Annotated in this window: 37 protein-coding genes; 23 read left to right on the plus strand and 14 right to left on the minus strand. The window is 70.9% G+C overall.

The window, feature by feature from the left end:
- Positions 1–220 (minus strand): sigma factor (locus ACFV4N_RS12300; RefSeq protein WP_499672601.1); only part of this gene is annotated, 220 nt, incomplete at its 3' end.
- 981 nt (positions 221–1,201) lie between these two features.
- The gene (locus ACFV4N_RS12305) at positions 1,202–1,417 is read right to left on the minus strand and encodes a hypothetical protein (RefSeq protein WP_499672567.1); all 216 of its coding nucleotides are present in this window, start codon (positions 1,415–1,417) and stop codon (positions 1,202–1,204) included.
- A 1,444-nt stretch (positions 1,418–2,861) separates the two neighbouring features.
- Between ACFV4N_RS12305 and ACFV4N_RS12310 the strand changes: the two genes are divergently transcribed.
- Genes ACFV4N_RS12310 through ACFV4N_RS12325 form a run of 4 tightly spaced genes read left to right on the plus strand, consistent with a single transcriptional unit; the run spans position 2,862 to position 9,691 of the window.
- Positions 2,862–4,688: a toll/interleukin-1 receptor domain-containing protein gene (locus tag ACFV4N_RS12310; protein ID WP_499672568.1), complete on the plus strand. Its 1,827-nt coding sequence runs from the start codon at positions 2,862–2,864 to the stop codon at positions 4,686–4,688.
- Complete coding sequence (locus ACFV4N_RS12315) at positions 4,688–7,543, plus strand: tetratricopeptide repeat protein (RefSeq protein WP_499672569.1); 2,856 nt, start codon at positions 4,688–4,690, stop codon at positions 7,541–7,543. Before ACFV4N_RS12310 ends, ACFV4N_RS12315 begins: the two co-directional genes overlap by 1 nt.
- Positions 7,544–7,580: 37 nt before the next feature.
- Positions 7,581–9,071 carry a radical SAM protein gene (locus tag ACFV4N_RS12320; RefSeq protein WP_499672570.1) on the plus strand — a complete coding sequence of 497 codons (1,491 nt, stop codon included), beginning with the start codon at positions 7,581–7,583 and terminating at the stop codon, positions 9,069–9,071.
- A gap of 44 nt (positions 9,072–9,115) precedes the next feature.
- Positions 9,116–9,691, plus strand: coding sequence for a RipA family octameric membrane protein (locus tag ACFV4N_RS12325; protein WP_499672571.1), 576 nt, complete (start codon positions 9,116–9,118; stop codon positions 9,689–9,691).
- 215 nt (positions 9,692–9,906) lie between these two features.
- Here ACFV4N_RS12325 and ACFV4N_RS12330 read toward each other — a convergent pair whose 3' ends face one another.
- The 3 genes from ACFV4N_RS12330 to ACFV4N_RS12340 are packed head-to-tail and all read right to left on the minus strand — an operon-like array spanning position 9,907 to position 16,095.
- Complete coding sequence (locus ACFV4N_RS12330; RefSeq protein ID WP_499672572.1) at positions 9,907–12,732, minus strand: DEAD/DEAH box helicase; 2,826 nt, start codon at positions 12,730–12,732, stop codon at positions 9,907–9,909.
- Positions 12,707–14,029, minus strand: a complete 1,323-nt coding sequence (locus tag ACFV4N_RS12335) for an ATP-binding protein (protein WP_499672573.1) — start codon at positions 14,027–14,029, stop codon at positions 12,707–12,709. Before ACFV4N_RS12335 ends, ACFV4N_RS12330 begins: the two co-directional genes overlap by 26 nt.
- Positions 14,026–16,095 carry a tellurite resistance TerB family protein gene (locus tag ACFV4N_RS12340; protein ID WP_499672574.1) on the minus strand — a complete coding sequence of 690 codons (2,070 nt, stop codon included), beginning with the start codon at positions 16,093–16,095 and terminating at the stop codon, positions 14,026–14,028. The genes ACFV4N_RS12335 and ACFV4N_RS12340 overlap by 4 nt, the downstream gene beginning before the upstream one ends.
- Before the next feature lie 543 nt (positions 16,096–16,638).
- Here ACFV4N_RS12340 and ACFV4N_RS12345 point away from each other — a divergent pair.
- Positions 16,639–17,871 carry a metallophosphoesterase family protein gene (locus ACFV4N_RS12345; RefSeq protein WP_499672575.1) on the plus strand — a complete coding sequence of 411 codons (1,233 nt, stop codon included), beginning with the start codon at positions 16,639–16,641 and terminating at the stop codon, positions 17,869–17,871.
- Positions 17,871–21,524, plus strand: a complete 3,654-nt coding sequence (locus ACFV4N_RS12350; RefSeq protein ID WP_499672576.1) for an AAA family ATPase — start codon at positions 17,871–17,873, stop codon at positions 21,522–21,524. Before ACFV4N_RS12345 ends, ACFV4N_RS12350 begins: the two co-directional genes overlap by 1 nt.
- A 1,397-nt stretch (positions 21,525–22,921) precedes the next feature.
- On the opposite strand, the gene ACFV4N_RS12355 is transcribed toward ACFV4N_RS12350, so the two are convergent.
- Together ACFV4N_RS12355 and ACFV4N_RS12360 are read right to left on the minus strand one after the other, a co-directional pair.
- A complete protein-coding gene (locus ACFV4N_RS12355; protein ID WP_499672577.1) occupies positions 22,922–23,101 on the minus strand; it encodes a hypothetical protein in 180 nt (59 codons plus the stop codon).
- Positions 23,102–23,457: 356 nt separating this feature from the next.
- Entirely contained in the window at positions 23,458–23,949 is a 492-nt protein-coding gene (locus tag ACFV4N_RS12360) for an RICIN domain-containing protein (RefSeq protein ID WP_499672578.1), read from the minus strand.
- A gap of 384 nt (positions 23,950–24,333) precedes the next feature.
- Between ACFV4N_RS12360 and ACFV4N_RS12365 the strand changes: the two genes are divergently transcribed.
- Together ACFV4N_RS12365 and ACFV4N_RS12370 are read left to right on the plus strand one after the other, a co-directional pair.
- Positions 24,334–24,534: a hypothetical protein gene (locus ACFV4N_RS12365; protein ID WP_499672579.1), complete on the plus strand. Its 201-nt coding sequence runs from the start codon at positions 24,334–24,336 to the stop codon at positions 24,532–24,534.
- Between the two features lie 186 nt (positions 24,535–24,720).
- Complete coding sequence (locus ACFV4N_RS12370; RefSeq protein WP_499672580.1) at positions 24,721–25,629, plus strand: MerR family transcriptional regulator; 909 nt, start codon at positions 24,721–24,723, stop codon at positions 25,627–25,629.
- Here ACFV4N_RS12370 and ACFV4N_RS12375 read toward each other — a convergent pair.
- On the minus strand, positions 25,617–26,264 hold the full coding sequence (locus ACFV4N_RS12375; protein ID WP_499672581.1) for a TetR/AcrR family transcriptional regulator: 648 nt from the start codon (positions 26,262–26,264) through the stop codon (positions 25,617–25,619). The two genes, ACFV4N_RS12370 and ACFV4N_RS12375, sit on opposite strands and share 13 nt — an antisense overlap.
- A 213-nt stretch (positions 26,265–26,477) precedes the next feature.
- On the opposite strand from ACFV4N_RS12375, the gene ACFV4N_RS12380 reads away from it, so the two are divergent.
- The 6 genes from ACFV4N_RS12380 to ACFV4N_RS12405 all read left to right on the plus strand — a co-directional run bounded on the left by ACFV4N_RS12380 (position 26,478) and on the right by ACFV4N_RS12405 (position 31,231).
- Positions 26,478–27,725: an amidohydrolase family protein gene (locus ACFV4N_RS12380; RefSeq protein ID WP_499672582.1), complete on the plus strand. Its 1,248-nt coding sequence runs from the start codon at positions 26,478–26,480 to the stop codon at positions 27,723–27,725.
- A gap of 36 nt (positions 27,726–27,761) precedes the next feature.
- Positions 27,762–28,514 carry an SDR family NAD(P)-dependent oxidoreductase gene (locus tag ACFV4N_RS12385; protein WP_499672583.1) on the plus strand — a complete coding sequence of 251 codons (753 nt, stop codon included), beginning with the start codon at positions 27,762–27,764 and terminating at the stop codon, positions 28,512–28,514.
- A 192-nt stretch (positions 28,515–28,706) separates the two neighbouring features.
- Positions 28,707–29,336, plus strand: a complete 630-nt coding sequence (locus tag ACFV4N_RS12390) for a hypothetical protein (protein ID WP_499672584.1) — start codon at positions 28,707–28,709, stop codon at positions 29,334–29,336.
- Between the two features lie 157 nt (positions 29,337–29,493).
- Positions 29,494–29,784, plus strand: a complete 291-nt coding sequence (locus ACFV4N_RS12395) for a DUF4342 domain-containing protein (RefSeq protein WP_499672585.1) — start codon at positions 29,494–29,496, stop codon at positions 29,782–29,784.
- A 463-nt stretch (positions 29,785–30,247) separates the two neighbouring features.
- Complete coding sequence (locus tag ACFV4N_RS12400) at positions 30,248–30,574, plus strand: hypothetical protein (RefSeq protein WP_499672586.1); 327 nt, start codon at positions 30,248–30,250, stop codon at positions 30,572–30,574.
- Positions 30,575–30,730: 156 nt separating this feature from the next.
- Positions 30,731–31,231, plus strand: coding sequence for a hypothetical protein (locus ACFV4N_RS12405; protein ID WP_499672587.1), 501 nt, complete (start codon positions 30,731–30,733; stop codon positions 31,229–31,231).
- Positions 31,232–31,325: 94 nt separating this feature from the next.
- On the opposite strand, the gene ACFV4N_RS12410 is transcribed toward ACFV4N_RS12405, so the two are convergent.
- A complete protein-coding gene (locus ACFV4N_RS12410; RefSeq protein WP_499672588.1) occupies positions 31,326–32,165 on the minus strand; it encodes a helix-turn-helix domain-containing protein in 840 nt (279 codons plus the stop codon).
- 161 nt (positions 32,166–32,326) lie between these two features.
- Between ACFV4N_RS12410 and ACFV4N_RS12415 the strand changes: the two genes are divergently transcribed.
- The gene (locus ACFV4N_RS12415; protein WP_499672589.1) at positions 32,327–33,106 is read left to right on the plus strand and encodes an SDR family NAD(P)-dependent oxidoreductase; all 780 of its coding nucleotides are present in this window, start codon (positions 32,327–32,329) and stop codon (positions 33,104–33,106) included.
- Between the two features lie 23 nt (positions 33,107–33,129).
- On the opposite strand, the gene ACFV4N_RS12420 is transcribed toward ACFV4N_RS12415, so the two are convergent.
- Positions 33,130–34,152, minus strand: a complete 1,023-nt coding sequence (locus ACFV4N_RS12420; protein WP_499672602.1) for a hypothetical protein — start codon at positions 34,150–34,152, stop codon at positions 33,130–33,132.
- 312 nt (positions 34,153–34,464) lie between these two features.
- On the opposite strand from ACFV4N_RS12420, the gene ACFV4N_RS12425 reads away from it, so the two are divergent.
- The 3 genes from ACFV4N_RS12425 to ACFV4N_RS12435 are packed head-to-tail and all read left to right on the plus strand — an operon-like array spanning position 34,465 to position 37,873.
- Complete coding sequence (locus tag ACFV4N_RS12425; protein ID WP_499672590.1) at positions 34,465–34,908, plus strand: hypothetical protein; 444 nt, start codon at positions 34,465–34,467, stop codon at positions 34,906–34,908.
- Positions 34,905–36,116, plus strand: a complete 1,212-nt coding sequence (locus tag ACFV4N_RS12430) for an ATP-binding protein (RefSeq protein ID WP_499672591.1) — start codon at positions 34,905–34,907, stop codon at positions 36,114–36,116. The genes ACFV4N_RS12425 and ACFV4N_RS12430 overlap by 4 nt, the downstream gene beginning before the upstream one ends.
- The gene (locus tag ACFV4N_RS12435) at positions 36,113–37,873 is read left to right on the plus strand and encodes a tetratricopeptide repeat protein (protein WP_499672592.1); all 1,761 of its coding nucleotides are present in this window, start codon (positions 36,113–36,115) and stop codon (positions 37,871–37,873) included. Before ACFV4N_RS12430 ends, ACFV4N_RS12435 begins: the two co-directional genes overlap by 4 nt.
- Before the next feature lie 15 nt (positions 37,874–37,888).
- On the opposite strand, the gene ACFV4N_RS12440 is transcribed toward ACFV4N_RS12435, so the two are convergent.
- A complete protein-coding gene (locus ACFV4N_RS12440; protein ID WP_499672593.1) occupies positions 37,889–38,731 on the minus strand; it encodes an NYN domain-containing protein in 843 nt (280 codons plus the stop codon).
- 226 nt (positions 38,732–38,957) lie between these two features.
- On the opposite strand from ACFV4N_RS12440, the gene ACFV4N_RS12445 reads away from it, so the two are divergent.
- Positions 38,958–40,946 carry an eCIS core domain-containing protein gene (locus tag ACFV4N_RS12445; RefSeq protein ID WP_499672594.1) on the plus strand — a complete coding sequence of 663 codons (1,989 nt, stop codon included), beginning with the start codon at positions 38,958–38,960 and terminating at the stop codon, positions 40,944–40,946.
- A 51-nt stretch (positions 40,947–40,997) separates the two neighbouring features.
- Here ACFV4N_RS12445 and ACFV4N_RS12450 read toward each other — a convergent pair whose 3' ends face one another.
- A complete protein-coding gene (locus ACFV4N_RS12450) occupies positions 40,998–41,414 on the minus strand; it encodes a DUF6892 domain-containing protein (protein ID WP_499672595.1) in 417 nt (138 codons plus the stop codon).
- 84 nt (positions 41,415–41,498) lie between these two features.
- Complete coding sequence (locus ACFV4N_RS12455) at positions 41,499–42,092, minus strand: TetR/AcrR family transcriptional regulator (protein ID WP_499672596.1); 594 nt, start codon at positions 42,090–42,092, stop codon at positions 41,499–41,501.
- 97 nt (positions 42,093–42,189) lie between these two features.
- Here ACFV4N_RS12455 and ACFV4N_RS12460 point away from each other — a divergent pair, with 97 nt between their 5' ends.
- The 3 genes from ACFV4N_RS12460 to ACFV4N_RS12470 all read left to right on the plus strand — a co-directional run bounded on the left by ACFV4N_RS12460 (position 42,190) and on the right by ACFV4N_RS12470 (position 44,238).
- Positions 42,190–42,867, plus strand: coding sequence for a nitroreductase (locus ACFV4N_RS12460; RefSeq protein WP_499672603.1), 678 nt, complete (start codon positions 42,190–42,192; stop codon positions 42,865–42,867).
- A 140-nt stretch (positions 42,868–43,007) separates the two neighbouring features.
- Positions 43,008–43,844, plus strand: a complete 837-nt coding sequence (locus tag ACFV4N_RS12465; RefSeq protein WP_499672597.1) for a serine/threonine-protein kinase — start codon at positions 43,008–43,010, stop codon at positions 43,842–43,844.
- 136 nt (positions 43,845–43,980) lie between these two features.
- Positions 43,981–44,238, plus strand: coding sequence for an Imm32 family immunity protein (locus ACFV4N_RS12470; protein WP_499672598.1), 258 nt, complete (start codon positions 43,981–43,983; stop codon positions 44,236–44,238).
- 87 nt (positions 44,239–44,325) lie between these two features.
- Here ACFV4N_RS12470 and ACFV4N_RS12475 read toward each other — a convergent pair whose 3' ends face one another.
- Positions 44,326–45,057 (minus strand): phosphotransferase, encoded by a 732-nt coding sequence (locus ACFV4N_RS12475; RefSeq protein WP_499672599.1) that lies wholly within the window; start codon positions 45,055–45,057, stop codon positions 44,326–44,328.
- A gap of 183 nt (positions 45,058–45,240) precedes the next feature.
- Between ACFV4N_RS12475 and ACFV4N_RS12480 the strand changes: the two genes are divergently transcribed.
- Positions 45,241–46,503 carry an LAVTG motif-containing sortase-dependent surface protein gene (locus ACFV4N_RS12480; RefSeq protein WP_499672600.1) on the plus strand — a complete coding sequence of 421 codons (1,263 nt, stop codon included), beginning with the start codon at positions 45,241–45,243 and terminating at the stop codon, positions 46,501–46,503.
- Positions 46,504–46,596 lie beyond the last annotated feature (93 nt).

Raw genomic sequence — 46,596 nt, forward strand, 5'->3', positions numbered from 1 at the left:
ACGCCAGGAACGGCCGCCCCTGGTCCTTGTAGGTCGGCAGCGCCTTGAGCACCGCCAGGCACACCTCCTGCGCCACGTCGTCCGCCGACGACCGCTCACCGCAGCCCACTTTGACCCGGCAGTACCGCACGACGAGTGGCCGGATCAGCGCCAGTAGCGCCTCCACCGCCCGCCGGTCACCCTGTACAGCCAGCTCGACCAGCGCATCAGGACTGCCGATATCCTCTGCCCGCTCGACCGACGCATCAGCCGCCAACCGTTCGTCCGCCTGCCTGACCGACCGCTGAGGACGCAGCAGTGCCCAGATTCGCATGACCTGCTCGACCTGCTCGTTAGGCAGACCGCATGCAGTGACGAATGCGCGCACGCTGTCGGGCTTGGTCGGCAGTACCTCCCGCGTTGGGTCGAGCATCCGGTGCACGCTGCCGTGCGGCACCTTCGCCAAGCGGGCCAGGCGACGCGCCGACGCGCCGGAGTTCGCCCGGATCCGCTCCAGCATCTCGGCGAACTGCTGCGGGGTGTCTGCCCACAGATCCTCGGCCGCGGTCAACACGCACGGCACCACGACCCCGATTTGCGGCATGTCGACTGCCGCTGCAGGGGCCTGCGCCCTGTGCTGCTCGATGCCCTTGCCGTTAAAGATCTGCCCGGCCATGTCCTCGACCCGGTCACCCGCATCGGCACACGGCTCGGCAGTCGCGACCATCGAGCCTGTCACCGCGGCCTTGATCAAGGTGCGGAGCACCTCGATCATTGACTTGGCGAGCCCGTCGGCCCGTTGTTCATCAAACCCGTCGACATCCGCCGCATCGAACGCGTCGCGCACCATGACGCGCAGGTCGACCACGCCCTCGACGCTCTCGATGCGCTTGCCTCCCCGCCTTTGCTCCTCGCGCTCAGCCTCCTCCCGATCGGCCGGTGGGCTCCAGACCTCCAGCCCTTGCCGGCCGTACCGCGCCGTGCGCCAGCGCTTCTCCATCCAGAGGCGCTGTTCCAACGTGGTGTCCAGGTGGAACACCGCAATGGTGTAGTGAGCCCAGGGCAGCAACCGGCCCCAGGTCACCGCGTGGTCGAACCACCACGGCGCCCGTCGAGTGCCGGACTGTCTCCGGTGCCACTTGACGACGGCCTGGTGCAGCTCCCGCAGGGCAGGGTTGCCGCGCTCGCATGCGACAAGTCCGGTTGACCCCATGACGCCCCCTTACACCCCGCCGGACCCGCCGAACAGGCGGTCGAGCAGACGCCGCAGCCATGCCCCCAACGTCTTGGGCTCTGCCCGCGAGGCCAACATCACCCCGAAAAGCAGCACCAGAACCAGAAGCAGCGCGTACAGGGGCGTGGTGGCATACACCGCGGCGAGCACCAGCACCCCGGTCACCGCGAGTGTGAACAACACCAACTCCAGCACGTGCACCACGCGGCGACCGCCACCACCGGCGCCCCCGTCGGTGCCGTTGCCGCGGAGCGGAGGTCCCTGCGGCTCATTCCCGGACGACCCGTCCTGAGTCCCACCCGGCTTGTTCGCCACGGTGAACCACATCCTTTCAACAAGCTCACGAAGGTCTGCCCACGCCGTCAACGCGGGCAGAACCTCCGTGGTGATCGTGACCAGCCAGCCCGAAGGAGCCGACACCCGGTGCTCGCGTCCCCACAAGGACCCGCCGCACCTCCGGCGCGCAGTCGCGGTACGCCCCGAACGACCTGCCTCGTCGGCGATGATCCGTCGACCGCAGGAGTCGTCGATCAGTCTGCCGGTGTTGCGACCCGCCACGCCAACACCACTCTTGGCCTGCTGTCCCACCCTGTCCCACCGCACTCGCGTGCCATTTCACGTACACGCACTACCCTTGGCCCTGCACCCCTTCCACGGGGGCATCCCTGAGCAAGCGAATGACCAGCCGGCCCAGGGCCGACGGGTCTCCCGGTCGCGCGGGAGACCCGTCTACATCACTCACCACAAGCCATGGGCCCTGCCCCGTGCCAAACCGAAGCAGCGGCACCTGGGCAAGCCCGCGCAGGTGGTGTCCAGCTGCCGACACGCTGCACCAGGACCAGTTCGAGTAGCACAACATCAACGAGTTGCGGCTCGCTCGTCCAGCTATACCGCAGCTCGCCCTCAAGTCGGCGAGTATTGCAACTTGGGAACAGGCTGGTCTGTGCGGCTCGTTTCCGGCAGGGCCATCGAGGACCACAGCGGTCGATTCAAGTGCCAAGTACCAAGCGCTCGAAGCCATGGAGGTCATGGGAGCGCCGCTGTGGGAGCAGATTCGGAGCCGCTGGCCACCTCCACCTCGCCCCTGAGATGAGCCGGCGCGGCCACGCGTTCGGTGAGCCACGTCGTGCGGGAATGCGTATCGCAGAACTATCCAAGTCAGATGAGGTCGTGCGGGAATCGGAGCACCTTTTGCCGAACCCCGATCACCAGGCGGTCGGAGCCTTCCGCTCGCACGCCCAGACCTTGGTCTGCGGCGCATGTGAGCCCTGGGCGCCTCTACCTGGCGATATCCCGCGATCGCCGGCGCGCTGCCGGTCGGTGACGCCTGCTCAACTCGGGTGATCCTGCTTCTTTGCGGCCAGACGCCGGTGCCGTTGCGAGCCCGAGTCTGGTGTCATGGTTCGAGTGTTCGCTCAACAAGCTGAACGGTCGCCGCATAAATGCGGAAAGGAGTAGTCGCGCGGCGAGTGCGTCCGTCGCTGACCACCGGTTCAGGGGCGAGTCGCCCATCAACGCGGGTGAAGATCGAGTACGGCGTAACGGGAATTCGGTCCGATGCGATCAGGGGGTTATCTGCACCCGGTATGGTGCGCGCCGTTCGGAGGCTCCGCTCGGCGGCCGTCGAGTCCGGAGGGGGTGAGGTCGGGTGACGCGAGTATTCCTCAGTTATGCCAAGGAAGACTCGAGTATCGCTCTACGGGTTCGCGACGAGCTCAGGAAAAGCGGCGCCGACGTTTACCGGTTCGAAGATCCGGAACGGGCGGGTGATCGGTTCATGCAGGTGATACCGCGGGAGATCGATCAGGCGGACGCCTTCCTGGCCCTCATGTCGCCCGCCGCCCTCGAATCCAGGTTCTGCCAGGCCGAGCACGAACTCGCGGTGCACCGGGAACTCAGCCTCGGTGGGAATTTCATCTATGTACTGGAAGTGGCCCCCACCCCAAAAGAAGGTTGGCTGCGGATCCGGAGCTGGATCGATCTCACCTCGCACGTCACGGAGGACGAGCTGACGAACGCGGTGAGGGCACTGCCGCTCGCGCAGGAACCCGCGCCCGAAGTGGCCGGTTTGACGAAGTTCCGCAACCGCCACCAGGAACTCGAACGCATCATGGACGGGATCACCACATTCGGTGGCGATGACCACTGGCTGGTGCTGTCCCCGCCTAAGATGGGCAAGTCTTGGTTCCTCAAGGAAGTGCGCGAGCGGTTCTCGAAGAAGGACGGCAGGTGGACGAGGCTGGTTGACCTGCGCGATGAGGAGCTCGACACCCGATACGACGAGCTCCGCGTGCTCTCGCGGCTCCTGGCTGTCGAACCACCTGCGTCGAACCTCGATGGCGACGCGCGACTCGACGAGATCGCGGGTGCCGTGGCCATGCGAGCGAACCACCAGCTGGTCTTGCTCGACAGCGCGGAGCTGCTCGACCTGCCCACCACCGGCCGGTTCCGGCGTGCTTTGCGCAACCTCCGCAAGCTCCTCCAGGACAGTCCGCACCGCCCCAGGCTGAGCGTCGTCATCGGCAGCCGGCGTGAAGAGGGCTGGACCGGAGCGGGCACGAGCACAGGCGACAGGTTCCGCTCGATGTCACTGACCGGGTTCGAACCGCTGGTCGTTCGTCAGGTGCTCAACGACACCGGTCTCCACTTCCGGGAGTCGGCACTCGAGAACTGGGCGATGGGCCTTCACGGCCTGAGCCGAGGCCTGCCCGCGCTGCTGGTCTCGTCCCTTGAGTGGGCGGGTGCGAAGGGCTTCGTCAACCCCGGCTCCTGCGGCTACGACACCACGTTCGACGCGGTGGTCACCCCCTACATCAAACGGGAATTGCTCTCCATCCACTCCCTGCTCCCCAAAGCGGGGGACAAACTCGTGGAGCGGCACAAAGCACTGCTCGCCGCGGTCCAGGTGCTGGCCCCGTACCGGATCGTCACCACCTCCCACCTCAAGCACCACTTGAACCTGAACCCGGCGTTCAGCGCGGCACTCGAGTCGGCCGAGTGGAGCGTCGACGGCCTGTGGACCGCGATCGAGGGGACCGCCCTGCTCCTCGCACGCGACAACGAACTCTGGCTCTCGCACTACCCGCCCATCCGGCAGTTGCTCTACGAGCACTTCTACCGGGACATCCGGCAGAAGCACGCCACGCACGTCCGCGCACGCGCGTTCTACGACGGGTGGGTCCCGGCCGGTGCGGGCACTGAGCAGGCCAGGGTGCTGGTCGAGTCGCTCTGGCACGAGGCCACGATGCTCTGCTGCGTCGACAGCCCGGACACGCCGCGGCAGTTGCCGAAGATCGCGGTCGAGCTGACCCGGCGGTTCATCAAACCGGCTCTCTACGACCCGGTGGAGATGGAGCGCGGGGTTCGCCAGCAATTGTTCAACGACGATGAGTTCGTCCAGCTCATCAGCGGGTACGACGGTCTGCTCGACGAAGTGGTGGCCCAGGTGCGTGCGACGATCGCCGGAGGTGGCTGATGCGGGCGCCGGAATCACTCTACGTTCCGCGAGTCGCCGAAAACCCCGTTCTCGAGCAGGTGGACAACGTCCGGATGGACCGGGCCAGCCGCGTGGTCCTGCTCTATGGAGCGGGTGGGGCCGGCAAGACGCGGATGTTGCGAGCGCTGGCCGGGCGGGACGTCATCGACGAGGTGCGGTGGGTCCACCCGATCGACGTGGACGACTCCGAGTACTGGGTGATGGAGAACCTGCAGCGGCAGGTCGCCGGCGCGCTCGACCCCGAAGGTCGGTACTTCCGCGACTTCACCGACTACCTGTCGAAGATCGTGGCCACCAGGTCCGACCGCATCACCCGAGATGCGGTCGCGGGCCACTACGGACGGGTGCGCAAGATGTTCACCCGGTGTTATCGGAAGTTCATCGACGACAACGAGGCCACTGTCGTCATCTCCCTCGACACGGTCGAGGTCGTTCGCAACACCTACTTCCTCACCCACCTGTCCCGCTGGATGCGGGACCTGCCTGCCACCCTGTTCATCCTGTCCGGCAGACCCGCTGAAAACCAGGACGACGCAATCAGGGAGGTGCTCGGGGACTCCCGGTTCGGGCTCGGGATCGTGACCATGACCGTCCCGGGTTTCACCGACATCGAAGCCAGGCAGTTCCTCGCGGGCAGCGATATCGGCGCGGACCTGACCGAAGGCGTGGTCAGGACGCTGGTGTCGCTCTCCGAAGGGCAGCCGCTCTGGCTGGAGCTGGCGGTGGACTACTTGCGGCGGTTCGACCTGCCGCCGGAACTCGAGGAACCGGAACCTCACGACGACGATCTGCGCAACCGGTTCCGCCGCAGGATGGTGGCTCCGTTCCGGAGCGCGGACTTCTGGTCGGAGGCCATCAAGCGACTCGCGGTCGTACGGCACAGCATGAGCATGGAGATCTGGCGAACCGTCATGGCCGACCGCGCCCTGCCGCCGGAATGCGAGGGAGACTGGGGACGTGCCTGGGACGCTTTGCGCTCGCAGCCCTGGATTCGCCCTCGCGCCAACGGGCACGACGTGACCCTGCACGACGCGTTGGCGGAGGAGCTGGCCAAGCGGTTGATCCCGTTGCACGACCAGGACGAGACCTGGCGGACGCGCCTGTGGCGCACGGCCGCCGACGCGTTCAAGGCTGCTGCGGCGAGGTACGAAGACGTGATCGCGGCCATGGACCGGCTGCTCGTCAACGACGATCCGGAGGACAACCCCACCGCACTGCAACAGTTGGCCAAGCTCGACGTGCACAAGCGCAGGCTCGACCAGTTGCGGGCCTCCCGGCTGCACTACCTGTTGCTCAGCGACGTCGAGCTGGGGACTGCGGAGTTCGCCGCGAGCTTCGACGCCGCAGTCGCCCGCAACGACCTGCACTTCATGGAGTTGGCCTACCACGAACTGGACCTCTTCTTGCCACCGCACGTCGCGTCCACGCCGGCGTTCGACGCCGTGAGCGTGGTCGTCAACCGCTGTCGGACCTGGCTGGCGAACCGCCCCGTGCAGCTGTTGGCACTCGGGATCAACGTCGCGCGGTACCTCGTCCAGAACGCCCAGCCGACACCGGCGGTCGAGCTGTTGAACTCGCTGCCGACCAGCCCCGACCCGGCGCTGGCCTATCGGCTGGCCCAGGAGCTGGGAAACGCCTGCATGTGGATCCCGGGTTCCGTCGCCGACGCGGACGAGCACTTCAACCACGCGTTGCGCCACGCCGCCGCGTTGGAATCACCGCAGCGCGAGCGGCTCATCGCCGAAGCCCGCAAAGAACTCGGCTACTACGCCCGCAACGTCGGGCGCTGGAAGGAAGCCGACGACCACTACTCCCGCGCCTGCCACGCGATCACGGGCATCGTGCGATCTGACGGTGAGGAGGACGACAGGGCCGAACTGGCCTCGATCCGCACCAACTGGGCATACCTGAAGGCCCTGCAGGGTGAGTACACAGAGGCGCACGACTTGGTGCAGAGCGCGTTAGAGGCACGCAGGAGCCTCAACCGACCACTGGGCATGGCCATCTCCTTGAGCACCGCGGGCGAGGTGTGCCGCTACGACCAGGAGTACGCCACCGCCTGGGAGCACTACCAGCGGGCGGAGGTCATGTTCCTCAACCTGCGACGCTCCTCCTGGCTCGGCCAGATCTACCAGGAGCAGGCGATCTGCCTGTTGCAGGCGGCACAGCACGACGTGGACCTCGGCGACCAACCGCTGGAACGCGCCAAGGAGCTGATCCTGCGCGCGGTCGAGATCTGCGAGGAGCACGCCGTCCGCTGGTACCCCTCGGCGCTCAACCGGGCGGGCCGGATCTTCGCCGCGGACGACCCGGAACGCGGGCTGGGGTATTTGCGATCCGCCGTCGACCAAGCGGAGAAGGTCGCCGACGGGTGGTTCCTCTCGGCGAGCTTGATCGAACTGCTGGAACTCTGCTACCTCACCTGGACCCGGACGAACGATCAGCGCTATCGCGCCGAGATTCACGCCTGGGAGCCCACGGTGGTCAACGCGATCGAGCGTTACGAGTTCGCCGACCTGAAGCCCAGGTGGACGTTGATCACCGCCCACCTGTCCATACACGACTCACTGACCGGGGGGAACTACGCGGCGCTGGACGAGACGGTGACGAAGTACGACGTGGCGCTGCGTGACCTGGCCGAGCGCAGGGTTGGGTCGCATGGTTCGGCGGCGCTCACCGCAGAGTTCACCCGCTTCGGTGAACTCTTTCAGAGGTTGCCGCTCGACGTGCGGAGTCGCTGGTATGCATACCTGCGCGCCAGCTGGTCGATGCACCGGGTTGACAAGCCCGCGAACTCGTTGTTCGCCCGGTTGGAACGGCTCGACCGACCTTGAAACGGATAGGCGACCGGGCCGTAGGAGGCTCCCCTTCATGAAACCGACCGAGCGTCGCCCCACGGCTCTGTCCAGCTTGGACATAGCAGGCGAGGCGGAGCTGCTGGTGCACGCCTGCGAGGACTGCGCGTGCCCGGCGAGCGGCGAACGCGCCCGGCGCCCGGTGCCCCGGCTTCCGGACGAGCCGCTGATCCGCGCTGCGGGTGTGCTGGAGCTACCTGTCGACGAGGAGCACTCCGCCCTGTTCACCCCAGGCGGCAACGGCGGTGTGGTCGTGGTGAACCAGGCCGGCCGGGAGTTGGTTGCCGGCTTGGCCGCCCCCGTCCGGGCCGCTGACCTGACGTTCCCGGGGGCGAATCCGGCCGACGTCCAAGCGGCGCTCCGCACCCTGGTGGCCTTCGACGTGGTGCACCCCGTCGGCAGTCCTCCGACGCCGGAGTTCGGCGACAGCACGGAGCTCACCGCCTGGTTGCACGTCACCAACAAGTGCAACCTGCGCTGCCCTTACTGCTACGTCCACAAGTCGGACGACTCCATGGACGACGACACCGCGCGGAGATCCGTCGACGCCCTGGTCGCGTCAGCGCTGCGCAACGGGTTCCGTTCGCTGCGACTGAAGTACGCAGGCGGAGAGGCCAGCTTGAACAGGGAAGTCCTGCTCCGGCTGCACGACCACGCCCGCGCTCGCTGCGTCGAAGCGGGCATCGGCCTTTCCGCGGTCCTGCTCAGCAACGGTGTGGCGATCGCGCCCGGGTTGTCCGCCGACCTGAAGCGCCGTGACATCCGGGTGATGATCTCCTTGGACGGCTTGGGCGCCGTGCACGACGCCCAGCGCCCGACGCTTGCCGGGAAGCCCTCGTCGGCACGCGTGGTCCGCACGATCGACCGCCTGATCGCGGAAGGTCTCTCGCCGCACATCTCCACCACCATCACCAGCCGGAACCTCGACGGCATCCCCGACGTGGTGCGCTTCGCGATCGAGAGGTCGCTGACCTTCAGCCTGAACTTCTTCCGGGACAACGACTGTTCTGCGACGTTCCAGGACCTCCAGTACGAGGAACAGGCCATGATCGACGGCCTCGTGCGCGTGTTCGCCGTGATGGAGGAAAGGCTTCCCCGCTGGAGCCTGCTGGGTTCCGTCCTGGACCGCGGGCAACTGCTCAGCCCTCGACGCCGGTCCTGCGGGGTAGGGGACGACTACGTGGTCGTCGACCATTACGGCAACCTCGCCAAGTGCCACATGGAGCTGTCCGAAACCGTCGGGCGCATCGGCATCGACGACCCCGTTCGGGCCGTTCGCCACACACCCGTTGGCATCCGGAACCTGCTGGCGGAGGAGAAGACCGGCTGTCGGGGGTGCACGTGGCGCAACTGGTGCTCGGGAGGTTGCGCCGCCGCGACGTTCCGCGCCACGGGCCGATTCGACGTCCGCTCCCCGAACTGCAACATCTACCAGGCGATCTACCCGCTGGCGATCCGCATGGAAGGTCTGCGCATCCTCCGCTACGCCTCCGAGGTGTCCGCATGAGCCGCGTGGCGGTGGCTTCCCGTGCCGAATGACCGGCAGCGAAGATGAGGCGCGAGCACCAGATGCGCTTACACCACAGGATCCGTGCCTACTTCGTGCGAACTCAAGCGGTCCAGGAAGAGGTCTCCGCACACCTGTGGACGGCCGAAGTCGACGTGGTCAAGTACCTCGACGCGGGCGAGAAGTACCAGTCGGCGCTCATGGAGCAGTACAAGCTCTACGTCGAGATGGCGGACCGGATCAGCGCTCGACGTGCCCTCGCCAACACTTTCTTCCTGACGATTAACACCGGTGTGGTGGCCTCACTCGTGGTGCTCACCGGTCGCAAGGATGCTCCGCCTTCGGCGTTGACTCTTATGGCGCTTGTCATGGCTTGTGCCCAGTGCGTCGTGTGGTTTTGGACCCTGCGCTCCTACCGTCAATTGAGTTCGGCGAAGTTCAGGGTCATCGGCGCTATGGAGGAACGACTTCCGGCGTCACCGTATTGGCGTGCCGAGTGGGCGGCCTTGGGAAAGGGGAGGGACAAGAGCCGTTACTGGCCGCTGACCAGGCTGGAGCAGTGGGTTCCTCCTGCGTTCGCGTTCTTCTACATCATCGCCATGGCCGTGCTCGTTCTGTAAGACTTTTGCATTCTGGCGGTGTCGGTCGCGGCATGGGCATGAGGAATGCGGGCGGGGAAGGCGGGCTCCCGGTAAGGCGGAGGTCGATGTCTTGTTGGCGACCGGCACTGGCTGCGAGGGGCGGACCCGCCGTTTTACGTGTCGGATCTGAACCCGCCCCAGGGAACTCGATCGATGCCCGAGTCCTTGCTGATCGATCTCGCCGCAGCCGTGCACTACGAGGCGCTGCGCTCAATTCCGGCGACGAGGTTGCGCACGTGGTCCGGTGCGTGGACCAGGTAGTGGCGCAGCAGGTCGGCGGTGGCCTTGGCGTCGGCGAGAGCTCGGTGGGCCGCGCCGTGGGTGGCGCTCATGCCCACGGCTGTGAGGCAGTCCTGCAGCTTGCGGCGGCCTGCCCGGTGGACGTGGTGGTCGAGCTTCATCGTGCACAGCGTCGCGCTCGGGGTGAACGGGTGGTCGGCGCGGGTGAACTCCGCGTCCAGGAAGTTCAGGTCGAACGAGGCGTTGTGGGCCACGACGACGGCACCGTCCAGGTGGGCGGCGAGGGTGGGCGCCAGGTCGGCGAACGGGGGAGCGCCCGCCACGTCGTCCTCGGTGATGCCGTGGACCTCGGTGGCCGCGAGCGGCCGTTGTGGGTTGACCAGCGAGGTCCACTCGCTCAGGACAGTTCCGTCGAGGCTCACGCGGACGACGGCGACCTCGACGATCCGGTCGCGTCCCCGAGCGGCGAAGCCGGTGGTTTCGACGTCCACGACCGCGTAGGCCGTCGGGGTGACGACGAGGGGTGGCGGGACGTGGGGGAGGCCGGTGATGGCGTCGACGTCGTGCTCGGGCAGCCGATCGACGAGGTCGGCCAGCGCGGAACGGGCGCCCGCCATGTCGAGGTGTGCGGCGGCATAGCCGCGGGTGCGCAGTGGCTTGCCGAGGTGGACGTCGTGCTTCTCGACCGCGGTGTCGGGCAGCGCGGCGGCGATGTCCTCGGCGGTGGTGTCGTCCTCCAGGAGCAGTTGTTGGAGGACCGCGCGGAGCTGGGCCGGTGTGCACTTGGGCGCGGTGAGGGCGACACCGTCGCGGACGGCCGGCACTCCCGCGCGGGTCAGCCAGGAGGTGAGGGTGTTGAGGATGCGGTCGCCGCGCCACGGGAACACGATGGTGTCGTCGCCGGCGGTCAGCGCCGGGTTCCGGGTGAGGGCGAGGCGGCGGTAGGCCGCGCGGCCTTCGTCGAGGAGGCGTTGGGCGGTGGCATCGAGGTAGCCGGGGACCTCGTCGGACTCGTACCAGGCGCGCATCCGTCGGCGGACCTCGTCGTGGATCTCGGCACGACCGCCGGTGAACTTGGGTGCCCGTCCGCCGTGAGAGGGCTCCACCTGGATCAGGGCCGCCTGGTCGTCCACGGAGACGATCTTCCAGCGCCTGCCCGCGAAGATGACCAGCGAACCGACTTCGGTGGGTGTGATCACGTGCAGCACGCCGAGGGTGCGGGAGCCGTGGACCAGCCGGTACTCCTGCTTCTCCGCGAAGACCGCGTAGAACGAGTAGTGGTTGACGATCCGTTCGCCCACCCTCCCGAGCAGGAGCAGGCCGTCGGGTTCCTGTTGGACGAGTTCGGCCCGGCCGAGGTCGCGCAGGAGTGCGGCGAAGGTGGTCTTGTCGATGTGCGCGAACGGTCCCGAGAGGCACAGCGCTCGGAACAGCTCGACCGGGTGGGCGCCCTGGTGCTGCGCGATGACGGACATGATCTGCTGGACGAGCGTGGACAGGTGCAGGGATGCGGTGTCGGCGGGCTCGTACCAGCGCTCGGACAGCAGGTCCATCATCGCCACGGCCTGGAACAGCTCGGGGCGCAGTTCGTCCTGGGGCGCGGTCTTCGCGGTGATCTCCTGAGCGGTCACGTACATGCGCAGCACGGAGGGCTCACCACGTCGTCCGGAGCGGCCGATGCGCTGGCGCAGGCCCGCCACCGAGGACGGTGCCCCGACCTGGGCGACCGAGGTCAGGGTGCCGATGTCGATGCCCATCTCCAGCGTGGAGGTGCACAGCACGGTGACGGGCCGGTTGCTCTTGAGCAGTCCTTCGACGTGCTCGCGCACGTCTTTGGCGAGGCTGCCGTGGTGGGGGAAGAACTCGTTGGGCACGGCGCGCTCCTCGCTGCGGCGCCGCAACCGGTCGGCGTACAGCTCGACGTCGCCGCGCCGGTCGAAGAACACGAGGTTGTTGCCGCCGCGCAGGGTGGTGAAGACGTGCTCGCTGATCCGCTCGACGGAGGTCCCTTCATCGGGTTCCTCGTCCTCGGTGGGCGCTTCGTCGACGTACCCGCGGACTATGACGCTGATGTCCACGCCCTGGTGCGAGGCGGTCACCAGGTGGACGCCGTCGCCGTCGCCGGGGCGCAGGTAGTCGCGCGCCGACTCCATGTCGCCCAGGGTGGCCGACAACCCGATGCGGGGGACGCGACGGCGGGTCGCCAGTTCGACGCGGTGCAGCAGGGACTGGAGCTGCGCGCCGCGCTCGGTGCCGATGAACGAATGCATCTCGTCGATCACGACCCACCGCAGGGCGCGCAGCAGCCGACCGATCTCCATGCCTCTCAGGACGAACATCGCCTCCAGCGACTCCGGTGTGATCAGCAGGATGCCGTCGGGCTTGGTGAGCACCTTGGCCTTGGCCGAGCCGGGCACGTCGCCGTGCCAGCGGTGCACCGGCAGGTCCAGGTCCTCGCACAGCTCGTCGAGGCGGCGGTGCTGGTCGTTGATCAGCGCCTTGAGCGGCGACACGTAGAGCACCCGGATGCCGCCGTCGTCCACCTCGTCGAGCAGGGCGGAGCAGATCGGCAGGAACGCCGCCTCCGTCTTGCCCGACGCGGTGGCCGCCGAGACGATCACGTCCTCGGTGCCCTTGAGCACCAGGGGGATGGCCTGCTCCTGCGCGTCGTTGAGCTTCGGCCACCCCTGCCGGTGGATCCAGCGCTGGACCTTCTGGTGGAGGCGGAAGAACTGCGAGGACCCCGGCGGGGCGTCAGAGGCGGAAGGTGGCCAGCTCATCGTCCACCCTCGACTCGTCCTGCGTCGCCGGCTCCAGCGGTTCGAGGTCGGGGTTCGACTCCGCCTCGAAGCGCACGCCGCCGACGAGGGGTTCCCACGGCTGGCCGGGGTTGTTCTCCAGCACCGACAGCAGGTTGAGGAACTCGCGGATGGTGGTGCGCGGGGTGCGGAAGTAGGCGTCACCGATGTTCTGCGAGCAGTGGTGCATGAACGCGTGCAGCGCCTCGTCGGGCACAAGGTACTGCTGCGGGTCGCCCGCCGCGTGCACGTGGCGCAGCTTGGTGAGCAGGACGTAGAAGTCCTCCTGGGTGAGGTTGGTCAGCCGCAGCACCGGGCCGGAGTGGTCGACCAGGCCGTTGGTGGCGAAGGCGTTCTCCGCCAGGCGCGACTGCAGCGCTTCGTAGGAGTACAGGCCGCGGCGGGTGTCCATGAGGAACTCCGGCGTGCCGCCGAACAGGAAGCCCACGTGGGTGCTGATGCCCTGGAGGCTGTCGTTGACGATGCGCAGGATCTGCTCGTAGTTGGCGGAACGGGCCTGCGAGGAGGTCAGCTTGTAGAGGTTGACCATCTCGTCCAGGCACACCAGCAGGCCGCTGTAGCCGGCCATGCGCACGAAGCGGGAGAGCAGCTTGAGCTGGTCGTAGAAGCTCGCGTCGTCCACGATCGTGCGCACGCCGAGAGCGGCGCGGGCCTCGGTCTTGGTGGTGAACTCGCCGCGCAGCCAGCGCACCGCGTCGATCTTGAGCTGTTCGTTGCCGGTGTCGTGGCCGCGCCAGTACGCCTCGACGACGGCGCCGAAGTCGTAGCCGCCGACCAGCTCGGACAGCTCGGCCATGCGCTGCCGGATGACGTTCTCCGGCGACGTGCCCTGCTCGCGGGCCGTGGTCAGGGCCTGGGACACGAACCGCTCGACGATGCCGGCCAGCGCGCCGCCGTCCGGCTTGGCCGAGGTGGAGGTGTTGCGGGCCAGTTCGGCGTAGAGGCCGCGGGCCTGGCCGCCGGTGGCGTGCAGGCGGCGATCGGGCGCCAGGTCGGCGTGCATGGTGACCAGGCGCTTCTTCAGCGCGGCGGCCCGGATCAGGTTCAGGAAGAACGTCTTGCCCGAGCCGTACTCGCCGATGACGAAGCGGGCGGTGGAGCCGCCGTCGGCGACGCTGTCGAGGTCGCGCAGCAGCGACTCGACCTCGCGCGCACGCCCGACCTGGATGTGCTGCTGGCCCGAGCGGGGCACGACGCCGGCCCGCAGCGACTGGATGATCGCGTCGCGGTCGCGGGGCCGGATGCGCGTGTCGTTCATGCGAGCAGTTCTCCCATTGCGTAGTCGTTGATCACGAGCTGGTCGCCGTCGTCCTCGACGACCGGTTCGTCGGCGGCCTCGACCGCCGCTTCGTTCAGCACGTCCAGCGCTCCCTCGGGCAGCAGACCGGTCTCGGCGCACAGGGCGTCGAAGTCGGCGCGGTTCCAGGACGGTCGCTTGGCCAGTTCCCGCAAGAGCGTCGAGTGGGCCGCGTCGAGGGATCCGACCCGCGCCACCGCGACGACCGGTGCGGGTGGTGCCGCTTCCTCGGGTTCGTCTTCGAAGACGTCGGCGAGCAGCGCGGCCACGGCCGCGCTCTCCCGCATCTTGGCCTCCACCAGGGCCGGGTCGAGGCGAACGGCTCCGACCGGTGGCCCGGGCTTCGGCGGTGGCGGGATGAGGTAGCCGGTCGGGCCGGTGTCCTTCGGCACGACGACCACGGGTTCGGTGGCCGGGGCGGGTCGGGTCGACGCGGCGGTGAGGGCGTGCAGTTCGGTGTACACCGAGTCCGGCTCCTGCCCGAGCAGCTTGTAGATCTTGCGCAGCGTGTCGACCTCGCCGGGCGAGACGACACCGTCCACGGCCGCGATCGCGGTGGCGAACTCGGCCACGTGGGCGCGCTGGGCGTCGCTCAGGGCGCCCAGGCGCTTGGTGAGCCCGGTCAGCTTCAGCTTCGAGGCCAACAGCCAGTCCAGGTGGGCGGTCAGCCTGATCCGTTCTCCCGGTGTCAGGTGCAGGCTCGACTCCAGGTGCGAGACCAGGTGGTCGCGTTCCGCGGCGGACACGTCGTCGTCGGCCGCCGAGACGACGGCGGCGAGGTGGAGCAACGTCGTGGCGGCGGTGTACTCGGGTGTCGCGGTCGCCGACTGCGCGGCGGTGATCCGGAACAGCACGGCCGGTCCCGCGCTCTGCACGGGGGAGCCCAGGCGCACGTCGGGCTCGATGCCGACACCCAGCTTGTCCAGCAGCTGCGCCAGCCCGACCGCGTCGGCCTTCGCGAACTTGCCGGGCGTGCGGGCGGGCCACAGGGAGGTCAGGTCGGCCAGCTCGAACCGGGCCTGCCGCACGTCGTCAGGGAGCGTCCGGTCGACCAGTTCGCGCACCGGGCGCAGACCGGCGAGGTCACCGGTGAACAGCTCGTCCGGCAGGAGGGCCAGCGCGGGCAGCGTGCCCGCCGCCTCGGGTTGGCGGCCGATCAGGCGGCTGTAGGCGTCCAGGTCGTCGGTGCACGACTCGACCAGCGCCTTGAGCGCTTTCGTCGGCGTGGCCGCGGTGAGCACGTCGGGCACGTCCACACGCCACGTCGTCGTGGTCAACCCGCCGCTCGCGGGGCGGTAGTGCAGCTCGACCCGGCTCTTCAGCGGGCGGACGTGCAGGCCGTCGCCGTGCCGGGCCCGGTAGCGGGTGGTGAACAGCGCTCGGAACTCATCGGGGCACCGCGTCGCGGGAGTTCGCGCGTAGATCTCGGGGTGGAGCATGGCCCACGACCAGGCCCAATCCAGGGGGAGGGGACGTCCCTCGGCGGCGAAGCGGCCGACGCCGACGCGCAGGGTGAGCGGCGGTGGCCACTTGTCGTGCTCGGCCGGGTCGGGCGCGGGGCCCTCCCCCCTGGTGATGAGGACGCGCAAGACCTGCTGGAACTCGGTCGCGTACTGGCGGAACGACGAGTTGCCGCCGTAGACGGTCAGCAGGCGGACGACCTCGCCGAGGATGCGCGGCAGGTCGGCTCGTGCGGCCGGGTCCTGCTGCGCGTCGACCAGCGCGCGCCGCTCCAGGCCGTAGAAGTACAGGAAGACGTAACCGATGTAGGCGTCCGGCGCCCACCGACCGCCCTCCAGCCACAGCAGGTAGGCGGCCCGGCTCCGCGGCGTGATCGAGTGGTAGGCGGGCCAGTAGTCCATGTCCCGGCCGGCGAAGTCCGGCCTGCGCCAGTCGATCGGCAGCGTCGGGTCGATGACCTCGACGTTCCGGCCCGGGGCGTCTCCTCCTCGGGGGAGCTTCCCGAAGTAGATCATCCCGCCGGGCAGCGACCGGCCCGCCACCGACGTCGTCGTGTCGGCCGGCACCCAAGCGGGCGCGGGTGCCGCGGGTCGGCGTGGTGGAGCCGGTCGTGGCGGTTGGGGAGGCGGTGCCGGAGCGTGCTGAGGTGGTGCCGGGGCGGGTGGCGGTGGTGGCGGAACGGGCTGCGGGTACGGCGCGAAGACCGGCGGTGGTGCGGGCGGCGGGTACTGCGGTGCGGGCCGCGGTGGCGCGGTCATGGCGGCTCCGCCCCCGAACCTCTGCCGCAGCCGGTCCAACAGCCCCACGCGGCCTCCTCGGGTATTGCGCCGTCCGTGCAAGAACGGTCTTTCGAAACGGTGACAGCGGCTACGTCGTGTCAGATCCGCGTCGTGTTAGCGACCGAACGGGTGAACTATGCGAGTGACGCTATCGCCTTGTCGCAGTAAAGGGTCCGTACGCGAGGGTTACTCACTCGATAGTGTGAACGGTCGGTGTAGCGCTACGGCGGACGGCCGCGATGTGCGGGCCATGACGCTCTTGCTTGATCACCACTTGGCACCGCCACCCGAGACCCGACCGCAGCACCGGAGCGCCCAGCGGTGACCGGGGTGCGGATCGTGCACGCGGCCGACATCCACCTCGACAGCCCCCTGCGCGGGCTCAGCAGGTTCGCCGACGACGACCTCGCCCAGCGGCTGCGGTCGGCGTCGCGGCGCGCGATGGAGAACCTGGTGAGGTTGGTCGTCGACAAGGGCGCCCACGCGCTCGTGCTGGCCGGGGACATCTACGACGGTGACTGGAAGGACTACGCCACGGGGCAGTTCTTCGCCCGGCAGATGGACGTCCTGGACCAGCATGGGGTGCGTGTCTTCATGGTCGCCGGCAACCACGACGCCGCCAGCGTCGTCACCAAAGCCGTCCCCCTGCCCGGCAACGTCGCGGTGATGAGCACCGACGAGGCGCAGCGGATCGTCGTCGACGACTTGGGCTTGGCGGTCCACGGCCAGGGGTTCGCGTCGAAGGCGGTCGAGGACAACCTGGTGCTGTCCTATCCCGACCGGGTCGACGGCCTGGTGAACGTCGGCATCCTGCACACCGCGGTCTCGGGAGCGGAGGGGCACGCGAAGTACGCCCCCTGCTCACCGGCGGATCTGGAGCGGAAGGACTACGAGTACTTCGCGCTGGGGCACGTGCACACCCGACGAGTGGTGAACCGGGGCCACCGGGTGGCGGCGTTCTCGGGCAACCTCCAGGGCAGGCACGTGAACGAGACCGGCCCGAAAGGCGCCTTGGTCGTGGACCTGGCCGTCGACCAGGAGGCGGCCCTGTCCTTCGAACCGCTGGACGTGGCCCGGTGGGGCGCGGTCGAGGTCGACGCCACCGGCCTGCGGTCGATCGAGGACGTCTTCGACTCGGTGGAGCGCCGACTGGCCGAAGAACGGGCGATGACGGGTGACCGCCCGCTACTGGCCCGCATCACGATCACCGGCGAAACCGCGGCGGCCGGCGCGTTGAGCGACCGGGTCCGGTTGACCGAGGCGGTGCGCTCACTCGCGGAACGCGTCGGGGTCACGGTCGAGAGAGCCGTCTCGCGGGCGCGGGCGCCACGAGCCGGGAGCAGGGTCGACGACCGGTTGCTAGACGCGGTCCGCCGTCGGGCTCGGGAGTTGACCGAGGACCTCGGCCCCGTCCGCGACATGGCGAAGTTGCCGGACCGCGACTTCGGGCTCGAACTGCGCCGGGGCGGTCTGCTCGACCTGCGCGACGACGACGTCCTGCGCGGGATCACCACCACGGCCCTGGACGACCTGGTGGCCAAGATGTCCTCCGAGGTGGACTGATGCGCGTCAGAACGCTCGAACTCGTCCGCTACGGGGCCTTCGAGGACAGGTCCGTCGAGTTCGGCACCGGCCTGAGCCTCGTCCTGGGAGGCAACGAGACCGGCAAGAGCACGACCCTCGACGCCCTGGCCGACTTGCTGTGGTCGATCCCGCTGCACTCGTCGCGCAGCTTCCGCTTCAGCAGGCAGGCACTCGTGCTGGGCGCCACCCTGCTCTTGCCGGACGAGGTGGAACTGCGCGTCGAACGGGTCGCGAGCGGCTTGAGCAACACCGCGACGGGCGCCGGCATCACGGCGGTGTGGCAGGGTGACGGGGACGACCGCGCCCTGTGGAAGACCTCGTTCGGGTTGTCGCACGAAGCCCTGCGCGCCGGTGGACGTGATCTGTGCCAGGCGAAGGGCGACCTCGCGTCGCTGATCTTCCAGGCCCGCAGCGGGCACTCCGTCCACGGCATCCTCGAAGACCTGTCGGCCCGGGCCGACGCGCTCTACAAGAGCCACCGCAACAACAGGAACGTCGAGGCGCGCCGGGCACTCACCGAGTACCAGGACGCCGTGGCCGAAGCAGAGCAGGCGATGGCCCGCGCGCACCAGGTGATGGATGTGCGGGCGGCCCTGGAACGTGCCGCGGGTGATCTCGCCCTGCGACGCGCCGAGGCGGAGCGCGCCAAGTCCGAGCACGACACGTGGAGCGCGAAGCTCAGGGTTGCCGGAGACGTCCGGGACCTGGCACACGTGCGAGCCCGCGCAGCCGAGCTGCGCGCCGCCGGGCCATGCCTGGTGGGCGACGACCTCGCGGTCTGGGACGACGTGACCCAGCGCCTCCAATCGCTCGACGACGACATGGCGGACGTCGTGCGACAGCGGGAGGAGGTGGGCCGGCAGTCGGCGGCGATCACCGTCGAGCACGACGTCCTGGCCGAGCAGTCGGCGATCACCCTGCTGGGACGCGAGTGCACGGCACGGGTCCAGGACGCGGCCAACGCCGAGGAGTCCTTGGCCAAAGCGGACCGGTTGGACGCCGATGCGCTGGAGCGGCTCATCAGCCTCACCAGCGCCGCCGACCTGTCGGTCGAAGAGGCGCTGTCCCGGCTGTGGCTCGGTGAGGACCGCGTCGCCGAACTCGACACCGTCGCGTCGGACCTCGACCACGCGAACGCGGTACTGTCCGCGTCCGAGGACAAGCTGGCCGACGCCTTGGAGCGGGAAACCGCCGACAGCGCCGACCCGACCGCGGCACCTCCGGAACACGTCGCGGCCCTGCGGGAGGCACTCGACTCCCTGAAGGCGCCGGGCTCGGCGTCGACGGCATTCGGCGAAGCGCTGAACGCGGCGCACCGGGCAACCACGGAGCACGCCGAACTGCTCACCCGAGCAGGTCTTCCCGTCCGCACGGACCTCGGCGCGGTCCCGTCGCTGGACACGGTCAAGACCAGCGGTGACCGGCTCGTCGCGTGCGAGGGAACGGTGCGTGACGCGCGTGCCGCATCGGCGACCGCGGCCCAGCGGGCCGGCGACCTCGAACAGCGGTTGCGCACGAATGGCGACGGCGGGGTCCCCGACCCCGCCGCAGTGGTGGACGCGCGCACCGAGCGGGACAAGCTCGTCGACGACGTCGTGCGGGCGTGGGTGGCAGGCGTTCCCGCGTCGGACGCACCGAACCTGCCAGTGGAGGCAGAGCGCGCCATCCGGCAAGCCGACCGCGTGGCCGACCTGCTCTCCGAGCACCGAGAGGCAGCCGCGGCACGAGCCGGCCTGGTCGTCCAGGCCGCGGCGGCCGGAGCCGAGGCCGCCGAGGCGGCCGAGGCGTTCGACACCGCGGTGTCCGAGCTGGCCGCGGCGCGGCAGGACTGGACGGCCGTGTGGCAGCAGGCGGGTGTGCCCGCGCCCCCGCCCGCGGAGGCAGTGGCACACCGAGCACTGCTGCTCGACGCACTGGCCGCCGAGGGCAGGGCTCGGGCGGCACGGGATCTCGCAGAGGACCTGCGTCCCCAGGTCGAGCGACAGCGCGCCTACCTGGCCGAGCTGCTCGCACGAGCCGGACGTCCCCGTCCTGGCGCCGATCTGGACAGCTCGCTGACTGCTGCCGAGAAATTGCTCGCCGAGGACGGCGAGGCGCGGGAATCACGCGCTGTGGCGAAGCGGATGCGAGAGCTGCGGGAAACCGCGCAGACCAGCCGCGACCAGGCGCTGGCAAGGCGCGACTCGGCCGACGCGAAGTGGAAGCACACCCTCGACGTCATCGGTCTGCCCGTGGTGGAACCGGTGGGGTGGTACCGACGACGAGACGTCGTGGACCAGGCCCGTGCCCTCCACACCGAGGCGAACCAACGCCGCGAAGAGGCTCATAGGCTCCACGGGCGCCACCAGGGGTTCGTCGAGGAACTCTCCCGCGTGGCAGCTCTGCTGGGCACCGACGTGGTCGCCGACCACACCGAGACCACCGCCCTGCTGTCCGACCGCCTGCTGTCCGCGCAGCAGGCCAAGACCAGGTCGGACGACTTCGACGACCAGCTGACCGCTCTGGAGACGAGGATCCAGGACATCGAGCGACAGCGGCAGCCCGCTCTCGACGAGCTGGCGACCCTCGAACACCGCGCCGGTACCGACGACCTGGACCAGGCGGCGGGCCGGGGCCGACTCCTCGCCGATCTCGAGGAACAGGCCGCCAGGCACACCGGGGTCATCAGGTCGGCTCTTCCGGACCTCGACGTCGAGCAGTTGGTGTCCGACCTGGCGCAGGCCGACACCGAGTCGCTGGACTTCGAGGCGGAGTCGGCCGAACGACTCGCCAGGGCGGCGGGCGAAGCCCACGAGCAGGCGATGGCGGATCACGTCCGGTTCAGCCAGCAGTACCAGGAGTTGACCACGCGTCCCGGAGCGGCGGAGCTGCACGCCAGGGCCGAAGAGAAGCTGGCCGCACTGGCCGAGCACGTCGAGGAGTACCTGGTCGTCGAGATCCAGCGGACGATCCTGCGGGACGAGTTGGACGCGTACGAGCGCAAGCACGCCTCGCCGCTGCTCGACGCGGCGGGCCGCATCCTCGAAGAGCTGACCGACGGGCGATACGTCGCGCTGCGGCCTCTCCACGGCAAGGACGGGCGATCGCTGCGCATCGTGGGAGCGGACGAACAAGCGCACGCTTTCGACGAGTTGTCGGAGGGAACGGCGGACCAGGCGTTCCTCGCGCTCCGGCTCGCGGGCATCGCGTCGTTGCAGGAGAGCCGCGTCGCCCGCGGTCTGCCCGCGCTGCCGGTCGTCCTCGACGACGTGCTGATGACGTTCGACGACGTACGCGCCGCGGCGGCCATCCGAGTGATGTCCAGGTTGGCGGAGCGGTGGCAGATCATCGTGCTGAGCCACCACACCCACATCGGTCGGATAGCGGCGGACTTGCGCCTGGACAACCTGACCGTGTCGGAACTGGTGACGCCGGCGGTGCTGAAGCCGACCCGTGATCCCGAGGAAGTGCGTGCCGCCATCCGCGAGGGCACGGCCCTGGACGAGGTCGCACCGGCTCACCCCGCTCGTCCCACTCCCGCACAGGACCTGACGGCCGTGCGGACGTGGGCACGTCAGAACGGGTTCCAGGTCAAGGAGCGGGGCCGCGTGCCCAATGATGTGATCAAGGCGTACGAAGCGGCGAACACATGAGCAGTACGCCTCCCACTCCCATGACGAAGTCCTCGGCGAGGCGCGGGGCGAATCGTTGCCGGTCTCAGTACCGGCAAGGCCGACATCACCGCGCCTCACAACTACGGCAACGGCGAATTCGGCGCCCGGCACTGCCTGTCACCGACGGCGACCTCAACGACAGAGGCTCCCCGGAGAACCGGGAACCACCCAGTGGAACCGGATAGCCGTGCGATCCACAGCACCGGCGGTGGGCGCAGCGCTGCGGGCGCAGCGCTGACCAGGGACAGCGAGGACCGCGGTGGACGGTTCGTCGGCGGGGTGTCGGGTGTCGTGTGCGTCGTGGGAGCACTGCTGTGGGAGCGGATTGGGAGCCGCTGGCCGCGTTAAACGTTGCCGGACTGCTCCAGGCTGCGTTCAAATGCGCCCACCGCATGCGGTGGAGTGTTATTTCCTGCAGGTCAGGATAGCTGTTGATCTACGTTTGTCACGGTAGGGGCACTGGTTCAAACCCGGTATCGTCCACCAGTTATACATGCAGGTCAGGGAGCCGGTCAGTGATCTTCACTGATCGGCTTTTTGGCTGTCGTGAGGGCAGATTGGGAGCAAACGATCTTGGTGTGATCAACACCGCCGTATGTCGTCACCCCCTGTCCGGGGTAGGGGTCGCCTCCGATTGCTCCCATCGCCGCCGGAGCCGTCCAGCGATGAGCCAGGGTTTTGTGGGTGTGGCGTAGGTCATGGAAGTGTGAGCCGGGCAGCGCCCGTGGCTCCCGTCTCGGGTGTCGCCGCCGATGATGGGTGGCCAGGTGCGGCGGCGGAGGTTGGTGCGGCGCAGGTCGGGCTCGATGTCACGGACCCGGTCAGGAGTGGTGTACCGGTTGGTGAACCCGGTCGCGGAAGCCAGGGCGCTGTCGGGGTGTTGTAACGGACCCGCCAGCCGGAACGTGCTTCTCCACCCATGCCGTGCCGAACTCCCTCACTGATCGTCGCTGGTGTGCCCTTGTCCGGGGCAGCGGGTTCCGCAGGCCATACACCGCGGGCGCCTTTTGGACCGCGATGACAACCCGGACACCGATTCGTCTCGCCATGAAGGGCAGCAGATCGCCGGCCTCGTCAAGTTCCGCGACGGGCCGGACTCCGTCGTTCTCGACGGCAGGTGGCCGCCCGGCTCAAGGCGGAGTCGACCCACCACCTCACCCGACCGAAGGAACAGCCGTTGGAGCCCGGTACCGGCAGGGCAGCCGTTGATGAGGTCGCTGCGGTACTAGATCTTGCGTAGGCCCTGCCGGATCTTCCGAACGAGATGGTCGACGGTGGTGAACGCGATGTTGGACGACCAGTGGCGCCGCAGCACCGACCAGATCCCCTCGACCGGGTTGCGCGGGTGCGTAGGCGGGAAGCCGGTAGACGGTCAGTCAGTCCGCGCTGTCGATGAACGACGGCGTCTGCTCGGACCGGTGGGTGGGAAGGTTGTCCCACACGAGCACGGTCGGCCCGTCGAGCTGGTGGTGGGCGGCGGTCAGCGGGTTGAGGTAGTCGGTCCGGGCGAAGCTGCGGCAACCGCGTGCTGGAGGCGGGCGAGGGCGTCGGCGCATGACCTCCCGCAGCTACCTCTACGTGTCCGGCGACCAGCCCGACAAACCAGCGCGGCGTGGACACCGCCGTCCGCGACACCTCGACGCCGGCTGGGCCCACGCAGCGCCTGCTGCGCCAGGGCTTCCGTGCCCGCACCGCCATCGCCCCGGCACGGATCGCGACCATCAACGCCGTCTTCACCCCCGGAGGAGGTCGCCGCACCCGCCGGGTTCTGGACCTGCTCGCCCGAGCCGGCTCGGTCTCGCCGTGGACGACTGAGGCCGCCTGCTGGAGGCCGCCGTGGGCCGGTCGACCTGGGAGTCCTGTCCCGGGCCCCCGGCCGACGCGTCGTGAGCCGTCGCCAGTGGGTTGGGGCTCAGGGGACGGCGATCCACGCGGTGTTGTAAGGCACCGTCCCGCAGCCCCACTGCCGGAGGTCGGTCGGGGCGTAGATGTTGGTCGCCGTGACGCACATCCGGGCCATCCGGTCCATCCGGGTGCGCAGGAAGGCGTTCTGCTGCCAGAACTTCTGCGAGTTGCCGCCATTGCACGCGTACTGCTGGATGACCGCGTCGTACGAGTGGCTGCCGCCCCTGACGTCCATGCACTTGCCGGTCGCCACGTTCCGGTACTCGCCCCACGTGCCGGTCGAGTCGGGGGTGAAGGTCCAGCGCTGGTTGGCCGCCGCCGTGCACGAGGCCGTGTAGAGCGCGACGCCGTTGGCCGTGGAGCCGTTCGGGACCTCGATGCACCAGGCGTGGTCGTACATCTTGATCGAGAAGTCGCCCGACGCGGCTGACGCGGCCGGCGCGTTCACGACGACCAGCAGGCCCAGCACGCCCACGAGCGTCGCGAAGAGGGAAGTCACACGAGTGAACAGCGATCGTTCCTCGCCCACGGGCTCCTCCCGACAGGCCGGAAAACCTCGGGCACCGATACTGGCAGGGGGTTTTCGGCGGGCGGGACCGCCGCACGGGCCAACGACCAGCGCAAACTTTCGCGGTCGTCGATCCTGCGCTGGAATTCCGTCATCCGGCCGAACTCCGGTCCACCACCTGGGGAGAGGCCGTCCCCCTCTCACCTGCCCGCCCTGCCGCGTGCTCATCCCGCTCGGGAAGCCGGTGCGCCGCGAGGACGGCAGCGTCGAACGCTTCCACCTGGTGGGCGAGGGGTACGACGCGAACTCCGCGAACCCCTGCTCACCAAAGCGCTCTGGAAGTTCGTCGCCGACCACGCGGGCCACCCGCTCCGGGTGAAGTTCAGCCACGAGCCCGACATCGAGGTCGTCTCGGTGTTGGCCGGGATCGGCGGCGACGGGATCAGCGACGTCGAGTTCGAGGACTGCGTCGAGGGCAGGTCCGGCTGGATGGGCAAGCGCAAGGGGTGGACACCCGGAAACGTGGGGGGAGGGTGTCGGTGTGGCGACCACGGGTCGGCCTGCGGCCCCGGCTGACCGACGCGGAGCTGGTCACCCTGCAGAGCAAATTCGGTTCGCCTCTCGAACGAACAAGTTCGACAACACCGTGGAGGGTCCTCGGTGGCCCGAGCGCGGCTTGTGTCAGCGACCGGGTGGTGTTGCACGTGCCGTAGCGGCATGTGATGTCGTGGGGGTACCACGGCACGAAAGGCCCCCTCCGCGATGCACCCCTCCTTCACGCCTCCCCAGCGGGTCAAGATCGGTGATGCGGCCGCGTTCGCCGGGACGACCCCGCGCGCGATCCGCCACTACCACGAGATCGGTCTGCTGCCGGAGCCCGAGCGGGGCGCGGACGGACGCCGCCGTTACGGCTATGACGACATGATCCGCTTGTTGTGGATCCGCAGGATGGCGGAGGCCGGTATCAGCCTGGACGACATGCGGGCCGCCTTCGACGAGAACCGGGACGTCGAGGAGGGCCTGGGGCGACTGGAGGAGGCCCTGGCCGCCAAGGAGGCCGGCATCAAGCGCCAGCGGGCCGTCGTCCAGCGCTTGCGGGCCGTGGGCAGTCCGCTCGGGCTGCTCTCCGAACTGGTGACGGACCGGCTCGGCCACCTGCCCCCGGGCGCGCTGCGCCGCTCCGACCTGGACGCCCTGCTGGTCACGGAGCGGGTCTTCGGCCCGCTGGGCGCCGCCGTCCAAGCGAGCGTGTTCATCGTGCTGGCCACCCACCCCGAACTGCGTGCCGAGGACGACCGCCTGGATGCCGCCGAGGTCGCTCTCGACGCCGGCGTCGATCCCCGGGACCCCCGCGTCGAAGAACTCGCCGCACGGCGACACGCCCACCACAGAGCTGTGGAGAAGGCCATCGAAGCGGACGGGCTGGACCGCGACGAGCAGGAGCTGTTCGAGACCTACGACGCCGACCTGACGGGTGAGGAGCCCGCGGGGATGAGCGTCTCCGAAGCGGTCACGAAGATGCCCTACGGCTTCTCGCCCGCCCGGATCCGCTGCGTGGAACTCACGGCGGAACTCATGGCCCGGGACCACGCCGCGGACAGCGGACCCCCCGCTCCGCGGGAGCCCGACCCGGCGGCCGGTGGGGTCTCACGAGTCGGCTACGTGGACTGACCTGCGGGTCGGGGTGCCGTGGGGAGGCGAGGTGAGTCGGCCGCCGCGCCCTCGTCGACGAGGTGCTGGAGGACGTCGGCCAGCCAGCCGCGCAGTTGCGGGCCGGTGGCGGCGGCGACCGCGCCCGTGTGCAGCATCCTGCGGGTCACGACGGTGCCGAGGATGAAGGACTGGATCGCGTTCGCCGTGTCGACCGCCTGGTGGTCGGAGAACCCCCAGGACATCAGCGCCCTGGTCAGGGGTGCGGTCGCTTCCTGCTCGAGGAACTCGCCCAGTGCCGCCGGGCGGGACGAGGCCGAGCGCAGCAGGGCCAGCAGGGGGTCGGCGTCGCCCTGCCGCTCCCAGCGGTCGACGATCCGGTCGGCCAGCCGCCGGCCGAGGTCGTCGATGCTGCCCGGCAACGTCGAGTCCAGGTTCAGCCGGGTTTCCATCGCCGCGAGGAACAGGCCCTCCTTGCCGCCGAAGTAGCGGGTCACCAGGTTCGGCGAGCAGCCGGCGGCCTGGGCGACCTGGGCGACCGTGGTCGCTTCGTACCCGTTGCGCGCGAACAACGGGGCTGCGGCCTTCAGGAGCCGTTCCCGCGTGGCGGCCGCGTTCCGGGGGCGGGGTGGTTGCTTGCCCTCCGCAGGTCCCACGGCCGCTCCCGACTCATGTGTATGGGCAGACACAAAGGCGCGAGTCTACACGGATCTGCCGCCGGCGCGGAGCTGATCACCCTGTCGGTCGCCTGCGCGTCTGCCGAGGTGACGGATGGCCCGAACAAGATGTGTACGACCAACCACATGATGTGTATGGTCGTACACAACCTGGTTCGTCAAGCCGCGGGTCGAAAGCCGAGGTACGTCGTCATGACCAACAGGAGCTATGCCGTCCGCAACGTGAAGGTGTTCGACGGCGAATCGGTCGTCGACGCCTCCATGGTGGCGTTCTCGGACGGCGTGATCACCGATGTCGGCCACGGTTCCCCGCCGGCGGGGGCCACGGTCGTGGACGGTGCCGGCGGCACGCTCCTGCCGGGCCTCATCGACGCCCACGTCCACCCCGATGACGACGGCCTCGCCCAAGCGGTGAGGTTCGGCGTGACCACCGTCGTGGAGATGGGCGGACCGCCGCGCGGCCCCGAGGACCGGGCCCGGATCGCCGGTGACGACCGGCTGGCCGACATCAGGTCGGCGGGCCTCCCGCTCACCGCCGTCTGCGGGCACCCGAACGAGCTGTTCGTCCCGGTGGAGGAGCTGATCGGACCGGACGGCAGCCGTCACCCCGAAGCGGCGCCCATGCCCGGCCTCGCGGACCCCGACGAGCTGCCGGCGTTCATCGCCCAGCGCGTGCGAGAGGGTTCCGACTTCATCAAGCTGCTGGCCGAGGAAGGCACCGTGCTCAACGCGCCCGGTCTGCCGGAGCTCGGCGAGGACGTGTTCGCCGCCGCGGTCCGGGAAGCCCACGGCCACGGCAAGCTCGTCGTCGCCCACGCGCTCACCTACGACGCCACGGTGGAGATGCTCCGGGTCGGCGTCGACGGGCTCGCCCACCTCTTCCTCGACCGGGCGCCGACCGACGAGATCGTCGACGCCATCGCGCGGGCCGGCGTGTTCGTCATCCCCTGCCTGGTGCTGAACCGGTCCATCACGGGCACGACCGGCGCGGACCTGGCGGCCGACAGCCGCGTCTCGTCGCGCCTGGGCGAGGAGTGGCTGCGAGCGCTGCGCAGCTCCTTCAACACCTATCCCGAGGGGGACTACCGGTTCTCGCAGCAGGCGGTGGAAGCGCTCCACCGCGCCGGCGTGCGCATCATCGCCGGGACCGACGCGGCGCGGGCCGAGGAGGAGCACGGCGGACTGGCCCAGGGCGCGAGCCTGCACCACGAGCTGCAGCTCCTGGTCGAGGCGGGCCTGTCGAACGTCGCGGCACTGCGCGCCGCCACGTCCAGCCCCGCCCGTGCCTTCGGGCTCGACGACCGCGGCGTGATCCGGCGGGGCGCCAGGGCCGACCTGCTCCTGGTCGACGGCGACCCCACCAGCGCCATCTCCGACACCCTCGCGACGCGCGCCGTCTGGCGGCGAGGCGCGATGACCACGCCGCCGACGACCGCGTGACGCGGGTACACCACCACTACCGGAGGGAAAACAGACATGACCACCGCGCGCAACGTCGTGATCACCGGGGCGGCCGGCGGCATCGGCTCCGAGATCACCAACCGGTTCCTGCGGAACGGTGACACCGTCCTCGCCAGTGACCTGCGCCAGGGGGCGCTCGACGAGTGGCGCACCCGCTGGGACTCCGACGGCCCGAACCCGTCGCTGCACACCTTCCCCGCCGACGTCTCCGACGAGGCGAGCCTGGCCGAACTGGCGGAAGCGGCGCGGCAACGGCTGGGCACCGTCGACGTCCTGGTCAACGCTGCCGGGCACTTCCCCCAGACGCCCGTCGAGGAGATCACGGGCGAGGAGTGGCGCCGGGTCGTCGAGGTCAACCTCAGCGGCACCTTCTACACCGTCCAGGCGCTCCTCCCGCTGATCAAGCGGAGCGAGCGCGGGCGCATCATCAACATCGGGTCCGGCGGGATGTTCTTCGGGGTCCCGATGCAGGCGCACTACATCGCCGCGAAGGCCGGTGTCATGGGCCTGACGCGAGTCCTGGCCCGCGAGCTGGGCAACGACCACCCGATCACCGTCAACCTCGTCACCCCCGGGCTCGTCGTGACCCCCGCGGCCGTCGCGGTCCTGCCCGAGCCCCTGCTGGCGATGCAGCGCGACCTGCGTTCCCTCCACCGGGACGAGGTCCCGGACGACGTCGTCGGTTCGGTCTTCTTCCTCGCGTCCGACGACGCCGCTTTCATCACCGGCCAGACGCTCAACGTCGACGGCGGCCTGACCATGTGGTGAGGGCGGGTGGCGGGCCGGCGGTTGCAGGTTCACCGCAGGTTTTCGTTCGTCCGGCCGAGCAGGGTGGTGGACGCGGCGGGACCGGGACGGGGTGACGACACCCACCACCCGGTCGCCCCGCCGAAGCAGCCCTACGGGTCAGGAGGAACAGTGCGCATCTCCCGAAGCGCAAGACGTGCGGTTCAGATTTCTTTGACCGTCACGGCCCTCGTGATGGTCGGCCTGGTCAACCCGGGCACGGCGGCCGCCGCCGACCCGGGCAGTGGGTCGAACTTCGCGGTGGCCACCGTGTCTTCACCCACCGAATCCCAGCGCCTCGCCTGCAAGATCGGCGGCAACTGCCCTCCCACGCGGCCGCCGAAGCAGCCGACGAACCCACCGGTCGCCGTCACCTGCGAGTCCTTCGACCCGACGTACATCATCTTCGAGGACGGCAACCGGAACGGGTACCGCGAGGTCACCGAGCCGATCCACGTCCAGTGGGGCTTCCACGTCGAGTGGTGCTACTCCGCGGACAGCGACTACCCGTCGGCGCCCGTGTTCGCGTACACGGCCTACGACCGCGACCCGATCATCACCCCGGGCACGCGGTGGGAGCAGAGCGGCGCGCCGAGCCGCAGGGACGAGCGGTCCTGGAGTTCCGACAACTTCCTCGAAACCGTGACGGTCACCTGGGGCACCAAGACGTTCTCGACCGTCGTCCTCACCCCGGTCGGTGAGCTGCGGCTCAGCTTCCACCCGGTCATCCGGCTCACGGTCGACGGGTTCGGCAACCAGCAGGCCTGCAACCTGGCCGAGGGGGAGTGCACGCCCGTCTGGTAGCACCGCACCGGATCGTCGTGCGCACCGTCCTGCGCATCGTCGTGCCGAGCGGTGTCAGGGGTGAATCAGGTGGGGGTCAGGGAGACCCCTGATGGCGGGGTGCCCGATCTCGGGCAGGCTGGAGTCGTCAACAACCACCAGCTGTTCGAGGAGAGTCATGAGCGAGTCCAAGCCCGAGTCCGCCGGTGCCGCTGTCGACGCCGTGGTCAACGCCGTTCGCGGACTGGTCAGCGAGGGCATCAACCGCCGTGTGGTCGTGCGTGACAGCAAGGAGGACGTGGTGCTGGAGGTGCCGGTGGCCCTCGGGGTGGTCGCGGTGCTGGCCGCCCCGGTGGTCACGGCGATCGGCACCGGTGTCGCGCTGGCCGGCAAGTGCGGGATCACGCTCGAGAACCGCCAGCAGCCCGGCAGCCGGCCCGCGGCGACGGTCGACACCGAGCAGGTGTAGCCGGCAGCCGCGGGTCGAGCCGCCCACCACCCGAAGTGAAACCCGGGCCAGGACGCACTCGCCTTCAGGTAGCGGGCGAGGGCGTCGCGGTGGTGGGCGAGCCCGTCCATGCGGTCCTGCACGTCCCGCATGGCCTTGGCCAGGATCGAGGTCGGGGTCGGGCAGCCGTTGAGGCGCGGTTCTTTCCCTTCCGCGCGGGGGAGCAGGTCGCGGATGACCTCGGTGGGGAGGCCGGCGTCGAGGAGCCCAAGGAATCCCCTGGTGGAACCACGCCGTACCGGTCGAGGTCACCGGACATCTGCAGGAGGGGTGCGACATCCGTGCGTGGTGAACGGCTGCCGCACGGCTCCGGCTCGGCGATGGGTGAGACTTACCGGGTGCACAACCCGAACAGCCCGAACCACAGCCCGATGCGGCGAACGCCACGCACCTTCCACGGCCTGCGCAGGACCCGGGGGGTGTGATGGCCGTCGGTGTTGAGCAGGTGGTCGAGCTGGGCAGGAAGATCCTGTCCGAGACCCCTGAGGGGCGAGAGGCCGGCGCTGAGAACGCGAGTGACTGGTCGCGCCTGTTCAGCCCGGACGAGGCGGGCACGATCGTGCGGTTGCTCGCGGTGGCGTCCGCGGTCGAAGTGGACGCGCGGGTCCGCGAGGCCCAGCTCCACGCGATCCTGGAGGTCTCGGGTTCGGTCGCGGTGGGCGCGGACGCGCTGTGGCCGTTGCGGCTCTTGGCGGCGGGCGCACTGGACGCCGAGCAGTCGGGGTACCTCGATGCCCTGTTGATCCGGTGAACCTCGCGGACCCGGCGGTGGTGCGGTTCGGGCACGCCTTTCGCACCCACTCCCGACCCGTTCCGCCACTCGTTCGTGTGAACGTGCGTGGAACGGCAGTGCCGTTCGGGGGCGAGGAGCACCATCCGAGGACGGGCAACAGTCGGGGAGGTCGTGATGAAGATGCCGGTGATCGGCGGGGGAAGCCGGACCGTGCGAGTCCGCTCGTTCATCGCGGCGGTGGCGGCGGTGGTGTTGACGGGCGCGGGTCTGGTGGCAGGTGCCGCGCCCGCATCCGCGGCGCAGGGCTGCGGCGGAACGCTGATGGCCCAGTACGTCTACGGCGACGACGGGTTCGCCCAGGTCGACGTGTACCTGGAGAACGGCACCACCAACTGCCTGGTCAACCGCACCCGCGGGGCCTCCTGGGGGTATGCCGCGGGCATGGCGGTCGCGGTGTCGAAGTCGGCGGCCGACATCCCGAACACGGGCAGCACCAACCTGTGCTCCGGCTTCACCGACACCTCCACGCGCCAGGCCGATTGCAGCCAGTCCTACGCCTACTACGCGGGCCCGGTGCGCATCTACGCGCCGAACTCCTGCATCAGCTTCGGCGCACGGGCCAACACCGGTGGGTGGATCGAGCACGCGAAGTGGGCCAACCGCCACTGCGGCTGAACCCGTGCCGGGACGAATCCGGGCACGCCGGAACAGCCACCCGCTGGATCGCGGCGGCGCGACGGTTCGTCGTGATCCCCGGCCCGGTCCCGAGCTAGCCGACGGGTGACTGGGTGCCGAGGACGGTGACCAGCGCGAGGCGGTCGGCGTCCTCGCTGCCCGGTTCGGCCGTGTAGACCATGATGCGCAGGTCGCTGCCCGCCACCGTTAGCACGTCGCAGTCGAGGGTGAGCGGGCCGACCCGGGGGTGGTCGACGGTCTTGCGGGCCGCCTCGTGCCGTCCCCCGGTGGCCGCCCGCCACAGCTCGGCGAACCGCTCGCTGTGCGTGAGCAGGTCCGCCACCAGCCGCCGGAGGCGCTGGTCGGCGGGGTAGCGGGCGGTGGTGGCGCGCAGGTCGGCGACCAGCGCGGTCTCCAGGGCGCGCCGCGACTCCGGGGTATGCCGGACCCGGTCGTTCAGGCCGGAGAAGTTGCGCCACACCGCGTTGCGCTCGTGGCCGTGCCACCCGGTCGGATCGCCCATGAGCGCGGCGTAAGGCGGGTTGGCCAGGAGCAGCGTCCAGCTCGCGTCGAAGACCGCGACCGGTGTGCCGGCCAGCCGGTCCAGGAGGCGCTGCACCGTCGCCGTGAGGTGCGCGGGCACGTGCTCCGGGCCCGGCGGTTGGAGCCCGCCCAGCCGGAAGAGCTGCCCGCGCTCGGTCGCCGACAACCGCAGCGCCCTGGCGAGGGCCTCGACGACCTGCGCCGACGGATTGGTCGCGCGCCCCTGTTCGAGGCGGATGACGTAGTCGACCGAGATGCCCGCCAGCTGGGCGAGCTCCTCGCGGCGGAGCCCCGCGACGCGGCGCTGACCGCTGCGGGGCAGCCCGGCGGCCTCTGGCGGCACCCGCTCGCGCCACCGGCGCACCGCGTGCCCGAATTCCTTCGTCCCCACGCGTCGAGTATGGCCTCGCCGTCCCGGCACAGCCTGGTACCCGCGTTCCCAGGAAGCTCAAGGACCTGGCTGGTCGCGGGACGACCCGGCAGCCTCGGCGCGTGGTCTGCCAGACCGTTCCGCCGGCTCGCCCCGGGGAACCTCCGAGGAAGGAAGACAAGGTGGGCAAGCTCGCACTCGTCACCGGCGCCACCTCCGGGATCGGCAGGGCCTTCGCCGACCGGCTCGCGGCCGACGGCTACGACCTCGTGCTCGTGGGCAGGCGCGAGGAGCGCCTGGAGGAGTTCGCCCGCTCGCACCCGGAGGTGGAGGTGCGCGCGGTCGTCGCCGATCTGTCCACTCGCGACGGGATCGACGCGGTGGCCGGGATCTGCGCGGCGGAACCGTTGGCGCTGCTGGTGAACAACGCCGGTGTCGCGCACTACATGCCGTTCGCCGAGCTGCCCGCCGAGAAGGCCGGCGAACTCGTCGGCGTCAAGGTCCTCGCGCCCACGCTGCTCGCCCGCGCGGCCGTGACCGGCATGCGGGAGCGCGGCGGAGGCACGGTCGTCAACGTGGCCGGCATGATCGCGTTCAGCGGGCCCGCCCCGCACTCGCTGATGCCGCGTCGCGCGGTCTACGGCGGCAGCCTGGCCTACCTCGTCGCCCTGTCGCAGATCCTGAACGCGGAGCTGGAGGGCAGCGGCGTCACGGTGCAGGTCGTGTGCCCCGGGGTGGCCGCCACGGAGTTCCACGAGCGCCAAGGCATGGACCTGGGCGCGCTGCCGCGCATGTCGGCGGAGGACGTCGTGACCGCGAGCCTGCGCGGCCTGGAGCTGGGGGAGGCCGTCTGCGCCCCGGGTGTCGAGGACGCCGGTCTGCTGGAAGCGGTCTTCCGGGCCGACCTCGCCGCCTTCGCGGGGCAGTCCCCGCGGCTCGCCACGCGCTACCGGGCCGGCTGAGCCGGACGACGCCGGCGAGGGGGTCAGATCCTGCCCGCCACCACGTCGGCGAGGCGCACGCGGGACGACTCGTAGGTCACCACCGAGCGCTCGGACGGTTCCGCCGAGCCCTCGGCCGGGACGACCTCGGTGCGGATCGGCAGGCCGTCCTCGGCGTTGATGGTGATCAGGTGCGAACCGCTGCCGCCGTGCAGGGCGGGGCCGGCGGTGAGGGTCAGCGCGGGCCGGCCGTCGACCTCGGCCTCGCCCTCGCCGATGGTCACGTCCGGGACGGTCGCCAGCAGCTTCAGCACGCCCGCCCGGACGTCGACGTTGGCGGCGCCGATGAACAGCGCGTACGTGGTGTTGTGCCACAGCCTGTTGTCGATGCCGGTCTCCAGCTCCTCGCCCGTCGGGCGCGGCCCCGGGTCGGGCACCTGCTTGCCGATCCTGCGGAGCTCCTCGGCCGTCTCCGCCTGGTACCGCGCCCACGCCTCGTCCGCCTCGGCGGGGCTCAGGCCGAGTCCCCAGCCGTTGGGCGAGGCGTTGACCATCGCGATCCTGGCCTCCTCCACGTCGCCGCTCGCGGCGAGGCGGGCCGCCGCCATCACCTTCGCGTCGAACGGTTGGGCCGAGTCGTCGCCCCTGCCCACCGTGGTCGCCAGGCCCGCCACCGAGTCGCCGTGGAAGACCTGGCCCCTGTCGGTGTAGACGGTGTAGACGGTGTATGGCGAGTTGTCCGGCGCGGTCTTCGCGGTGATGACCAGCGAAGCGTCACCGGGCTGCGCGCAGGCCGCCTTGACGTGGGAGGCCAGCTCCACCAGAGGTGACTCGACCACCACCCGAGGGGCCGCTTCGGCCGGGCCGGCGGGGGCGGTGCCGCCCGTCGCGCCCATCACCACGGCCGCCGCGACGGCTGCCGCGCCCAGGGCGGCGCCGACCCCCGACCAGGAGGACCGGCGCTCCGGCCGCACGACCGCGGGTCCCGCCATCGGCGCCGTGCGAGCGCGGTCGCGGGCCTCGGGCCTCGGGGGCGGCACGTCACGCGGCTCCTTCATCAGGTCCATCTCATCCACCGGGTGTCCTCCACGCTTGCACCCGTTTTTGCCAACTCGGGTCGAAAGCGTTCAGGGTGCTTCGCCGCCTGACGAACGTCGCTGGTCAGCGCCTTGCGGGCTGGAGACCTGGGCGTGCCGGGACGGCGTGGCGTGAACCGGCGGGTGTGGTGCGAACGACCGACGTGGCCCCGTCGTCGCTCGTATAGCTTGTCGGTCTCGAGGTCGGCCGCGGGCGACCTCGACCCGGCCAACGGCCCAGGCGGGCAGGGCATCACCCGGTTCTCCGCCACCGTGTACATCCGGCAGACGAGAGAGAACCGAATGAGCAGGGACAACAACCCCGAAGTGGTCGCCGAGCTGGATCGCCTCGAGGCGGCGGTCAGGGCGGCGCCCGCGGGGGACACGACGGCGCAGATCGCGCTGTGGCGCCAGGTGACCGCGTTGGAGAACTGGTTCTTCATCGCGCGGGGCTCGGCCGACCAGCCCCGCCCCTATGCCGTGGCCGCCGAGCAGGGGCCGATGATCTGCCTCTACAGCAGCGCCGCGCGGGCGGGTGAAGCCGGCCGCGCCCTCGGGCTGGCCGACCCGGCCAGCGGCTCGGCGTCGTTGTTCGGCGTGCCGATGCCGGCCGCGATCGACTACGTGGCCTCGTTCGGCAGGGCCGGCGTCTTCGGGGTGACGTTGGACCACCCGCGGCTCGGTCACTACATCCCGCTGGCGAACCTGGGCCTGCTCAAGGGGTGGGTCGAGGGGGCCGGGCGGTGAGCGGTGCCGACCCGGGCGACGGCTTCGTCGAGGTGATCGCGAACGAGGTGGAGGCCGACCCCGGCAACCTGGCGTTGCGCGAGGACTTCGTCACGCTGCTGCTGGAGCAGGACCCGGACCGCGCCGGCGCCGAGCTGGCGGCGTTCGAGGCGCTCGGCGGCGACCCGGCGCGGGTCCGCCTGCTGCGCGCCCGGTTGATGGCGGCGCGGTTGCGGGCCTCGAACCCGCCCCCGGCGGCGTGGTCCGGGGGAGGCGGGCCGAAACCGGTCCCGGCCCCGACCCACGAGGACCGCCGGGACGGTGGCGCCGCCGCGTCGGCGTCGCTGTGGGACGCCGAACGCCCGTCGGTGACGCTGGCCGACGTCGCGGGGCTCGCCGAGGTCAAGCGGCACCTGGACACCGCGTTCCTGGCCCCGCTGCGCAACCCCGAGCTGGCGGCGGCGTTCGGGCAGAAGCCGGGCGGTTCGCTGCTGATGTACGGCCCGCCCGGGTGCGGCAAGACGTTCATCGCCAGGGCGATCGCCGGCGACCTCGGGGCGTCCTTCCTCCACGTGACCCTCGCGGACCTGCTCGGCAAGTGGGTCGGGGAGAGCGAGAAGGCGATCCAGCGCGTGTTCCGCGACGCGCGCGCGGCGGCGCCCTGCGTGATCTTCTTCGACGAGTTCGACGCGCTCGGCGGCCGGCGCACCTCGGGCGGCGGCGGGTCGCAGGCGATGCGGATGCTCGTCACCCAGCTGCTGGAGGAGCTCGACGGCGTGGCCGGCGCGAACGACGGGGTCTACTTCCTGGCCGCCACGAACCGGCCGTGGGACATCGACCCCGCGCTGCGCCGACCGGGCCGGATCGACAAGACGGTGCTGGTGCTGCCACCGGACGCGGTCGCCAGGGCGGCGATCGTCCAGGGCGCGCTGGCGGGCAAGCCCGCCGACGGCGTGGACGTCGTCGCGGTCGCGGCGGCCACGGAGGGGTTCTCCGGCGCCGACCTGGCCCACCTGACGACCACCGTGCTGCAGCAGGCCATGGTCGAGTCGATGAGCAGGGGCGAGCTGGTGCCGGTCACCACCGACGCGCTGCTGGCCGCGGTCGGCGGCACCACCCCGTCCACGACGTCCTGGTTCGACCAGGTGGCGCCGGTGCTGGAGTACGGCGTCGACGACGGCACCTTCGACCAGCTCCGGGCGTACCGGGTCAAGCGGGGCATGCGATGACGGACTTCGACCGCGCGGTCACCGACGACGCCGTGGAGCGGAGCCTGGACCTGGCCTGGGAGCTCTTCGCGGCACAGCCGCGGCACCCGAAGGTCGCCGAGCTGGCGTCGCGGGTGCTCGCGGTCCAGCCGGAGCGGAGCAGCGTGTCGCTGTTGCTCGGCAACCACCACGAGGTCTGTGGCCGGGTCGACGAGGCGCGGCGCCTCTACCTGCGGGTGGCCGGTCGCCACGACCGGCAGTTCGTCAACGCCGCCCGTGCCCTCCGGCACCTGGCGCTGGTCGAGCACGACCACCCCGAGGCGCTGCGCTGGGCGCGCGCGGTGCTGCGCGAGGAGCACGAGGAGTGGGGCGACTGGATGGAGCTGGGCTTCGCCCAGTCGCTCTGCGGGCAGCACGAGGACGGGTGGCGCCGACTCGACGAGGCGGTGGCGCTGTGCTCCCGGACGGCGCCGGACGACCTCCCCACCGCGCTCGGGAAGCGCGCGGCCTACCTGCTGGGGAGCTTCGCGCCACCCGACCGGTTCGTGCCCACGGCCGAGGAGGCCATCCGGGCCGACGCGGCGAACTCCTGGGTCGCCCTGATGCTCGGCTGGTCCTACCTGGTGCAGTACCGGTTCGCCGACGCCGAGCGGCTCGGGCTGCGGCTGCTGCGCGAGGACCCGACGGAGGAGATGCTGCAGGGCCTGGTGGAGACGGCTCGGACGATGCTCCGGATCGTCGAGAACGCCCAGGCCAAGGACATCACGCTGGAGGACATCCGCCGCTCCGGGGTGATCGAGCTGGGGTGGCGGCAACTGCGCGACCGGGTGCTCGGCACGGACCTGGCTTCCGCGCTGGCGGCGTTGGACGACGTGATGCCCGCCGACCTGCGCGCCACGTTGCGGCCCGGGGTCCGGGTCTCCGACGTGCCGGGGGGCGACGAGGTCGGCTCGGTGGCCGCGGAGGACCTGGTGGCCTGGCACGACGGCCAGCGGCCCGGCTCCGGCGCCGCCTGGGGGTTGGCCGAGCCGTTCCGCCTGATGTCGGCGGCCGAGATCATCGCCATGGGCGCCCGGATCGAGGCCGACCCGGCCGCGCACCCGGACTGGCCCGAGAACGAGGTCTGGGAACCGGTGATGACCGACGACGCCGGGGCGCACCTGGTCGTCGTCGCGCTCGGGGCGCTGGTCAAGCGTCGACCCGGGCACCCCGACGAGCCCGTCGCCGGGTCGATGGCCGACTGGGTCTGGGACCGGGTGGCCGACTTCGGCGGTCGGGACCCGCGACCGGCGCCTCGCAAGACCGGGGAACTCCCGACCGACCTGCCCCCCGTCCCGGGGACGTCGTTGACCGGCGTCATCACGACGATGTGCGCCGCTCTGGGCGCGTCCGAGGGCTCTGCGCCTTACGCGGAGCTGCGCGGGCTGTTCCCCGGGGCGACCGTCCGGCAGAGCGCGGTGGAACCCGTGGGCTGGAGCCCCGACGGCGTCGACATCGCGTTGCTCGACGGGCTGGTGAAGAAGGTGACCGTCGACGTCGCGCTCTGCCCGATCGCCGACCGCGTGATCTCCGGGCTCGACCTGGACGGGCAACGCGGACCGGTCGACGCCTACCTGCGGGCGCGGGGCGCCCTCGCGCACAACAGCTGGGAGGACCGCGCCTCCGGCGAGGTCACCGTCAACTACGACCTGGCCGGGCACCGGCTCGGCCTGCAGTGGGGGACGGGGAGGCTCGCCCGGATCTTCGTGTCCGCCACCAGCGGGCCGGCCGGGGGCTGAGCGCCCGGATCCCGGTCATTCTGGTCGGATCGAGTAGGCCCGCGGGTACTTGTGCCCCGGTGGCGGGGTGGGGGAGCCGGTGAACGACACCGGGGTGCCGGTGGGCAGCGCGGTGCGGTCGTCGGGCAGGTCGTCGCGGGAGGCGAACCAGGAGTCGCCCCGGGTATCGGTGATGAAGCCGTGGGGGTGGCCCGGCTGCCAGCCGGTCACGGTGCCGCGACGGCGGCCGCGCGGGGCGCCGGCGGGGGCGGCGACGGCTTGCCGCGAGGGCACGAACGGGGAGCGCAGGGGCGAGTCGGGGCGGTCGGCGGGGGCGAACAGGTCGTCGAAGGCGGGGGTGGTGGTCGCCGCCGCGCGCAGGGGCGCGGCGGTGCGCGGTGTCCACTCCGGCTGCGCCGAGGACGGGAACCACGGCATCCGGGTCTCCACCACCGGCACGACCACGCGGATCCCGCGCGCGGTCAACCTGGTGGCCAGCGGGGTGAAGTCGGCGTCGCCGGTGACCAGGACGACCCAGTGCAGCGGTGAGGTGGTGGCCCGGTCCCAGGCCTCCAGCGCGAAGTGGACGTCGACGCCCTTCTCCTTGCCGCCCAGGAGCGGGAGGTCGTGGCGGGTGATGCCGGCGGCGGTCAGGGCCGCGTCGAAGGAGGTCGCCGGGGTGTCGATGCGGCCGCGCACGTAGTGCGCCTCCGCGACGACGCATTCCTCGAAGGGGCGGCCGGCCTCGGTGTGGACGTGCCAGCGCAGCGCGTCGTGGAAGCCCTCCAGCGAGATGCGGGCCGCTCTGGGGTGGACGGTCGCGTAGAAGTCGCTGAGGTACGCGAACCACGTCCCGTCGTAGAACACACCGATGCGCACGAACGCTTCCTCCACCAGGTCGGCCTCGGCTCCCGGCGCGGGCGGCAGCCGGTGCCCAGGGTATTCGGGGGAGGGGCACGGGGCGGCGCGACCTGTCGGTGGCGGGCGGGGTGCCCTCCGGGGCAGGGACGGGGCAGCGGTCGTGCCCTCGCGGCCCTTCCGCCGGCGCCGACCCGGCCGGCAGCGTCGGACCAGGCCGGTCCGGCGTCGGGGGAGTGGAGGGCTCATGCGCGAGCAGCACCAGGAACAGGCCGACCCGACCCGGTCGCGACCGGCACCCGCGCCGGCGGTCGATCCGGCGGCGCCGGGGTGGCAGGAGGGGGTCCTGACGCCGCAGGCGCTCCTGCACCTGCAACGCACCGTCGGCAACGCCGCAGTGGCCCACCTGGTCGAGGAGCGGCGGCAGCCCCACTCCTGCGGGGACGACTGCGGGCACGACCGGCCCGTGCAGCGCTCGGCCCTGCCCGGGGTCCTGCGATCACCGGGACGACCCCTCGACGACGGCACCCGCGCCGACATGGAGGCCCGGTTCGGCGCGGACTTCTCGGACGTGCGCCTGCACACGGACCCGGCCGCGCGGGCCTCGGCGGCGGAAGTGGGCGCGCGTGCCTACACCTCCGGCAACCACGTGGTCATCGGTGACGGCGGGGCCGACCGGCACACGCTGGCCCACGAGCTGACGCACGTGGTCCAGCAGCGCTCGGGCCCGGTGGCGGGCACCGACCGGGGGGACGGGGTGCGCGTCTCCGACCCCGGCGACCGCTTCGAGCGCGAAGCCGAGGCGAACGCCACCCGCGTCCTGGCGAGCAGCCCGACCACGCACCAGGGGCGGCCACCGGCGGAGCAGGCCGGGCACGCGGTGCGGCCGGGAGCGGCGGTGCAGCGCGTGGTCCACGGGACCGAGGCGCAGCAGGAGGCCCAGCGGAACCAGCTGGACGACCTGGTCGCGATGTGGGTGCCGGACGAGGCGTTCGACGAGGACGGGAACCCCGTCGGTCCGTCGCGGTCCGCCGCCTACGTCGCCCGGCGCGCGGGGCACGGCGTGGACGCGGTGCGCGTCGAGCGCAACTTCGTCCTGCCGCCGAGGATGACGACCCGCTCGGGCCACCGCCTGGTGGAGGACTGGGTGGTCGAGTACCAGACCTCGTTCTTCACCTACCGGGTCCAGGTGATCAACGACCGGCAGCGGCAGCGCTCACCCATCATGATCGACCTGAACGGGCCGTTCGAGTTCGTCCGGGTGCCCAAGGGATCGCGGGGGCGGTCGATGGGACGGCCCTACCGGTTCGGGGACTACTGGGACGTCAACCCGGACTTCCTGAAGCACCTGCCCGGTGATCCCGACGAGTCCCTGCGGGTGCTGATCGAAGGACGGGGGCTGGAGGAGGAGAACCGCGTGACGGAGGCGGACCGCGGTTCGCTCGTCCAGCTGCCCAGCCACGAGTACGAGCCGTTCCTGTTCTACACGCGCAACATCACCGACCCGAGCTTCACCCACCGGGACGGCACGCGCAAGGACGACCGCCGCTTCCTGCTCCCGGCCGACTTCGACGACCTGGCGAAGCAGGCCCGGCCGGCCGGGAAGACGCGCGCCCAGGTGGGGGTGAGCGAACCGCCGGTGGCGGGCCGGCAGGACGCCGGTCGCAACCCCGCCCCGGCGATGGGCAACTTCCAGGCGCACCACCTCATGCCGCAGTCCGGTCGCCCCCGCACCGACGAACGCCTCGCCTCGCACGAGTGGTGCCACCTGATCGGCGACAACGACGGCGGCCCCACCGCCTTCCACAACCTCGTGATCGGCACCAACGCGGTCAACACCGAGCAGTTGGCCATGGAGTCGGCACTGCGCGACTTCCGGCCGCGCATGGAGGGCCTCGGGTACGCGATCCGGCTGCGGGTCGAGGCGATCGTCGAGAGGGCCGAGGCGGAGTCGCCGATCGTCCCCGGCGGCCCCTACCAGAAGGCCGACTGGATCAGCTTCGCCATCGACCTCGTGGACAAGGACCCGAGCGCCGGTCCCGTGGACACCAGGCCCTCGGTGAAGTACGTGCACCGGCAGATCATGGACGCGAACCGCGGCACCATCACCGAGTCGGAGTTCACCAGCCTGCACAACCAGGTGCGCAACCAGTTGCGCGCGGCGCACGGCTGGTTGAAGGAGCAGAGGCAGCGGGCCGCGCAGGACCAGCCGGGCTCCCCCATGGCCGTCGACTAGCGCTCCGGCCGCGGTCCGCGATCGCGGTCGGCGGGTCCCGATCCGCCGTCCTCAGAGCCAGTCGGCCTCGATCCCGCGGGCACGCAGCACCTCCAGCGCCTCTTCGTCGCCCGTGTAGAACAGCGTCATCGACTTCAGGTTGGGGAAGTGCCGCAGGTCGGCGAACTCGCCGACGTCGAACAGGTCGTCCTCGCCGTCCCAGTTCGGCGCGATCTGGAGGTAGATCTCGTTGCCACCGTCCATCCGGATCTCGGTGATCTTCTCCGCGAGCTCGGCGGGGACCTCGAGCGCCTCGAAGTGGGCCAGGGCCTCGGGCACCGCCTCGAAGCTGCCCTCGTCGTAGGTGAAGCCCTGCTCGGCGGCGTGCTCGCGCAGGTCGAACCTCGGCAGGAGGTCCTGCTCGTACATCAGCTCCTGGACGACGGCGAGCTTGAAGTTGAGGTCGGTGAACGGGATCGGCCGGCTCATGCCCGAACCATATAGGCGGGGTACGACAACGCCGCGCGGTCCGGGACGGCTCCGGACGAAGTCGGCTCCGCCGGCGGTGCACGCCTACGCGTCGCGGGGGCGACGTGGCGCGTGGTCGAGGAGCACCTCGGCGGCCGCACGGGCGTGACGGCCGTAGTCGGGGTCGTTGAGGACCATGGCGCGGCTCGCGGCGCCGTCGGCGAGGGTGACGAGTTGCTCGGCGAGCGGTCGCGGGTCGTCGATGCCGAGTTCGTCCACGAGACCGGTCACCAGGGTGAGCATGAGGAGCTTCTGCTCGCGGGCGAAGGCGTGCACCCGGCCGGCGGGGTCCGGGTGCTCGGCCGCGGCGTTGAGGAACGGGCAGCCGCGGACGTTCCCGTCCGGCCACGGCCGCGCGGTGAACATCGCGAGGATCCGGTCCCGGGGCGGCAGGTCGGTGCGCGCCAGGGTCTCCAGCAGGGTGTAGCCGGACCTCAGGACGTGCTCCAGCTGCGCGAGGACCAGGTCCTCCTTGGTGGGGAAGTGGGCGTAGAGGGTCCGCTTGGAGACCGGGGCCTCGGCGGCGACGTCCTCCATCGTGGTCGCGGTGATGCCACGTCGGGCGAACAGGCTGCTCGCGGCGGTCAGCACGCGTTCCCGACCACCGCGCCCGGCCCGGCGCGCGGGTTCTGCGCTCATGCACCAAGTATACGTCAGCGTTTACTTAGCGGGTAGTGGTGCGCTACGGTCGCCCAAGTAAACGCAAACGTGTACCAGAGGAGGCGGTGTGACACCGATGACGACCGGGCTCGCCGACGCCGTGGGGCAGCTCATCCGCGGCCGGCGCGCGACCAGGGCGTTCCTGCCCGACCCCGTCCCGGAGGAGACGATCGAGGCCGTCTTCGGCCTGGCCGGCTCGGCGCCGTCGAACTCCAACGCGCAGCCCTGGCAGGTCGAGGTGGTCAGCGGCGCCGCGCGGGACGCGCTCGCCGAGGCGCTCGTGGCCGCTCACCGGGCCGGCCGGCGGACGCCGGACTTCGCCTACGACGAGAGCATCTACTCACCGGTGCACCAGCGCCGGCGGGCCGCCTTCGGCGCGGCGCTCTACGACGCCCTCGGCATCGGCCGCGGTGACGAGGACCTGCGCACCGCCTACGACCTGAAGAGCCTCGGGTTCTACGACGCCCCCCACGTCGCCCTGCTGTACGCGCCGGAGTCGGGCGACCCGAGGCTGACCGCGGACGTCGGCATGTACGCGCAGACACTGCTGCTGGCCATGGCCGCCCACGGGGTGGCCAGCTGCCCCCAGGGGTTGCTCAGCTTCTACAGCGGGACGATCCGCGAGGTGCTCGGCATCTCCGGCGGGAAGTTGTTGCTGGGCATCTCGTTCGGCTACGCCGACCCCGACGCCCCGGTCAACGCCGTCGACGTCGGCCGCGAGCCCCTGCTGGAGACGACGCGCTTCCACCGCTGAGGCGCCCGCGGAAGGACGGCAGGGGGGAACCGGTCGTGCCTCGCGATCGGCTGCCCGGTTCGCGGCTGCCAAAATGGGGTACCGGGGGTTCCGGGTCTGCGGAAGAGGGGTGCGGGGTGTTACCTGTCGGCGACGGTCTCGTGGCCGGTAGGTACCGGTTGACCGGGTCCTTGGGGGTCGGGGGCATGGCCGAGGTGCACCGCGCCTGGGACGTCGACCTGCGCCGCCCGGTGGCGGTCAAGGTGTTCCGGCCGTGCGCCGACGACGACGCCGTTCGCCGGTTCCACCTCGAGGCCCGGACGTTGGCCCGCTTGTCGCACCCCGGCGTGGTGTCCCTCTACGACGCGGGGCTCCACGGCGGCAGGCCGTTCATGGTGCTGCGGCTGGTCGAGGGGACCACGTTGCGAGCCCGGCTGGGGCAGGGCGCCCTGCCGGTGGCCGAGGTCCGCCGCCTGGGCGCCGGGGTGGCCGAGGCGTTGGCGCACGTGCACGACCAGGACGTGGTGCACCGGGACGTCAAGCCCTCGAACGTCCTGCTCGACCAGGCCGGCACGCCGCACCTGGCCGACTTCGGCCTGGCGCGCTCGGGGGACGGCGCCCGGTTCACCCGCACCGGCCACGTGCCGGGCACGGCGGCCTACCTGGCCCCGGAACAGGTCCGCGGCGACGACGTCGGCCCGGCCGCCGACGTCTACGCCCTGGGGTTGGTGCTGCTGGAGTGCCTGACCGGCCGACGTGAGTACCAGGGCGGTGCAGTGGACGCCGCCGAAGCGCGCCTGCACCGCCCGCCCGTCGTCCCCGAGGACCTGCCGAGGGACGTGGTGCGCCTGCTGAGGCTGATGACCTCCCTCACGGCGCGCCGCCGCCCGAGCGCACAGGACTGCGCGGAGGCGCTGGGAACCACTGGGAGGCACCGGGCCGACGGAGACCGCCGCCCCGGTTTCCGCGTCGGACTGCCGCGGTTCGGCGCTCGTTGACCAGGCCGCCGTGAGCCCGGTGCCGGCACCCCGCGCCGGCGGCGTTCACATCGTCCTACCCGAGGGAGTCGGAATGGAACCACCCGCAGACCCCGCCGAAGAACACCCCCGGTCGGTGGTACCCGTCGAGGTGGAGGTGGCTGCCTACGATCCCGCGCTCGGTGTCGGGACCTGGTGGGAGGAAGGCACCGTCCTCCGGGCGGAGGTGTGGGATTCGCCCGAGAAGACGGTGGTGATCTCGGGCAACCCGGCCGGTCTGGTGTCCCTCGCCAGGCACCTGCTCACCCTCGCCCAGGAATCGGTCCCGGACGGACGTCACCTCGACTTCGACACCTACTGCGGGTGGCTCGAAGAGGGCTCGGCCGCTCTTCGCGTGGAGGTGGACAAGAGGTGAGGCGCGGCGCCTGAACCTCGCGGACCGGACCGCGACCTGCCGTGACCGGCGGCACGGGCCGCCGAGTCCACCCCTCGGGCGCGTTCTTCAGACCGCCCGGACTTCGGCGAGCCGCTTGACCGCGTACTCGTCGCCCCAGCAGACCGCCGCCTCCCACGCGGCCGACGCCTGCGCGGCGACGTCGTACCGGTCGTCGTCGAGGTCCGCGGCGTTGTGGGGCAGCGCCAGGTCGAGGTCGGGCACGTCGACGTGCGCCTCGTCCCAGTCGATCAGCGCGACCCGGTCCGCGGTCATGCGGACGTTGCCGGGGTTGGGGTCGCCGTGCACGACGCAGGTCCGGCGCCCGGCCTGCCTCGCCCACGCCGCCCGGCACCGGGCGACGCCCTCGGCGGGCATCGCGCCGAGATCGATCTTCGTCCCGGTCTCGGCGTGCAGGAGGTCGGTCGACGACCGCCACCCCGGGCGCTGCGGCCAACCCCGCGTCACCCGGTGCAGCTCGCGGAGCGCGCCGGCCACGCGACGCCAGTCGGCCTCCGTCTCGGGCGGTCCGCCCTCCAGGTAGGTCATCACCACCAGTCCGTCGGCGAACAGCCGGCCGTCCGCGGTCGGGATCGGCACCGGCACGGTCAGGCCTTCGCGGTCGAGGTGCCGCAGGAGGTCGGTCTCCCACGCCAGGTCGGCGTCGCTCCTGCTGCCGAGGCGGCCGACGGCGAGGCGCCCGTCGACGCGCACGCTCCACACGTCGTTGGCGATCCCGCCGGTGAGCGGCTCGATGCGAGCGACGTCCCCACCCCACTGCCCGAGTGCTTCCCAGCCCATTCGCCAGACCTTACGGGGCGCTCGACCCCGGTGTTCCGGAATTCCGTGACCCGAGGTGGTGGCGGGCCGACGGCGGACGTCCCACCGTGATCGCCGTCTCATCCCCGGTGGGGCGCAACCTCGGTGCGGGGTGGGCGTCTTTCGCTGGGCAAGGGGGACAACAGAACAACGGGGGGAGCGCGGATGCGCTGGATGAGTGTGGCCGCGGCCGTGTCGCTGGCCGCGGTGGTGTCGGCGGTCCCGGCCCAGGCGGAGCCGGGCGGGACGGGCGCGATCGAGGGGTGGACGTTCCTCGACCTCGACAGCGACGGCGTGCGCGACGCCGACGAGCGGGGAACGGTGTTGGCGGCGGTGCGAGTCGAGAACGTCGCGACCGGTGAGGTGCACGACGTGACCGGCGGCCTGAGCGGTGGGTCGTACCGGGTCCACGACCTTTCGGCGGGGACCTACGAGGTGTCGGCCAAGGCGGACCAATACGTTGCCACCACGAGGAAATCGGTGCGCGTGGAGGTCGTGGCGGGGGCCGTGGCCGGGGCGGACTTCGGGTTCCGGGGCGGCGTGGTCACCGGGTTCGCCTGGATCGACGAGAACGTCGACGGCGTCCGCCAGCCGGCCGAGCCGCCGCTGACGGACACGCCGTTCATGGCCTACGGCGGCGGTTTCGCCGACTCCGGCCACACCGACGACGAGGGGCGGTACCGGATCGAGGGCTTGCCCGCGGGGACCTACCGGCTCAACCTGTACAGCCCGAGCCTCGACCGCGGGTTCACGGTTCCGGGTGGCGACTCGGCCTTCGACCCGGTGACCGGGCGCACGGCGGAGTTCGACGTGGCGCCGGGCGGAGAGGCCGGGCCCTTCGGGGCGGGCTTCAAGAGGGCCGAGCACGACGCGGCGGTCACGGCGCTGCGGGTCCCGGAGCACCCGGCGGTCGGCGGCGAGGCGACCGTGGAGGTCGAGCTGCACAACGGCGGCAACGTGCCCGTCCGCTTGAACGGGGAGGTCCGGTTCCCGGACGGCCTCACCCCCGTGTCGGTCGAGGAGGGCGGCTCGGTCGGCGGTCAGACGGTCACCCTGGCGTCGTCGCACCTCGCGGACGTGCAGCCGGGTGGGTCCGTGACGTTCGCGATCACCGCGCGGGTGGATCGCGCACTGGTCGACGCCGAGGTCCGCGCCACCACCAAGTGGGTCTTCATGGAACCGGAGCGGGACACCGACCCGGGCAACAACGTCCTGGTGCGGACGATCAGCACCGCCGAGGCGGGCCCGGTGAGCACGCCTCCGAGCACCGCGATGAGCACGAGCACCCCGGTGGTCATCGCGGCGGCCGGCGCGACGGCGGGGTTGGCGTCCACGGGCGCGTCCCCGGTGCCGCTGCTGGTGATCGGCGCACTGCTGCTGCTCGCCGGCGGCGCGGCCTACCTGGTGGCTCGGCGACGTCGGGCGTGACGGGGACGGCGGGCGGCGGCCGGCGCGACGGCGGGGTTGGCGTCCACGGGCGCGTCCCCGGTGCCGCTGCTGGTGATCGGCGCACTGCTGCTG

The sequence above is a fragment of the Actinosynnema sp. NPDC059797 genome, assembly GCF_042732085.1.
Taxonomy (GTDB): Bacteria; Actinomycetota; Actinomycetes; order Mycobacteriales; family Pseudonocardiaceae; genus Actinosynnema.

What these genes read in the sequence shown, in the direction of transcription:
- ACFV4N_RS12450 (WP_499672595.1), bottom strand. Translation starts at nt 41,414, where the DNA reads ATGAGCCGGCCGATCCCGTTCACCGACCTCAACTTCAAGCTCGCCGTC.
- ACFV4N_RS12350 (WP_499672576.1), top strand. Translation starts at nt 17,871, where the DNA reads ATGCGCGTCAGAACGCTCGAACTCGTCCGCTACGGGGCCTTCGAGGAC.
- ACFV4N_RS12335 (WP_499672573.1), bottom strand. Translation starts at nt 14,029, where the DNA reads ATGAACGACACGCGCATCCGGCCCCGCGACCGCGACGCGATCATCCAG.
- ACFV4N_RS12400 (WP_499672586.1), top strand. Translation starts at nt 30,248, where the DNA reads ATGGCCGTCGGTGTTGAGCAGGTGGTCGAGCTGGGCAGGAAGATCCTG.
- ACFV4N_RS12455 (WP_499672596.1), bottom strand. Translation starts at nt 42,092, where the DNA reads ATGAGCGCAGAACCCGCGCGCCGGGCCGGGCGCGGTGGTCGGGAACGC.
- ACFV4N_RS12320 (WP_499672570.1), top strand. Translation starts at nt 7,581, where the DNA reads ATGAAACCGACCGAGCGTCGCCCCACGGCTCTGTCCAGCTTGGACATA.
- ACFV4N_RS12425 (WP_499672590.1), top strand. Translation starts at nt 34,465, where the DNA reads ATGAGCAGGGACAACAACCCCGAAGTGGTCGCCGAGCTGGATCGCCTC.
- ACFV4N_RS12420 (WP_499672602.1), bottom strand. Translation starts at nt 34,152, where the DNA reads ATGGACCTGATGAAGGAGCCGCGTGACGTGCCGCCCCCGAGGCCCGAG.
- ACFV4N_RS12325 (WP_499672571.1), top strand. Translation starts at nt 9,116, where the DNA reads ATGAGGCGCGAGCACCAGATGCGCTTACACCACAGGATCCGTGCCTAC.
- ACFV4N_RS12380 (WP_499672582.1), top strand. Translation starts at nt 26,478, where the DNA reads ATGACCAACAGGAGCTATGCCGTCCGCAACGTGAAGGTGTTCGACGGC.
- ACFV4N_RS12385 (WP_499672583.1), top strand. Translation starts at nt 27,762, where the DNA reads ATGACCACCGCGCGCAACGTCGTGATCACCGGGGCGGCCGGCGGCATC.
- ACFV4N_RS12435 (WP_499672592.1), top strand. Translation starts at nt 36,113, where the DNA reads ATGACGGACTTCGACCGCGCGGTCACCGACGACGCCGTGGAGCGGAGC.
- ACFV4N_RS12445 (WP_499672594.1), top strand. Translation starts at nt 38,958, where the DNA reads ATGCGCGAGCAGCACCAGGAACAGGCCGACCCGACCCGGTCGCGACCG.
- ACFV4N_RS12475 (WP_499672599.1), bottom strand. Translation starts at nt 45,057, where the DNA reads ATGGGCTGGGAAGCACTCGGGCAGTGGGGTGGGGACGTCGCTCGCATC.
- ACFV4N_RS12480 (WP_499672600.1), top strand. Translation starts at nt 45,241, where the DNA reads ATGCGCTGGATGAGTGTGGCCGCGGCCGTGTCGCTGGCCGCGGTGGTG.
- ACFV4N_RS12405 (WP_499672587.1), top strand. Translation starts at nt 30,731, where the DNA reads ATGAAGATGCCGGTGATCGGCGGGGGAAGCCGGACCGTGCGAGTCCGC.
- ACFV4N_RS12370 (WP_499672580.1), top strand. Translation starts at nt 24,721, where the DNA reads ATGCACCCCTCCTTCACGCCTCCCCAGCGGGTCAAGATCGGTGATGCG.
- ACFV4N_RS12315 (WP_499672569.1), top strand. Translation starts at nt 4,688, where the DNA reads ATGCGGGCGCCGGAATCACTCTACGTTCCGCGAGTCGCCGAAAACCCC.
- ACFV4N_RS12460 (WP_499672603.1), top strand. Translation starts at nt 42,190, where the DNA reads ATGACGACCGGGCTCGCCGACGCCGTGGGGCAGCTCATCCGCGGCCGG.
- ACFV4N_RS12330 (WP_499672572.1), bottom strand. Translation starts at nt 12,732, where the DNA reads ATGAGCTGGCCACCTTCCGCCTCTGACGCCCCGCCGGGGTCCTCGCAG.
- ACFV4N_RS12395 (WP_499672585.1), top strand. Translation starts at nt 29,494, where the DNA reads ATGAGCGAGTCCAAGCCCGAGTCCGCCGGTGCCGCTGTCGACGCCGTG.
- ACFV4N_RS12355 (WP_499672577.1), bottom strand. Translation starts at nt 23,101, where the DNA reads ATGCGCCGACGCCCTCGCCCGCCTCCAGCACGCGGTTGCCGCAGCTTC.